Below are 57,671 nucleotides of genomic sequence, written 5' to 3' on the forward strand. Positions count from 1 at the left end.
GGGTGTAGCCAACGCGGTGGGCATGGCGATGGCCTCCCGCTACGAGCGCGGCCTGTTCGACCCGGACGCGGCGCCGGGCACCTCGCCGTTCGACCACACCATCTGGGCGATCGCCGGCGACGGCTGCCTGCAGGAGGGCATCTCCGCGGAGGCGTCCTCGATGGCCGGCCACCAGAAGCTCGGCAACCTGGTGCTGCTGTGGGACGACAACCACATCTCCATCGAGGGCGACACGGAGACCGCGGTCTCCGAGGACACCGTCAAGCGCTACGAGGCGTACGGCTGGCACGTGCAGCGCGTCGAGCCGCTGCCCAGCGGCGACCTCGACCCGCACGCGCTGTACGAGGCGCTGCTCGCCGCCAAGGCGGAGACGGGCCGGCCGTCCTTCATCGCGGCCCGCTCGATCATCGCGTGGCCGGCCCCGCACGCGCAGGGCACCGAGGCCGCGCACGGCTCGGCGCTGGGCGAGGACGAGGTCCGCGCCACCAAGGAGGTGCTGGGCTTCGACCCCGACCAGCACTTCGAGGTGTCCGCCGATGTGATCGCACACACCCGGGCGGTCGGCGACCGCGGCCGCGAGGCCAAGTCGGCCTGGGAGAAGTCGTTCTCGGCCTGGCGCACCGCGAACCCGGAGCGCGCGGCGACCTTCGACCGTATCGCCGCGGCCGAGCTGCCCGCCGGCTGGGAGTCGCACCTGCCGGCCTTCGAGGTGGGCAAGCCGCTGGCCACCAGGGCGGCGTCCGGCAAGGTCCTCGAGGCGCTGGGCGCGATCGTCCCCGAGCTGTGGGGCGGCTCCGCCGACCTGGCGGGCTCGAACAACACCACGATCGACAAGACGTCGTCGTTCCTGCCCGAGGGCAACCCGCTGCCGGGCGCGAACCCGTACGGCCGCACGATCCACTTCGGCATCCGCGAGCACTCGATGGCCGCCGAGATGAACGGGATCACGCTGCACGGCAACACCCGTGTCTACGGCGGTACGTTCCTGGTCTTCTCCGACTACATGCGCAACGCGGTGCGGCTGTCCGCGCTGATGCACCTGCCGGTGACGTACGTGTGGACGCACGACTCGATCGGCCTGGGCGAGGACGGCCCGACCCACCAGCCGGTGGAGCACCTGGCCTCGCTGCGTGCCATCCCCGGGCTGAACGTGGTGCGCCCGGCGGACGCCAACGAGACGGTCGTGGCGTGGCAGGAGATCCAGAAGCGCTGGACGAAGGAGTTCGGCAAGGGCGCCCCGCACGGTCTGGCGCTCACCCGGCAGGGCGTGCCGACCTACGAGCGCAACGAGGACACGGCCCGCGGCGGGTACGTGCTGTTCGAGGCCGAGGGCGGCCCCGCGCAGGTCATCCTGATCGGCACCGGCTCCGAGGTGCAGCTGGCCGTCGGCGCCCGTGAGGAGCTGCAGGCCGCGGGCATCCCCACCCGGGTCGTCTCGATGCCGTGCGTGGAGTGGTTCGAGGAGCAGGACCAGGCGTACCGGGACGGCGTACTGCCCCCCTCGGTGCGGGCCCGGGTCGCGGTGGAGGCCGGCATCGCGCTGACCTGGCACCGCTTCGTGGGTGACGCGGGACGCATCGTGAGCCTTGAGCACTTCGGTGCCTCGGCCGACGCGAAGGTGCTCTTCCGCGAGTTCGGGTTCACCGCGGAGGCGGTGGCCGCCGCGGCGCGGGAATCTCTCGCCGCCGCTGATCGCTGACGCAGGTACACGACACATCAGGAGATGCAACTCTCATGACAGACGCACTCAAGCGCCTCTCCGACGAAGGCGTCGCGATCTGGCTGGACGACATGTCCCGCAAGCGCATCACGTCCGGGAACCTGGCCGAACTGATCGACCAGCAGCACGTGGTGGGTGCCACCACGAACCCGTCGATCTTCCAGAAGGCGATCTCCGGCGACGCGCTGTACGACCCGCAGGTCACCGACCTCGCCGCGCGCCGCCTGACCCCCGACGAGGCGGTGCGGATGATCACCACCGCCGACGTGCGGGACGCGGCGGACATCTTCCGCCCGGTCTTCGACGCCACCGACGGCCAGGACGGCCGGGTCTCCATCGAGGTCGACCCGCGCCTGGCGCACGACACCCGGGCGACCATCGCCGAGGCCAAGCAGCTGGCGTGGCTGGTGGACCGGCCGAACACGCTGATCAAGATCCCGGCGACCGAGGCGGGACTGCCGGCCATCGCGGACGTCATCTCCCGCGGCATCAGCGTCAACGTCACGCTGATCTTCTCGCTGGAGCGCTACCGCAAGGTGATGGACGCCTACCTGACCGGCCTGGAGAAGGCCAAGTCCGGCGGCCTGGACCTGTCGCAGATCCACTCGGTCGCGTCCTTCTTCGTGTCCCGGGTGGACACCGAGATCGACAAGCGGCTGGAGAAGATCGGCACGGACGAGGCCAAGGCCCTCAAGGGCAAGGCCGCCCTCGCCAACGCGCGGCTGGCCTACCAGGCCTACGAGGAGGTCTTCTCCTCGGACCGCTGGCTGGCCCTGGAGAAGGCCGGCGCGAACAAGCAGCGCCCGCTGTGGGCCTCGACCGGCGTCAAGGACCCGGCCTACCCCGCGACGCTGTACGTGACCGAGCTGGTCGCGCCGAACACGGTGAACACGATGCCGGAGGCGACCCTGGAGGCCACCGCCGAGCAGGGCCGGGTCACCGGCGACACCATCCACGGCACCTACGAGCAGTCGCGGGCCGACCTGGGCGCCCTGGAGGCGCTCGGTATCTCGTACGACGAGGTCGTCCGGCTGCTGGAGAAGGAGGGCGTCGAGAAGTTCGAGGCTTCCTGGAACGAGCTGCTGGACTCCACCAAGGCGGAACTCGAACGGCTTTCTCCTTCGGAGGCCTGAGGTGACCACAGAATCATCCGCCCGGAGCGGCAATCCGCTGCGGGACCCGCTGGACCGCCGGCTGCCGCGCATCGCCGGCCCCTCGGGGCTGGTCATCTTCGGCGTGACGGGCGACCTGTCCCGCAAGAAGCTGATGCCTGCCGTCTACGACCTCGCCAACCGCGGGCTGCTGCCGCCGGGCTTCGCCCTGGTCGGCTTCGCCCGCAGGAGCTGGGAGAACGAGGACTTCGCGCAGGAGGTGCACGACGCCGTCAAGGAGCACGCGCGCACGCCCTTCCGCGAGGAGGTGTGGCAGCAGCTCGCCGAGGGCTGCCGCTTCGTGCAGGGCGACTTCGACGACGACACGGCCTTCGAGACGCTGAAGTCGACCATCGAGGAGCTGGACAAGGCCCGCGGTACGGGCGGCAACTTCGCCTTCTACCTGTCAGTGCCGCCGAAGTTCTTCCCCAACGTGGTGCAGCAGCTCAAGAAGCACGGCCTGTCGCAGGGCACCGGCGAGTCGTGGCGGCGTGCCGTCATCGAGAAGCCGTTCGGCCACGACCTGGCCAGCGCGCAGGACCTCAACCGGATCGTGCACGACGTCTTCCCGCCCAACGAGGTCTTCAGGATCGACCACTACCTGGGCAAGGAGACGGTCCAGAACATCCTGGCGCTGCGCTTCGCCAACACGATGTACGAGCCGATCTGGAACCGGTCGTACGTCGACCACGTGCAGATCACGATGGCCGAGGACATCGGCATCGGCGGCCGGGCCGGCTACTACGACGGCATCGGCGCGGCCCGCGACGTCATCCAGAACCACCTGCTCCAGCTGCTGGCGCTGACCGCGATGGAGGAGCCCGGCTCCTTCCACCCCAAGGCGCTCACCGCGGAGAAGCTCAAGGTGCTGGGCGCGGTCGTGCTGCCCGACGACCTCGGGAAGCACACCGTGCGCGGTCAGTACGCGCACGCCTGGCAGGGCGGCGAGGAGGTGCTCGGCTACCTGGAGGAGGACGGGATCGACCCCAAGTCCAAGACCGACACCTACGCCGCGATCAAGCTGGAGATCAACAACCGCCGCTGGGCCGGAGTGCCGTTCTACCTGCGCACCGGCAAGCGCCTGGGCCGCCGGGTCACCGAGATCGCGGTGATCTTCAAGCGGGCGCCGTACCTGCCCTTCGAGTCCGGGGCGACCGAGGAGCTGGGGCAGAACGCCCTGGTCATCCGGGTGCAGCCGGACGAGGGCGTGACGGTGCGGTTCGGCTCCAAGGTGCCGGGCACCTCCACCGAGGTGCGGGACGTGACGATGGACTTCGCCTACGGCGAGTCCTTCACCGAGTCCAGCCCCGAGGCGTACGAGCGGCTGATCCTCGACGTCCTCCTCGGCGACGCGAACCTCTTCCCGCGCCACCAGGAGGTCGAACTGTCCTGGACGATCCTCGACCCGATCGAGGCCTACTGGGACAAGCACGGCAAGCCCGCCCAGTACGCGTCCGGGACCTGGGGACCGGTCGAGGCGGACGAGATGCTCGCACGAGACGGCAGGAGCTGGCGCCGGCCATGAAGATCGACCTCACGGACACCACGTCCGCACGCATCAACGCCGGACTGATCGACGCCCGGCGGGCCAGCGGCACGCCCGCGGTGGGCATGGTGCTGACCCTGGTCATCGTCACCGACGAGGGCAGCGCCTACGACGCCCTGAAGTCGGCGCACGAGGCGTCCACCGAGCACCCCTCGCGGATCCTCGCCGTCATCAAGCGGCCCGGCCGCTCCCCCCGGGAGCGGGCCGGGGCGCGGCTCGACGCCGAGGTGGTGGTGGGCGACGAGGCGGGCACCGGCGAGACCGTGGTGCTGCGCATGCACGGCGAGCTGGCCAACCACGCCGAGTCCGTCGTGCTGCCGCTGCTGCTCCCGGACGCCCCCGTGGTGTGCTGGTGGCCCGACCAGGCGCCGCGGAAGGCGGGCACCGACCCGCTGGGGAGTCTCGCCCAGCGCCGTATCACCGACGCGTCGTCGGCAGAGGACCCGGTCGGTTCGCTGGTGATGCGCGCCGAGGGCTACACCCCCGGTGACACCGACCTGGCCTGGACGCGGCTGACCCCGTGGCGCTCCATGCTGGCGGCGGCCCTGGACCAGAAGCACTCCACGATCACCGCCGCGGCCGTCGAGGGCGAGGCGTACAACGCGAGCACCGAGCTGCTCGCGCTGTGGCTCGCCGACCGCCTGGGCATCGAGGTGGAGCGCAAGGTCTCCGACGGCCCCGGCATCACCGGGGTGCGGCTGGTCACCACCGACGGGGACATCTGCCTGGACCGCTCCGACGGCCGGCTCGCCGAGCTGTCGGTGCCGGGACAGCCGGACCGGCACGTCGCGCTCAAGCGGCGGGAGACCGCCGAGCTGATCGCGGAGGAGCTGCGCAGGCTCGACCCCGACGACATATACCGCGCCACGGTGCAGTTCGGTGTCGACCACCTGGTCACCGCCAACGGCTCCGCCAAGGGCGGCAAGGACCCGGACAGCGGCCCGACCGCCGCGGCCGGTGCCACGGCGTCGGCCGCCAAGAAGGCTGCCCCGGGGGGCAAGGCGGCGACGCCGAAGTGAGCACCCCGCAGGTGGTCGTCCACCGTGACAAGGAACTGATGGCGCGCGCCGCGGCGGCCCGGCTGATCACGAAGATCGTGGACGCCCAGGCCGCCCGGGGCGCCGCCTCGGTGGTGCTCACCGGTGGCCGCAACGGCAACGCGCTGCTGGCCGCGCTCGCCGAGTCCCCCGCGCGCGACGCGGTGGACTGGGCGCGGCTGGACGTGTGGTGGGGCGACGAGCGGTTCCTGCCGGACGGCGACCCCGAGCGCAACGTCACCCAGGCGGCCGGCCTGCTGGACAGCGTCCCGCTGGACCCGGCCAGGGTCCACCCGATGGCGGCGTCCGACGGCCCGTACGGCTCCGATGTGGAGGCGGCAGCCGAGGCCTACGCGGCGGAGCTGGCCGCCGCCGCGGGGCCGGGCGACCACGGCCGGGTGCCGGCCTTCGACGTGCTGATGCTCGGCGTCGGACCCGACACCCATGTCGCGTCGCTCTTCCCCGAGCACCCGGCGGTGCGCGAGCAGACCCGTACGGTGGTCGGCGTCCACGGCTCCCCGAAGCCGCCGCCCACCCGGATCTCCCTCACCCTGCCGGCGATCCGCGCGGCCCACGAGGTCTGGCTGCTCGCCGCGGGCGAGGACAAGGCCGGGGCGGTCGCGCTGGCCCTGTCCGCCCCGGGCGAGCTCCAGGCCCCGGCCTCCGGCGCGCAGGGCCTGTCCCGCACGCTGTGGCTGCTGGACCGGTCCGCGGCGGCGAAGCTGCCGCGGGACCTGTACCCGCCCGCCTCCGCGTAAGGCGGCCCTTACCGGGGCGCGGGGCCGCGTGCGACATGCACGCGGCCCCGCGCCCTTCGGCTTGCCGCCCTCCGCAGAAGGCTCAGCGGCCCCGCAGGGCCCGGTAGGTCGAGACCAGCGCGCGGGTCGAGGGGTCCAGGCCCGGGACCTCGGCGCCCTCCGTGAGGGCGGGCTCGACCCGCTTGGCGAGCACCTTGCCGAGCTCGACGCCCCACTGGTCGAAGGAGTCGATGTTCCAGATCGCACCCTGGACGAAGACCTTGTGCTCGTAGAGGGCGATGAGCTGCCCCAGCACGGACGGCGTCAGCTCGGTGGCCAGGATCGTGGTCGTCGGGTGGTTGCCGCGGAAGGTCTTGTGCGGGACCAGCTCCTCGGGGACGCCCTCCGCCCTGACCTCCTCGGGGGTCTTGCCGAAGGCCAGCGCCTGCGTCTGCGCGAAGAAGTTGGCCATCAGCAGGTCGTGCTGGCCCGCCAGCGGGCCGAGTTCGGGCAGCGGCCGGGCGAAGCCGATGAAGTCCGCCGGGATGAGCTTGGTGCCCTGGTGCAGCAACTGGTAGTACGCGTGCTGCCCGTTGGTGCCGGGGGTGCCCCACACCACAGGACCGGTCTGCCAGCTGACCGGGTTGCCCTCGCGGTCGACGGACTTGCCGTTGGACTCCATGTCCAGCTGCTGGAGGTAGGCCGTGAACCTGCTCAGGTAGTGGCTGTACGGCAGCACCGCGTGCGACTGGGCGTCGTGGAAGTCGCCGTACCAGACGCCGAGCAGGCCCAGCAGCAGCGGGGCGTTCTGCTCCGGCGGAGCGGTCCTGAAGTGCTCGTCGACCAGGTGGAAGCCGGCCAGCATGTCCCGGAAGGCGTCCGGGCCGATCGCCAGCATCAGCGACAGGCCGATGGCCGAGTCGAAGGAGTAGCGGCCGCCGACCCAGTCCCAGAACTCGAACATGTTGGTCGGGTCGATACCGAAGTCGGCGACCTTCTCCCCGTTGGTCGACAGTGCCACGAAGTGCTTGGCCACCGCGTCGTCGCCGGCGCCGAGCTGCCCGAGCAGCCACTGCCGGGCGGACGTGGCGTTGGTGATCGTCTCGATGGTGGTGAAGGTCTTGGACGCGATGATGAACAGCGTCTCGGCCGCGTCCAGGTCGCGTACCGCCTCGTGCAGGTCGGCGCCGTCGACGTTGGACACGAACCGCACGGTCAGGCCGCGGTCGGTGTAGGCGCGCAGCGCCTCGTAGGCCATCGCGGGGCCGAGGTCGGAGCCGCCGATGCCGATGTTGACGACGTTCCTGATCCGCTTGCCGGTGTGGCCGGTCCACTCGCCGGACCGGACGCGGTCGGCGAAGACGCCCATCTTGGTGAGGACCGCGTGCACGGCTGGCACCACGTTGTATCCGTCGAGCTGGATCGTCGCGGACTGCGGGGCGCGCAGCGCGGTGTGCAGCACCGCCCGGTCCTCGGTGATGTTGATCCGCTCGCCGCGGAACATCGCGTCCCGCAGCTCGAACACCCCGGTCGCCACAGCCAGTTCGCGCAGCAGCCGCAGTGTCTCGTCTGTCACCAGGTGCTTGGAGTAGTCCAGGTGGAGGTCCCCCACCCGGAGGGTGTAGCGGTCGGCCCTGCCCGGGTCGGCGTCGAACAGCTCCCGCAGGTGGGCGCCCGCCGACTCGTCGCGGTGCTTGCCGAGCGCGTGCCATTCGGGGCGCTGGTCAAGACGGTTCTGGCCCTGCGCGTTGGTTACCGACATCAGTCCACTTCTCCTCGTCCTCGCTGCGGGATCAACGCTAGTTGATGACGCTGCGGAACGAGGCTGCGGCACCCTGGAGGAGCGGACGCGGCAGTGGACGGCGCCGTGCGGTCAGATCTCGCCGCGCAGCTTCGCCAGCGCCTCGGCGAGGATCGCCTCGCCGTCCGCGGCGGAGCGCCGCTCGCGCACGTAGGCGAGGTGGGTCTTGTACGGCTCGGTCCGCGGCGGTGCCGGCGGGTTCTCCTCGTCCTGGCCGGCCGGGAAGCCGCAGCGCGGGCAGTCCCAGGTCTCCGGGATCTGCGCGTCGCTGGCGAAGCTCGGCTGGGTCTCATGCCCGTTGGAGCACCAGAAGGAGATGCGGAGGCGCGGCGCGGACTCGCCGCGCTCGGCCTCTCCCATCGGCCCCGCTCCGACCCGACTGCCACGGATCGCGTTGCCACTTGCCACGGTCGTAACTCCCTGCGTGATGGTGCTGCCAGATCGCCCAGTTTACGGGGACCTTACGTGCCGTCCAGTGGCAGGCGCACGACCCGCCCCCCGATGACGTCCTCCCATAGTAAGCCGCGGTGGCGACGAGGCGTCAGTTCACCCTGGATGCGCGGGAGTCGGACGCGGAGCCGGGCTCGCCTAGTTCTGGTACTTCATCACCAGGCCGAGGACGACGATGCAGGTGAACCACAGCAGACCGACCACGACGGTGATCCGGTCGAGGTTGCGCTCGGCCACCGAGGAGCCGCCGACGGAGGACTGCATGCCACCGCCGAACATGTCCGACAGGCCGCCGCCCTTCCCCTTGTGCATCAGCACCAGCAGCAGGAGCAGCAGGCTGAAGATGATGAGGGCGATGGAGAACCCGATGACCACGGCTGGACCAACTCTCTCGACGACATGACATCGAATACATGACAACGGCACGGGGCCGAACGGTGCGGTTGCACGGTTCGGCCCCGCCAGAGTACTTCACACCGCTGCGGACATCACTGGTCGCGGAAGCGGACGATCTTCACGAACTCGTCGGCGTCCAGTGCGGCCCCGCCGACCAGTGCCCCGTCCACGTCCGGCTGGGCCATGATCGCGGCCACGTTCCCGGCCTTGACCGAGCCGCCGTACTGGATACGGACGGCGTCGGCGGTCTCCTGGTCGTACAGCTCGGCCAGCCTGGCCCTGATCGCCCCGCAGACCTCCTGGGCGTCCTCCGGGGTGGCCACCTCGCCGGTGCCGATCGCCCAGACCGGCTCGTAGGCGATCACGATGGTGGCCGCCTGCGCCACGGGGATGTCCTTGAGCGCCCCGTCCAGCTGCGCCAGGGTGTGCGGCACCTGCCGGCCGGCCTTGCGCACGTCCAGGCCCTCGCCGATGCACACGATGGGGGTCAGGCCGTTGCGGAAGGCGGCCTTGGCCTTGGCGTTGACGATCTCCTCGTCCTCACCGTGGTACTGCCGTCGCTCCGAGTGACCGACGGCGACGTAGCTGCACTTGAGCTTGGACAGCATCGGCCCGGAGATCTCGCCGGTGTAGGCGCCGGAGTCGTGCGCCGAGATGTCCTGGGCGCCGTACTTGATCTTCAGCCTGTCGCCGTCGACCAGGGTCTGCACCGACCGCATGTCGGTGAAGGGCACCAGGATGGCGACCTCGACGGCCGCGAAGTCCTTGTCGGTGAGGCCGAAGGCGAGCTTCTGGGTGTGCGCGATGGCCTCGAGGTGGTTGAGGTTCATCTTCCAGTTGCCCGCCATCAGCGGGGTACGGCTCTGCTCTGTCATCGGATTCGTCATTTCTCCAGCTCGTGGTCGGGCATCAGCCCTCGAGTGCGGCCAGACCGGGCAGGGTCTTGCCTTCGAGGTATTCCAGGCTCGCGCCGCCGCCGGTGGAAATATGGCCGAAAGCGTTCTCGTCGAAGCCCAGGATGCGGACGGCCGCCGCCGAGTCGCCGCCGCCGACGACCGTGAAGGCCGGCGAGTCGATCAGCGCCTGGGCGACCGCGCGGGTGCCCTCGGCGTAGTCGGGGTGCTCGAAGACGCCCATCGGGCCGTTCCAGAAGACCGTGGCGGTGTCGGCCAGCTTGGCGGCGAAGAGCTTGCGGGACTCGGGGCCGATGTCCAGGCCGATCACGTCGGCCGGGATGGCGTCCACCGGCGCGGTGACCGGCGAGGACGGCGCCTTGGTCTTCAGGTCGGGGAACGCGGTGGCGCCGACCACGTCGACCGGCAGCACGAACTCCACGCCCTTGGCCGCGGCCCGCTCCAGATACTCGCGCACCACGGGGAGCTGGTCCTCCTGCAGCAGGCTCTTGCCCACCTCGTGGCCCTGGGCCTTGAGGAAGGTGAAGACCATGCCGCCGCCGACCAGGATCCGGTCGGCCTTCTCCAGCAGGTGGTCGATCACGCCGAGCTTGTCGGACACCTTGGAGCCGCCGAGCACCACCGCGTAGGGCCGCGTGACGTCCTCGGTGAGCTTCCTGAGCACCCCGACCTCGGTGGCGATCAGCAGGCCCGCCGCGTGCGGCAGCCGGGCCGGCAGGTCGTAGACCGAGGCGTGCTTGCGGTGCACCGCGCCGAAGCCGTCGCCGACGTAGGTGTCGGCCAGCGCCGCCAGCCGGTCCGCGAAGGCGCCGCGCTCGGCGTCGTCCTTGGCGGTCTCGCCGGCGTTGAAGCGCAGGTTCTCCAGCAGGGCGACCTGGCCGTCCGCCAGGCCCTCCACGGTGGCGCGGGCGCTGTCGCCGACGGTGTCGGTGGCGAAGGCCGTGCTGATGCCGTCGCGGTCCAGCAGCTCGCCCAGCCGCGCCGCGACCGGCGCGAGCGAGAACTGCGGGTCGGGCTCGCCCTTGGGGCGGCCCAGGTGCGAGGCGACGATCACCCGGGCGCCGGCCTGGGCGAGCTTGGTGATGGTCGGCACGGCGGCCCTGATCCGGCCGTCGTCGGTGATGGTCTGCCCGGCGAGCGGCACGTTCAGGTCGGCGCGGACGAACACCCGCTTGCCCGCCACCTGCCCCTGGCCGATGAGGTCGTCGATCGTCTTCATCTTCTGCGGTTTCTCCGGTCTGCGGTCTGGCTGCGCGTACGAGTGGGCTGGCACGGGGACAGGGTCCGGCCGGGCGCTCCGTCGCGCCCGGTCCGGACCCTGTCTCTCATATCGCTGTGCGGTGTCGGCTGGTGGCCGGCCTGCGGTTACCCGGTCAGAGCTGGTTGCCGACGAAGACCGCGAGGTCCACCAGGCGGTTGGAGTAGCCCCACTCGTTGTCGTACCAGCCGATGACCTTGACCGTCTTGCCCTGCGCCATGGTCAGGGAGGAGTCGAAGGTGCAGGAGGCCGGCCAGTTGACGATGTCGGAGGACACGATGGGGTCCTCGGTGTACTCCAGGATGCCCTTGAGCTGGCCCTGCGCGGCCTTCAGGAACGCGGCGTTGACCTCGTCCTTGGTGACCTCGCGCTCCAGGTCGATCACCAGGTCGGTGACCGAGCCGGTGGGGACGGGCACGCGCATCGCGATGCCGTCCAGCTTGCCCTTGAGCTGCGGGATGACCAGCGCGGTTGCCTTGGCGGCACCTGTGGTGGTCGGGATGATGTTCTCCGCGGCGGCGCGGGCGCGACGCAGGTCCTTGTGCGGGAAGTCCAGGATCCGCTGGTCGTTGGTGTACGCGTGCACCGTCGTCATCAGGCCCTTGACGATGCCGAAGTTCTCCAGCAGCACCTTCGCCATCGGCGCCACGCAGTTCGTGGTGCACGAGGCGTTCGAGATGATGTTGTGGTTCGCCGGGTCGTACGCGTCCTGGTTGACGCCCATGACGATGGTGATGTCCTCGTCGGTGGCGGGCGCCGAGATGATGACCTTCTTGGCACCGCCCGCGATGTGCTTGCCCGCGTCGGCGGCCTTGGTGAAGATGCCCGTCGACTCGACGACGATGTCGACGCCCAGCTCGCCCCAGCTGATCGCCGCGGGGTCGCGCTCGGCCAGCACCTTGATCGTCTTGCCGTCGACGGTGATGGAGTCTGCGGTGTGGGTGACCTCGGCCTTGAGGCGCCCCAGGATGGTGTCGTACTTCAGCAGGTGCGCCGTGGTCGCGGTGTCACCCAGGTCGTTGACAGCCACGATCTCGATGTCCGCGCCCTGCTCCAGGGCGGCGCGGAAGAAGTTACGACCGATGCGGCCAAAGCCGTTGATGCCTACCCGGATCGTCACGAACCGATCTCCTCGCTCAGTCGCCGGAATCCATTCCGGCTGCGAAATATGGGATGTCCCCGACCACCCCCGACCCTACCTCGCCCGTGTCCTCCCGGTGACATCCCCCGCCCCCCTCCGGTCACCCCTTCCCGCCACCCGTCCGCCGCCGCGGGACTTCCGGCGGTACCCCTCCGGGGAGGGGCCGCCCGAGTGGGGGCGGGGAACCGGGCGGTCACCCCGCCCACCGGCCGGCGGTCCGTATACGACGCCGGCAGCCCCTTCGGCCGGTGGCGACGTGCGGTCGGCGGCCGGGCGCGCGGTTTTCCGCGCCCCCGGGGAGGTGGCCGAGCCGTCAGCCGACCATCTCGTCGGTGAGGCTGGCCTCGGTGCCGGGCAGCCCGAGGTCGGAGGCCCGCTTGTCGGCCATCGCCAGCAGCCGCCGGATGCGGCCGGCCACCGCGTCCTTGGTCAGCGGCGGCTCCGCCAGCGAGCCCAGCTCCTCCAGCGACGCCTGCTTGTGGTCCATCCGCAGCCGCCCGGCGGCGGCCAGGTGCTCGGGCACCTCGTCGCCGAGGATCTCCAGCGCCCGCTGGACCCGCGCGCCCGCCGCGACGGCGGCCCGAGCCGACCGCCGCAGGTTGGCGTCGTCGAAGTTGGCGAGCCGGTTGGCGGTCGCCCGGACCTCGCGCCGCATGCGGCGCTCCTCCCAGGCCAGCACGGAGTCGTGCGCGCCCAGCCGGGTCAGCAGCGCGCCGATGGCGTCACCGTCGCGTACGACGACCCGGTCGACGTTGCGCACCTCGCGCGCCTTGGCCGGGATCTGCAGCCGGCGGGCGGCGCCGACCAGGGCGAGGGCGGCCTCGGGTCCTGGGCAGGTCACCTCCAGCGAGGACGAGCGGCCCGGCTCGGTCAGCGAGCCGTGCGCGAGGAAGGCCCCGCGCCACGCTGCCTCCGCGTCACAGGTGGCGCCGGAGACGACCTGCGGGGGCAGCCCCCGGATGGGGCGCCCGCGGCCGTCCACCAGGCCGGTCTGCCGGGCCAGCTGGTCGCCGCCGGCGACCACCCTCACCACGTACCGGCTCCCGCGGCGCAGCCCTCCCGGCGCCATCACGACCAGGTCGGAGGAGTGGCCGAAGATCTCCAGGATGTCCTTGCGGAGCCGCCTCGCGGCGATCCCGGTGTCCAGCTCCGCCTCGATCACGATCCGGCCGCTCACCAGGTGCAGGCCGCCGGCGAAGCGGAGGATCGACGAGACCTCCGCCTTGCGGCAGCAGGTCCGGGTGACGGGGAGCCGGGAAATCTCGTCCTTCACCGCTGCCGTCATCGCCATGGGCCGATCCTTCCACGCATACGAAAAATCCGGTCATACGCGGCGGCCAACAGCTCCGGGTCGTGCCGCGGCCCGTCGGGGGCGGCGACCGGGGCCAGTTCGACCGTGCCGCCCAGCCGCAGCGCGGCCTCGTCGAGGCTGTCACGGTCCGGGACGGCGGCCTCGTCGGCGAGAACCACGTCGATGGTGAGTTTAGGGGCGTGTCGCCCCAAAACCTCCAAGTGACGCTGCGGAGAAAATCCGGCGGTTTCGCCGGGTTGCGGTGCCAGGTTGAGCGTGAGGACGCGCCGCGCCCTGGTGGTCATCAGCGCGTCGGCCAGTTCCGGCACCAGCAGATGCGGGATCACCGAGGAGAACCAGGAGCCCGGGCCGAGCACCACCCAGTCGGCGTCGAGCACCGCCTGGACGGCCTCGGGCACGGCCGGCGGGTCGGCCGGCTCCAGCATCACCTCCCGCACCTCACCGGGCGTGAGGGCGACGGTGGCCTGGCCCCGTACGGTCGTCATCTCGTCCGGCGCGGCGGGGTCGTGGCCGCGCACGAGGGCGTGCAGGTCCAGCGGGACCGCGGACATCGGCAGCACCCGGCCGTGCGCGCCGAGCAGCCGGCCCACCCACTCCAGGGCGGCGACCTCGTCGTTCAGCTGCTCCCACAGGGCGACGATCAGCAGATTCCCGACGGCGTGGCCGTGCAGGTCGCCGCCGCTGACGAAGCGGTGCTGCACCACCTTGGACCAGGTCCTGCCCCACTCGTCGTCCCCGCACAGCGCGGCCAGCGCCTTGCGCAGGTCGCCGGGCGGCAGCACCCCCATCTCGCTGCGCAGCCGCCCGCTGGAGCCGCCGTCGTCGGCGACGGTGACCACCGCGGTGAGGTCACCGGTGATCCGGCGCAGCGCCGCCAGCGAGGCCGCCAGCCCGTGGCCGCCGCCCAGCGCGACCACCTTCGGCGGCACACCGCGGCCGCGGCCCGTACGGCCGGTGCGGCGCTGTCGCCGGCCCGTCATGATCACTCGCGCCCCATGTCCCGGTGCACCGTCACCGTCTCCACTCCGTCCGACGCCAGCCGGGCGGCCAGCCTCTCCGACATCGCCACACTGCGGTGCTTGCCGCCCGTGCAGCCGACGGCGATCGTCACGTACCGCTTGCCCTCGCGGCGGTAGCCGGCGGCGATGATGTGCAGCAGCTCGGCGTACCGGTCGAGGAACTCCTTGGCGCCGGGCTGGTTGAAGACGTACGTGGCCACCTCGTCGTTGAGCCCGGTGAAGGGGCGCAGCTCGGGAACCCAGTGCGGGTTCGGCAGGAAGCGGCAGTCCACCACCAGGTCGGCGTCGACCGGCAGCCCGTACTTGAACCCGAACGACATCACGGTCGCCCGGAGCTCCTGCTCCTCCTCGCCGGCGAACTGCGCGTCGAGCTTGGCGCGCAGCTCGTGCACGTTCAGACTGGAGGTGTCGACCACCAGGTCGGCGTCGCCGCGCAGCTCGCGCAGCAGGTCCCGCTCCGCCACGATGCCGTCCACGATGCGGCCCTGGCCCTGCAGCGGGTGCGGGCGGCGGACGGACTCGAAGCGGCGCACCAGCACGTCGTCCGAGGCCTCGAGGAAGATCACCCGGCGCTTGACGTGCTTGGCCTCCAGGTCCGCGAGGGACTCCCTGAGGTTGTCGAAGAACTGCCGGCCGCGCACGTCGACCACGACGGCGATCCGCGCCACGTTGCCCTGGGAGCGGGCGCCGAGGTCCACCATGGTCGGGATGAGGGCGGGCGGCATGTTGTCCACCACGAACCAGCCCAGGTCCTCCAGGCACTTCGCCGCGGTGCTGCGGCCCGCTCCCGACATGCCGGAGATGATCACCAGTTCCGGGATGGCCTGGGCGGCCTCACCCGCTCCTGCGCCGGTCATATGCGTAATATCCTGTTCGTCCTGCTCGCTCATGTGCTCTTCCCCCGATGGTCTCGGCCGGCCGCCGCCGGCGGTCCGCCGGCGGTCGCAGGGTCGTCCTCTTCGATGATCTCTCCGGTCGCGGTGTTCACCGCGGGTGCGGCCGGGGCCGCGGACGCCAGGGCCGCCGCGACCGTCTCCGCCGTGCGGCGGCCGATCCCCGGGACCTGGCAGATCTCCTCGACGGTCGCCGCGCGCAGCCGCTTGAGCGAGCCGAAGTGCTTGAGCAGTGCCTGCCTGCGCGTCCCGCCCAGGCCCGGCACCTCGTCCAGGGCGCCGGCCTTCATCGACTTGGAGCGCTTGCTGCGCTGGTAGCCGATGGCGAAGCGGTGCGCCTCGTCGCGGACCCGCTGGAGCAGGTAGAGCCCCTCGCTGCTGCGCGGCAGGATCACCGGGTCGTCGTCGCCCGGCACCCAGACCTCTTCGAGCCGCTTGGCCAGGCCGCAGACGAAGACGTCGGCTATGCCCAGCTCGTCCAGCGCCCGCCGGGCGGCGGCGACCTGCGGCTGCCCGCCGTCGACCACGACCAGCTGCGGCGGGTACGCGAACTTGCGCGGCCGTCCGGTGTCCGGGTCGATGGGCCCGCCGACCGGGTCGTCCGCCGCGACCTCGCCGCTGCGCGGCTGGTCGGGCTCCCACTCGCCGGTCTTCTGCTTCTCCAGCAGATAGCGCCGGAAGCGCCGGGAGATCACCTCGTGCATCGAGCGGACGTCGTCCTGCCCGGCGAAGGACTTGATCTGGAAGCGGCGGTACTCGCTCTTGCGGGCCAGGCCGTCCTCGAAGACCACCATCGAGGCGACCACGTCGTCGCCCTGCAGGTGGCTGATGTCGTAGCACTCGATGCGCAGCGGCGCGGTGTCCAGGTCCAGGGCCGCGGCGATCTCCTCCAGCGCCCGGGAGCGGGTGGTCAGGTCGGAGGCCCGGCGGGTCTTGTGCAGCGCCAGCGCCTGCTGCGCGTTGCGCTGCACGGTGGCCATCAGGTCCTTCTTGTCGCCACGCTGCGGCACCCGCAGGCTCACCTGGGAGCCGCGCCGGTCCGACAGCCACTGGGCGACCGGCTCGGCGGGCCGCGGCAGCGCGGGAACCAGCACCTCCTTGGGCACGCCGCCGCTGCCGCCGGACTGCTCCGCGTCACCGGACTCGTCGCCGTAGAGCTGCTGGATGGCGTGCTCGACGAGGTCCGCGGTGTCGACCGCCTCGACCTTGTCGGTGACCCAGCCGCGCTGGCCGCGGACCCGGCCGCCACGGACGTGGAAGATCTGCACGGCGGCTTCCAGCTCGTCCTCGGCGACGGCGATCAGGTCGGCGTCGGTGGCGTCGGCGAGCACCACCGCGTTCTTCTCCATGGCGCGTCGCAGCGCCTCCAGGTCGTCGCGCAGCCGGGCCGCCTGCTCGTACTCCATGGCGGAGGCGGCGTCCTTCATGCGCTGTTCCAGCCTGCGCAGATACGTGCCGGTGTGGCCGGCCATGAAGTCGCAGAACTCCTCGGCCAGTTCGCGGTGGTCGGGCTCGCTGATCCGGCCGACGCAGGGCGCGGAGCACTTGCCGATGTAGCCGAGCAGGCAGGGCCGGCCGATCTGGGCGGAGCGCTTGAAGACCCCGGCGGAGCAGGTGCGGACCGGGAAGACCCGCAGCAGCAGGTCGACGGTCTCGCGGATGGCCCAGGCGTGGGCGTAGGGGCCGAAGTAGCGCACGCCCTTGCGCTTGGGACCGCGCATCACCTGGACGCGGGGGAATTCCTCGTTCATGGTGACGGCGAGGGACGGATAGCTCTTGTCGTCGCGGTATTTGACGTTGAACCGCGGGTCGAACTCCTTGATCCAGGAATACTCCAGCTGGAGCGCCTCGACCTCGGTGGAGACCACCGTCCACTCCACGGACGCGGCGGTCGTCACCATGGTGGCGGTGCGCTGGTGCAGGTTGGTGATGTCCTGGAAGTACGACGACAGCCGCTGGCGCAGGCTCTTCGCCTTGCCGACGTAGATCACCCGGCCGTGCTCGTCCCGGAATTTGTAGACCCCGGGAGAGTCGGGGATCTGGCCCGGCTTCGGTCGGTAGCTGCTGGGGTCTGCCATGCCTTCCACCCTACTGGCGGGATGCGGCAGACCGGGGTCAGGCTCGGGGTCCCGGAACCCCGGAGTCCGGGCTTCCGGGACGGCCCGGCCGACGCGTCAGCTCGCGGGTCCCGCGGTGATCCTGCCGCCCGCGACCGTCACGGGGACGGCGGGCAGCGCCTTGGTCGCCGGCCCCTGGACGACGGCCCCGGTCCCGGCGTCGAACTGGCTGCCGTGGCAGGGGCAGGAGACGGTGGTGCCGTCCACCGAGTCGACCACGCAGCCCCGGTGGGTGCACACCGCGCTGAAGGCCTTGAAGGTGCCCTGCCGCGGCTGCGAGACCACGACCTTGTCGTCGCGGTAGAGCTTCGCGCCGCCGACCGGCACCTCGCTCGCCGCGCCCAGCTCCACGGCCTTGTCGGGCCCGGCCGCGGAGCCGCTCTTGCCGCCGCAGGCGGTCAGTCCGACTCCGGCGGCCCCTGCCAGTGCCGCGCCCCGCAGGACGGTACGGCGGCAGGCGGGCAGTTCGCTGGTCATACGTGCTCCAGGGGTGGTACGGGTCCGCTCGGATGAGTCCGACCCGTACCTTACGTCCCCCGGCTGTGGCTACGCTTTCGCCGCCTTCTTCCTGGTCGCCGCGGGCTTCTTGGCGGCCGTCTTGGCGGCCGTCTTGGTAGGCGCCTTGGCCGCAGTCTTGGCCGCCGTCTTGGCCGGTGCCCGCTTCCTGGGCGCCGGCACGGCGGCGTCACTGATCCGCTCGGCCGCCAGGACGTCGCGCAGGAACTTGCCGGTGTGGCTGGCCGGGATGCCCGCGATCTGCTCGGGGGTGCCCTCGGCGACCACCAGACCGCCGCCGCTGCCGCCCTCGGGGCCCATGTCGATGACCCAGTCGGCGGTCTTGACGACGTCCAGGTTGTGCTCGATGACGATCACCGAGTTGCCCTTGTCGACCAGCCCGGACAGCACCTTGATCAGCTTGCTGATGTCCTCGAAGTGCAGCCCGGTGGTCGGCTCGTCCAGGACGTACACCGTCCGCCCCGTGGAGCGCTTCTGCAGCTCGGAAGCGAGCTTGACGCGCTGTGCCTCACCGCCGGACAGCGTCGGCGCGGACTGGCCGAGCCGTACGTATCCCAGGCCGACCTCGTGCAGGGTGCGCAGGTGACGGGCGATGGTGGGCACCGCCTCGAAGAAGTCCAGCGCCTCCTCGATGGGCATGTCCAGCACCTCGGCGATGGACTTGCCCTTGTAGTGCACCTCCAGGGTCTCCCGGTTGTAGCGCGCGCCGTGGCAGACCTCGCACGGCACGTACACGTCCGGCAGGAAGTTCATCTCGATCTTGATCGTGCCGTCGCCCGCGCAGTTCTCACAGCGGCCGCCCTTGACGTTGAAGGAGAACCGGCCCGGCAGATAGCCGCGGACCTTGGCCTCCATCGTCTCGGCGAACAGCCGCCGCACATGGTCGAACACCCCGGTGTACGTGGCCGGGTTGGAGCGCGGGGTGCGGCCGATCGGCGACTGGTCGACATGCACGACCTTGTCCACCAGGTCGTCGCCCTCCACCCGGGTGTGCCGGCCGGGCACGCTGCGCGCGCCGTTCAGCTCGCGGGCCAGGTGGGTGTAGAGGATGTCGTTGACCAGGGTGGACTTGCCGGAGCCCGACACACCGGTGACCGCGGTGAGCACGCCGAGCGGGAAGGACACGTCGATGTCCTGCAGGTTGTGCTCGCGGGCGCCGTGCACGGTCAACCGCCGCTTGCGGTCGATCGGGCGGCGGATGTCCGGCGTCGGGATGGACCGCTTGCCGGCCAGATACTGCCCGGTCAGCGACTCCTCGTTGACCAGCAGCTCCTTGAGCGACCCGGAGTGCACGACCTTGCCGCCGTGCTCGCCGGCGCCGGGGCCGATGTCGACGACCCAGTCGGCGGTCTTGATGGTGTCCTCGTCGTGCTCCACCACGATCAGCGTGTTGCCCAGGTCGCGCAGCCGGACCAGGGTCTCGATCAGCCGGTGGTTGTCCCGCTGGTGCAGGCCGATGGACGGCTCGTCCAGCACGTAGAGCACGCCGACCAGGCCGGAGCCGATCTGGGTGGCCAGCCGGATGCGCTGGGCCTCGCCGCCGGACAGGGTGCCGGCCGCCCGGTTGAGCGACAGGTAGTCCAGGCCTACGTCGACTAGGAACCTGAGCCGCTCGTTGACCTCCTTGAGCACCCGCTCGGCGATCTTGCGGTCCCTGGCGTCCAGCTTCATCGCGCCCAGGAACTCGGCGCAGTCGCTGATCGACATCGCGGCGACGTCCGCGATGGAGCGGTCCTGCACGGTGACGGCCAGCACGATCGGCTTGAGCCTGCTGCCGTGGCAGGTCGGGCAGGGCACCTCGCGCATGTAGCCCTCGAAGCGCTCCCGGCTGGAGTCGCTCTCGGAGTCCTGGTGCCGGCGCTTGACGAACGGCACCGCGCCCTCGAACTGCGCGTTGTACACCCGGTCACGGCCGTAGCGGTTCTTGTACGCGACGCGGACCTCGGACTTGTGGCCGTAGAGCAGGGCCTTCTTGGCCCTGGCCGGCAGCCCGGCGAACGGGATGTCGGTGCGGAAGCCCAGCTCGGTGGCCAGACCGTCGACCAGGCGCTCGAAATACCCCTTCGACATGCCGCCGGTCCAGGGCGCGATGGCGCCCTCCTGCAGCGACTTCTGGTCGTCGGGGACGATCAGCTCCGGGTCGACCTCCATCCGCGAGCCGATGCCGGTGCAGTCGGGGCAGGCGCCGAAGGGCGAGTTGAAGGAGAAGGAGCGCGGCTCCAGCTCCTCGAAGGACAGGTCGTCGTACGGGCAGTACAGGTGCTCGGAGAACATCCGCTCGCGCTGCGGGTCGTCCTCGGGCAGGTCCACGAAGTCCAGGATCACCATGCCGCCGGACAGTCCGAGCGCGGTCTCGACCGAGTCGGTGAGCCGGCGCTTGGCGGAGTCCTTCACCGTGAGGCGGTCGACGACCACCTCGATGGTGTGCTTCTCCTGCTTCTTGAGCTTCGGCGGGTCGGTGAGCTGGACGGTCACGCCGTCCACCCTGGCCCGGCTGTACCCCTTGGTCTGCAGATCGGCGAAGAGGTCGACGAACTCGCCCTTGCGCTCGCGGGCCAGCGGCGAGAGCACCTGGAAGCGGCTGCCCTCCTCCAGCTCGAGCACCCGGTCCACGATCGCCTGCGGCGACTGCCGGGAGATCGGGCGGCCGCACTCGGGGCAGTGCGGCTTGCCGATCCGCGCGAAGAGCAGCCGCAGGTAGTCGTACACCTCGGTGATGGTGCCGACGGTGGACCGCGGGTTGCGCGAGGTGGACTTCTGGTCGATCGAGACGGCCGGCGACAGGCCCTCGATGAAGTCCACGTCCGGCTTGTCCATCTGGCCGAGGAACTGCCGCGCGTAGGACGAGAGCGACTCGACGTACCGGCGCTGGCCCTCGGCGAAGATCGTGTCGAAGGCCAGCGAGGACTTGCCGGAACCGGACAGGCCGGTGAACACGATGAGCGAGTCCCTGGGCAGCTCCAGCGAGACGTTCTTCAGATTGTGCTCGCGAGCCCCACGGACGATGAGTCGATCGGCCACGCCAGTGCGCACCTTTCCTAGAAACGGGGGAGAGACGTCACCCCCCAGTCAGCCTAAACGGGGTGCGCTCGTGATTTCTTCCTGTCGCCGCGGTTGCGACACATTGACCATATAGCACGCGCATTCGATTTCCGGGGTCGTGCTGCCAGGTTCACCCGAACGTGTGCCGCGCATCGCTGTGCGTGCCGCGGGGCATAGGGAAACCTGACGCCCGTACCGCCGACGAAGCACCAGGAGCGCCCGTGACCGTCCAACGACCCGACCCCGACCGCGATGCGGCCGACGTGGCGGAGGCGACCGGGCAGCTGCTCGACGCCGTGGCCGAGCTGTCCGCGGAGGACCTGGCGGCCCCCTCCCTGCTGCCCGGCTGGACCCGCGGCCACGTGCTGTCCCACGTGGCCCGCAACGCCGACGCGATGGTGAACCTGCTGACCTGGGCGAGGACCGGCGAGGAGACCCCGATGTACGCCGACGCGGCCACCCGCGACCGCGACATCGAGGCGGGCGCAGGCAGGCCGCCCGCCGAGCAGCTCGACGACCTGCGGGAGTCCGCGGACCGCTTCGCCGCGGCCGTCGCCGCGCTGCCGCCCGCGGCCTGGGCCGCCCAGGTGGCGATGCGCTCGGGGCGGGTGATCGCGGCCGCCGAGATCCCCTGGCGGCGGCTGATCGAGGTGCGGATGCACCACGTCGACCTGGACGCCGGCCACACCGCGGCGGACCTGCCCGCCGGCTTCGCCGACCGCGAGCTGTCCTGGATCATCGGCGACCTGGCCGCCCACGAGGGCGTGGCCCCCGTCCGGCTGCTCGACACCGGCGCCGACCTCTCCTGGGACCTGGGCGCCGCCGAGCGGCCCGAGCTGACCGTCTCGGGGCCGACCCCGGCCCTGCTGGCCTGGGTCAGCGGCCGCAGCCACGGCGACGGGCTCGACGTCAGGCCCGAAGGGCACCCCCTACCGGCGCTGCCGCCGCTAGGCTGACGGCATGGCGTACAGCGGACAGGTGACGGTGGGCGGAGCCCCCGACGTGCACGAACTGAGCGATCTGATCATCAGCAAGGTCGCGGTCGGCAAGTACACGAACAACGTGTATCTGCTGCGCTGCCGCGCCACCGGTGAGCAGCTGCTCATCGACGCGGCAGCCGAGCCGGGCACGCTGCTCGACCTGGTCGGCACCGGCGGGCTGGCCTCGGTGGTCACCACCCACCGCCACCCCGACCACTGGCAGGCGCTGCAGGAGGTGGTCGCGGCGACCGGCGCCCGCACCTACGCGGGCCGCGACGACGCGGAGGGCATCCCGGTCCCCACCGACGTGCCCGTGGACGACCTCGGCACCATCGAGGTCGGCCGGGTCACCCTGACCGCCCGCCACCTCGTCGGCCACACTCCGGGCAGCATCGCCCTGGTCTACGACGACCCGCACGGCCACCCGCACGTCTTCACCGGCGACTGCCTCTTCCCCGGGGGCGTCGGCAACACCCACGAGGACCCGGCCGCCTTCGCCTCCCTCTTCGAGGGCGTCACCACCAAGCTCTTCGACCGGCTCCCCGACGAGACCTGGGTCTACCCCGGCCACGGCGACGACACCACCCTGGGCACCGAGCGCCCGCACCTGGCGGAGTGGCGCGAGCGCGGCTGGTGAGCCGCCCGGTGGGGCGGGCCCGTCACCGGCGGGCCGGATCGGCGGCCAGGTGCCGGTGAGGTGCCGGTGAGGAAGCCGACGTCGTTCACGCGTGGTCTCCCGTGCTGCCCGCGGGCAGCGAGTCGTCGATGTAGCCGGCCAGGTCGGGCCGGTCGGGGGTGAGGACGTGGCGGACCCAGGCGTCTCGCTCGTGGCGGATCGGCGGCAGTTCCCACACGCAGCCGATGAGGCGTCCTTCGAGGCGGACGAAACGGGTCGGGTCCCGGTCGGGGCAGCCCAGGAAGGGCTGCCCCGCCGCGGCTCCCGCGAAGTACAGCGCGTTGTCCCAGGCCCACGTGTAGGCGTTGAGATACGCCCCGTCGTCCCCTCCCCTGTGGAGGACGACGAAGGCCGCGCCGGGTGTGCCGTCGGCTTCCGGCAGCAGGTCGGGCAGGAGCGCGTACGCCGCCTTCTCGACGTCGGGCGCGATCCCGGCCGGGTCCGCGGTGACGTGGTAGCGCTTGACACGCCGGCCCGCCACGTCGATCGGCGGCGGCACGGTGAGGAACTTCTCGCGGAAAGCCATGGCTGGACCGTACGGCCGCTCCGCTGACACCCTGTGTCAGTGAAGTCCAGCCGCCTGCTGTCGATCCTGCTGCTGCTCCAGACCCGCGGCCGGATGACCGCCGCCGAGCTGGCGGCGGAGCTGGAGGTGTCGCCGCGGACCGTCTACCGGGACGTGGAGTCGCTGCACGCGGCCGGGGTGCCGCTGTACGGCGACGCCGGGCACCGTGGCGGCTACCGGCTGCTGGCCGGCTACCGGACCCGGCTGACCGGGATGAACGCCGGCGAGGCCGAGGCGCTGTTCCTGGCCGGCGCGCCGGGGCCGGCCGCCGAGCTGGGCCTGGGTCCCGCGCTGGCCGCCGCGCAGCTCAAACTGCGGGCCGCGCTGCCGCCCGAGCTGCGCGAGCAGGCCGACCGGATGCGTACCCGCTTCCACCTGGACGCGCCCGGCTGGTACGCCGCGGACGCCGAGGCGCCCTTCCTGCCGCAGGTCGCCGACGCGGTGTGGCACGGCAGGGTCCTGCAGGTGCGCTACCGCCGCTGGAAGGAGCCGACCGACGTCGACCGGCGGCTGGAGCCGTACGGCCTGGTGCTCAAGGCGGGCCGCTGGTACACGGTGGCGGGTCCCGGGCCGCGCACCTACCGGGTCGACCAGATCCTGCGGCTTTCGGTGGCCGAGGAGCGCTTCGAGGTGCCCGCGGACTTCGACCTGGCCGACCACTGGCGGCGCTACCAGGAGGACTTCCACGCCCGGCTGCACGCCGGCGACGCGGAGGTCCGGCTCTCCCCGCGCGGCGCCGCGCGGCTCACCGGCGCCGCGGCCCGCGCGATGGAGGCCACCGGGGTGGCAGAGCCGGGCGGCTGGCGCCGGGCCACCCTGCCGACCGAGTCCCTCGACCAGGCCCACGCCTTCTTCCTGTCCCTGGGCGCCGACGCGGAGGTGCTCGCGCCTCCCGAGCTGCGCTCGCTGCTGGCCGCGACGGCCCGCACGCTGGCCGACGCGTACGGGTCCCCACCGGCGGAAAGCACCCGGTAGGGACGCGCGGGGCCCGCGGAAGGGTGCCGGCTGGCGCAGGCGTCAGCGGGACCGGCGCATCCGCTCGCCGACCTCGCCCTGGTCGGTCTCCCACCAGGGACGGGTCATCTCGGGGACGGCGGGAGCCGGGGTCGCGGCAGCGGCCGGGGACACGGCAGGAGCTGAGGTGGCGGGGGCTGACGCGAGGGCCTCGCGGTCGAGCCGGGCGTCCAGCTCGGCGGTCTTGCTGCGCTCCGCCCGCCACCACTCCATGAAGACCAGCAGGATGAAGGGCAGCCCGACGAGTTCGGCCAGCGTCAGCATCAGCCCGCCGCCGAGCATCTGGTCGTGCTGCACGCTGGGCCCCCAGCCGCGGGGGTGGTCGGTGTACCAGTGGCCGGCGACCAGGGTGCCGCTGGTCATCACCACGATGCCGGGCACCGAGTCGAAGAGTCCGTCGAGGAAGACCAGGGCCGCCCGCACCGGGTGGGTGCACCAGCGCGGCAGCAGTTCCTGCCGGCTGAGCATCGGCAGCACGAACAGGCTGCCGGTCAGCAGCAGTTGCAGGTGCATCAGCTGCCGGACCAGCGGATTGCCCAGCGCGGTGGCGAAATACGGGGTGAAGTAGATGGTCAGCTCGGAGGCGAGCACCAGCAGCGAGCTGACCAGCGGATAGGTCAGGGCGCGCACCGGCCGGGAGGTGAAGGCCCGGTGCAGCCGTCCGGCCGGGTCGGCGAGCGCCAGCGGGTCGCCGAGGGCCAGGCCGAGCGGGGCGAAGAGGTCGAGCAGGATGTTCTGCACGGCCGCGGGCCAGAAGAGGACCCGGTCGTAGACCGCGAGCGAGGACATCGTGGCGACCACCAGGGTGCCCAGGCCCAGGACGTAGAAGGCGGCGGTACGCCACAGCGGCCACCGCTCCCCCGCGCGCCGCCGGCGGCTCACCCCGTAGGCGTAGCAGGCGCCGAGCAGCAGAACGGCGGCGAGTGCCGCCGCGTCCAGCTGCCAGGTGTCGAGATACCGGGCTCCGGTCAGCTCGGGGAGGGCCTGGGGGCTCGCCACATCCGCGCCTTTCCACGTCTACCGTCCGCAACGCAGGCCACGGTAGACCCCGGCGGGCGGTATCCGGCACGCAGGGGGAGGTCAGGCGCCTATGCGCTGGTCGGGCGTGCCGGTCGGCGTGTCGTGGCCGTCGCCGCCCCGGTCGCCCTGCGCCTCCTGGGCGTCCTCCCCGGGCTCGGGCTGGCGGCCGCGGACGGCGAGCAGGCTGGTGGCGGTGGTGACGGCGAGAACGGCGACGATGACGCCCAGCGAGACCGGGATGGAGATCTCGGGAACGTGCACGCCTGCCTCGTGCAGCGCGTGCAGGAACAGCTTCACGCCGATGAAGCCGAGGATCACCGACAGGCCGTACGACAGGTGGACCAACTTCTTGAGCAGGCCGCCGATCAGGAAGTACAGCTGCCGCAGGCCCATCAGGGCAAAGGCGTTGGCGGTGAAGACGATGTAGGGGTCCTGGGTCAGGCCGAAGATCGCCGGGATGGAGTCCATGGCGAACAGGACGTCGGTGGTGCCGATGGCCAGCATCACCACCAGCATCGGCGTCATCAGCCGCTTGCCGTTCCGGGTGATGAACAGCCGGGTGCCGTGGTACCGGTCGGTCGCGGGCACCCGCTTCTCGACCATCTTGAGCAGCCGGTTCTCCTCGAACTCGGCGTCGTCCTGCTGCTCGGTGCGGGCCTCCTTGACCAGCTTCCACGCCGTCCAGATGAGGAAGGCGCCGAAGAGGAAGAACACCCAGGAGAAGCTGGCGACGATCGTGGCGCCGGCGGCGATGAAGACCGCGCGCAGCACCAGCGCTATGAGCACGCCGACGAGCAGGACGCGCTGCTGGTAGTGCGTGGGCACCGCGAACTTGCCCATGATCAGCACGAAGACGAAGAGGTTGTCGACGCTGAGCGACTTCTCGGTGATGTAGCCCGCGAAGAACTCCCCCGCGGGCTGTCCGCCGGAGAAGAGCAGCAGGCCGAGGCCGAAGAGCGCGGCCAGCGCCACCCAGACGGCGGTCCACAGGCCCGCCTCCCGGATGGACACGTCGTGCGGGGTGCGGCCCACCAGGAAGTCCGCGCCGATCAGCGCGCACAGCCCGGCGATGGTCAGCACCCAGAGGGCGAGGGAGACGTCCACAGGTCCTCCGGCGGGTCGAAATGACTCGGTCAAAGAACCGTACACGAATAACCAAGAAAAGGTAAAGGTGATGCCAAGTGCGCAGGTCAGGTGCCGTACGCCGGGCGTGCCGCGGCCAGCTGCCTGAGCACGTCGGCCAGCACGCGGCTGCCCGGCGGCACCAGCGGCGGCTCGTACGTCCAGGCGTGGCCCACCCACGGGTCGGCCAGATGGTCGCTCGGCAGCGGTGTCAGCCGCAGCAGCGAGCGCCACAGCGGGTCGAGCACCGGGCCGTACGCCGCCGCGTCCTCCCGGTCGGCCACCACCAGCAGGTGCACGCCCGCCGAGGGGCCCTCGTCGGCGAGGTAGCGCAGCTGGTTGACCGAACGGTCGTCGAAGCCGTACGGGAACTCGTTGACGATCAGCAGCTGCTCCGCGGTGTCGAAGCCGGGCGGCAGGTCGTCGGCCGCGCCGCCGCGCCGGGCCATCTGTATCAGGTCGACCCGCTCGGTGAGCCGGGTCAGCAGGTCGCTGACCCCGGCCGCGCCCGCGGCGGGCGGCGGCAGCACGAGCGCCCCGCCGGCGTGCAGCGGGGCCAGCGCGGTCGCGCCGGAGCCGGCCGGGTCAAGGGCGTGCACCGCGAAGCTGCCCACCGGGTGGCAGGCCAGCAGCCGGGCCGCGATCGCCACCGCCGCCCCCACGGCCGCCCCGCGGTTCTCCGCACTGTCCAGCCACAGGCCCCGCTCCAGCGGGAGCCGGCTCAGCAGCGGTATGCGCAGCTCCGGCGCCTCCGGCAGGCTCAGGCTGCCCAGGCGCACCGCGAGCGGCAGCCGGTCGGGGACCCGGTAGGCGTGCCACACCGGATTCTCCCAGCCGGCGAATTCCCTCGGCAGCGCCGGCTCGACGGCCTCGGACTCGGCGGCGAGCTGCGCCAGGTCCCGGTCGAGGACCGCCCGCGCCTGGTCGACCAGCGCGGCCTGCTTGGCCTGCGCCGCCTCGCGGGCCGCCTCGGCCGCCGGGCCGTTCCGGGTGCGCGGGTCGGCCAGCAGCCCGTCCAGCTCCTGCTCGAACCGCGACTCGGCGAAGTCGGCGGCGCTGCGGTAGGCCGCCACGGTCCGCGACAGGTCCTCGAACATGCCCCAGACCTGGTTGTACAGCCGCTCCTCCATGGACCGCCCGGCGGCGTCCCCGGCCACCGGTATGTGCGGCGCGTCCGCCGGCGGCGGCCCGGGCCGCGGGGGCGCGGCCGGTGGCGGCGGCGCGGCGGGCGCGGCGCGCCGCCGGGGGTGCCGGTAGTCCACGGGGCCGCCTGCGGACGGCCGAGCCCCGGAGCCGCCGTCACCGCTCCCGGCCGCGGAAGCCCCCGCCGGCCCGCGGTCGTACCGCACCCCGCCCGAACCCGACGTGCCCGCACCGGTCGCGGGACCCGCGGTCGTACCGCCCATGGTCGTACGGCCCGGGTGGCCGCCGGTCGTGGTCGAAGGGGCGGGCGGTGGGGTGATGGAGCGGGCCTGCTCGTTGCCGACCGCCGTGTGGACGGCCGCGGCCGCGGCCGACGGGTCGGGGACGCCCTGGTCGAGGAAGAGGGCGGGCAGGCCGCCGCCGTAGCCCTGGCCGACCGCGCGGACCTTCCAGGCCGACTGGCGGCGGTAGAGCTCGACGGCCAGCAGGGCGGTCTCGGCGCCGAGGCCGGTGATGGTGAAGCCGGCGACAGCGGCGCCGTCCGGCGTGGTGACGGCGAGCCGGGGGGCGGGGGCGCCGCCGAAGTCGGCGGGCGCGCCCGGGCGGGCGGCGGCGCCGGGCAGGGCGAGCAGCACGTGCACCCGGTGCACGGCGGCCGGCATCGCGCCGAGGTCCACCGCGAGCCGGTGGTCCGCGGCGGCCTGCCGCGGCACCTCGACGCCGGCGAGCTGCGGCGCTCCCGGGTGGGCGAGCCATTCACCGTCGGCGACGACGCGGCCCGCCTCGTCCCCCAGGGTGACCGCGGCCACCACCGGTGTGCCCGCCGAGACCCGGATCTCCAGCCGGTTGCCGGGCAGCGGATGGTTCTGCCCGCGGACCAGTTCGGCCGTCATGTCCGCCGCCCCCGTCTTCCTGTGTAGGTGAACTGCTACGGCCGTCCGGCCGGGCCCGCCGTCAGAGCGCGGGGAGGATGGCCGGGATCAGGTCCTGGAAGGTCCGGCCGTTGGCCGGGGTGCCGATCGCCGTCATCGACCAGCCGGTCGCGCCGCGCTGCACCTTCGCCATGATCTGCGCGGTGTACGCGCCGCCGCCGGTGAGCGTGTAGCGGGCCAGCTCCTGGCCGTTGGTCTCGTCCACCAGGCGGCAGAACGCGTTCTCCACCTCGGCGAAGGTCTGGCCGGTGAAGGAGTTGACGGTGAAGACGATCTGGTCGACGTGCACCGGGACCCGGGACAGGTCCACGATGATCGACTCGTCGTCGCCGCCCTGGCCGACACCGCCGACCAGGTTGTCGCCGGTGTGCCGGACGGAGCCGTCGTCGCTGGTGAGGTGACGGAAGAACACCACGTCCACCGGCTGCTTGTCGGCGAAGAGCACCGCGGAGGCGTCCAGGTCGATCTCCCTGGTACGGCTGCCGAACAGCCCGCGACGCGGTGCCGCCTTCCAGCCCAGCCCCATCCTGACCGCCGTCAACGAGCCTCCGTCGGCCTTGCTCAGGCTGATCTTCTGGCCCTTGGTCATGTTGACCGTCACGCGCTTGCCCCTCTCACCCGTCACCTGATGTGTGCGGTTGTTGCCCCGCACCCTAACAAGACGCGGCCTGACCGTATCCCGGTTCGTCGGGCGCCGATTTCCGCCGGAGTCACGCCATTCCCGCCTCCCGCATCTGCCGCAACTCCTTCTTCAGGTCTCCCAGTTCGTCCCGGATGCGGGCTGCCACCTCGAACTGCAGCTCCGTCGCCGCCGCGTGCATCTGGTCGGTCAGCTGCCCGATGAGGTCGGCCAGTTCCTCAGCGGGCAGCGCGCCCTTGGCGCGCTTGCCGGGCTTCGCCGCCAGGCCGGGGACAGGCGCCTTGCCGCGCGAGCGCTGCCGTCCGGAGCCGAGCAGCTCCTCGGTGTCGGCGTCCTCGCGGGCGAAGGAGTCCAGGATGCCGGCGATCTTCTTCCGCAGCGGCTGCGGATCGACCCCGCGCTCGGTGTTGTACGCGATCTGCTTCTCGCGGCGGCGGTTGGTCTCCTCGATCGCCCGCTCCATGCCGGGGGTGATCCGGTCGGCGTACATGTGCACCTGGCCCGACACGTTGCGCGCCGCGCGGCCGATGGTCTGGATCAGCGAGGTGCCCGACCGCAGGAAGCCCTCCTTGTCGGCGTCCAGGATCGCCACCAGCGACACCTCGGGCAGGTCGAGGCCCTCCCGCAGCAGGTTGATGCCGACCAGCACGTCGTACTCGCCGGCCCGCAGCTCGTGCAGCAGCTCGACCCGGCGCAGGGTGTCGATGTCGCTGTGCAGATAGCGGACCTGGATGCCCAGCTCCAGCAGGTAGTCGGTGAGGTCCTCGGCCATCTTCTTGGTCAGCGTGGTGACCAGGACGCGCTCGTCCTTCTCGGTGCGCAGCCGGATCTCGTGCACCAGGTCGTCGATCTGGCCCTCGGTGGGCTTGACCACGACCTCCGGGTCGATCAGGCCGGTCGGGCGGATGATCTGCTCGACCACGCCGTCGCCGCGGGACAGCTCGTACGGCCCGGGGGTCGCCGACAGGTAGACGGTCTGGCCGACCCGGGTCAGGAACTCCTCCCACTTCAGCGGCCGGTTGTCCAGCGCGGACGGCAGCCGGAAGCCGTGGTCGACCAGGGTGCGCTTGCGGGACGCGTCGCCCTCGTACATCGCGCCGATCTGCGGCACGGTGACATGCGACTCGTCGATGACCAGCAGGAAGTCCTCGGGGAAGTAGTCGATGAGGGTGTCGGGGGCGCTGCCCTGCTCGCGGCCGTCGATGTGCCGCGAGTAGTTCTCGATGCCTGAGCAGCTGCCGATCTGCCGCATCATCTCGATGTCGTACGTGGTGCGCATCCGCAGCCGCTGGGCCTCCAGCAGCTTGCCCTGCTTCTCCATCGTCGCGAGCTGGCCCTCCAGCTCCTTCTCGATGCCGGCGATGGCCCGCTCCATCCGCTCGGGACCCGCCACGTAGTGCGTCGCGGGGAAGACGTAGATCTGCTCGTCCTCGGTGATGACCTCGCCGGTGAGCGGGTGCAGCGTGTAGAGCGCCTCGATCTCGTCGCCGAACATCTCGATCCGCACGGCCAGCTGCTCGTAGACCGGGAAGATCTCGATGGTGTCGCCGCGCACCCGGAAGGTGCCGCGGGTGAAGGCCAGGTCGTTGCGCGTGTACTGGATGTCGACGAAGCGGCGCAGCAGCTGGTCGCGGTCGATGACGTCGCCGACCTTGAGGCGCACCATCCGGTCGATGTACTCCTGCGGGGTGCCCAGGCCGTAGATGCAGGACACTGAGGCGACCACGACGACGTCGCGCCTGGTCAGCAGGGAATTGGTGGCGGAGTGCCGGAGCCGCTCCACCTCCTCGTTGATCGAGGAGTCCTTCTCGATGTAGGTGTCGGTCTGCGGGACGTACGCCTCGGGCTGGTAGTAGTCGTAGTACGAGACGAAGTACTCGACCGCGTTGTTCGGCAGCAGCTCGCGGAATTCGTTGGCCAGCTGCGCCGCGAGGGTCTTGTTGGGAGCCATCACCAGGGTGGGGCGCTGCAGCCGCTCGATCATCCACGCCGTCGTGGCGGACTTGCCGGTGCCGGTGGCGCCGAGCAGCACCACGTCCTGCTCACCCGCGCGGATCCGCCGCTCCAGGTCGTCGATGGCCGCCGGCTGGTCGCCGCTGGGCTGGAAGGGACTGACGACCTCGAAGGGCGCCACAGTGCGTTCGATGTCTGATACGGGCCGCATGTCACCACCGTACGACCACCCACCGACAATCGGCCGCGGCCGCGGAGCCGCGGCCCCCCGGACGCCTCCCACCGACCCCAGACACACGGCCGATCACACTGTGTGACGATCGGGGTGCGTTGTCCTACCCCCCGCCTACGCTTGCGCGCATGACCAGTGCTGCCTGGACCCGCTACGCCGCGCCCATCGGACCGCTGCTGCTCGCCGCCACCGACGAGGGACTGGTCCTCGTCGCCTTCAGGGCCGACGAGGAGACCGCCGCGCGGGCGGTCGCGGCGGTGGGGCGGCGGCTGGGCTGCGCACCGGTCGAGGACGCCGCGCGGCTGGCCGCGGTGACGAGCCAGCTCGACGGGTATTTCGCGGGCACGCGCAAGGACTTCGACCTGCCGCTGGACTGGTCGCTGATCACCGGATTCCAGCGGCGGGTGCTGCGCGAGCTGGCCACGGGCGTCCCCTACGGCACGGTGGTCGGCTACCAGGACCTGGCCGACCGGGTCGGCGAGCCGGACGCGGCCCGTGCGGTGGGCGGCGCGATGGGTGCGAACCCGCTGCCGGTGGTGGTGCCCTGCCACCGGGTGATCGAGAGCGGCGGCGGCATAGGCGGCTTCGGCGGCGGCCTGGAGATCAAGCGGACGCTGCTGGCGCTCGAAGGCGTGCTGCCCGCGCCGCTGTTCTGACAGCGGCGCGGGCAGCGGGACCACGTGGTCGTCGCGCACGGCGACCACGGAGCCGCGGCGTCGTGACGCGCTGCGACCGCGAGGCGCGGCCGCGGCGGCGGATCACTCCTCGGAGGTCCGCGGGTCGGGGATCTGCAGCGGTGACACGGGCGGCGGCAGCTCGGTGAGGCCGGCCCCCTCGACCTCGGCCGGCTCGTCCGCCGCCGTGATCTCGGGGTCGGCGGCCGGCGCCTTGCCGGCTTCGGGCGCCGCCGGCGCGGTGGCGCCCGAGCCCTGGCCTGCCCGGTCGAAGAAGCGCAGCAGCTCCACGGGGAAGGGCAGCACCAGCGTCGAGTTCTTCTCGGCGGCGACCTCCACCACGGTCTGCAGCATGCGCAGCTGGAGGGCCGCCGGGTTGGCGTCCATGGTCCTGGCCGCCTCGGAGAGCTTGTGCGAGGCCTGCAGCTCACCGTCGGCGGTGATGATCCTGGCGCGCCGCTCCCGGTCCGCCTCCGCCTGCCGCGCCATGGAGCGCTTCATGGACTCGGGCAGCGCCACGTCCTTGATCTCGACCCGGTCGATGTGCACGCCCCAGCCGGTGGCGGGGGTGGACAGCATCAGCTCCAGGCCCTCGTGCAGTTTCTCCCGGCCGGACAGCAGGTCGTCCAGGTCGCTCTTGCCGATGATCGACCGCAGCGAGGTCTGTGCGACCTGGAGCATCGCGAACTGGTAGTTCTGCACGTCCACGGACGCTCGGATCGGGTCCACGACCCGGAAGTAGAGCACCGCGTCCACCCGCACCGACACGTTGTCGCGGGTGATGCCCTCCTGCGAGGGCACCGGCATGGTGACGACCTGCATGTTGACCTTGGTCATCCGGTCCACGAAGGGCAGCAGCAGCCGCGGCCCGGGCTCCTTGGGCAGCCGGTTGACCCGGCCGAACCGGTAGACGACGCCCCGCTCGTACTGCTTGACGACCCGGACACTGCTCATCAGCCCTATCAGGCCGATCACCGCTGCCACGACCAGCAGCACCACAACGGCTTCCATGTCCCCCCGCTCCCCTCGGTCAAGGGTGTGAACATAACGGCAGCGCCCGCCGGCCGCACCGGCGGGGGCGCTTTTTTGACAGGAGCTTGACGAGCCGTCGGCGGGCGGCGCTGGCGCGGCCCGTTCAGACGTCGAAGCGGGCCGCGGCCAGGTAGTCGGGCTGCGGGTCGAGAGCCGCGGCCAGCCGGAAGTGCCGCTTCGCCTCGTCGGCCCGGTCGGCGCGCTCCAGGGTGCGGCCGAGTGCGAAATGGGCGAACGCGTTGTCCGGTTCGCGCTCCAGCACGACCTGGAACTCCAGCTCCGCGGGGCGCAGTTGCGCCGCGAGGAAGAAGGCGCGGGCCCTCAGCAGGCGGGCCGCCGTGTTGTCCGGGTGGGCGGCGATGACCGGGTCAAGCAGCTTGACCGCGCCGCGGGGGTCGCGCGCGGCGAGCAGCTGCTCGGCGGCGCGGAAGTTGATCACATCTGTCTCGGGGCTGCGCTCAGGCAAGTCCGCCTCCCTGACATCGGGCCGGCGACGAATGATCGTCTGGTCAGACATACCCAACACGCCGGTCGGCAACCGCATTCCCCCACGTACGGCCTACCGCGAACCGTGCCCCGTTCCGCCCCCCGGCTGGTCGCGGAGCCGCTCGCGAAGCCGCTCCCACACCGCCCGCACCTGCGCCTCCAGCGCGTCGAACGGCCCGTCGTTGTCGATCACCAGGTCGGCGACGGCCAGCCGCTCCGCCCTGGTGGCCTGGGCGGCCATCCGGGACCGGGCCTCGTCCTGCGTCATGCCGCGCAGCCCCACCAGCCGTTCGAGCTGGGTCGCGGGATCGGCGTCCACCACGACGACCACGTCGTAGGCGGGCGCCAGGCCGTTCTCGGTGAGCAGCGGGACGTCGTGCAGCACGATGTCGCCGGGTCCTGCGGACCGTTGCAGCTCGGCCGAACGGGAGCCGACCAGCGGGTGCACGATCGCGTTGAGCGCCTTGCGGCGCTCCTCGTCGGCGAAGACGATCGCGCCGAGCTTCGGCCGGTCCAGCGACCCGTCGGGCGCCAGCACGCCGTCACCGAACTCGGCGACCACCGCGGCCAGCCCCTCGGTGCCGGGCGCCACCACCTCGCGGGCGATCCGGTCGGAGTCGACCAGCACCGCGCCGTACGAGGCGAGCAGTCGCGCCACCTCGCTCTTGCCGGCCCCGATACCGCCGGTCAGGCCCACTGTCAGCATGCCGCCCAGCCTACTGGGCAGCCCGCACGGCCGGCCGTTCAGCGCCCGCCGTCGTCCTCACGGTCGGCGAGGAAGCGCTCGAACTCCGCCGCGAGGTCGTCGGCCGAGGGCAGGTCGACGGGCTCGGCGATGAGGCTCTCACGGGACTGCGACCCCGCGACCGCGTCGTACTGGCTCTCCAGGCCGCGCACCACGGACACCAGCTCGCCGTCGCCCTCGGCGACCTGCCGGTCGATCTCGACCCGCACGGTGTGCGCCTCGTTGCGCAGGGCGTGGGCGATCTCGGGCAGGACCAGGCCGGTGGCGGCGGTGATCGCCTCCAGGACGGCCAGGGCCGCGTCCGGATACGGGGAGCGGGCCAGGTAGTGCGGCACGTGGGCGGCGACGCCGAGCACGTCACGGCCGGCCTCGGCCAGCCGCAGCTCGACCAGCGAGGAAGCGCTGCCGGGCACCTGGGCCTCGTCGAACCAGGCGCGGTGACCGGGCATCAGGTCGACCCGGTTGCCGTGCGGTGTCAGGCCGACCGGGCGGGTGTGCGGCACACCCATCGGGATGCCGTGGAAGTTGATGGCGAGCCGCACGCCAAGGCGCTCTATGACCTGGAGCACGGCGGTGGCGAAGCGCTCCCACTCCACGTCCGGCTCGGAGCCGGTGAGCAGCAGGAACGGGGTGCCGGTGGTGTCACGCACCAGATAGAGGTCGATCTCCGGTGCTTCGTAGGAAGTCCAGTGGTCGCGTTCGAAGGTCATCAGCGGGCGACGCGCCCGGTAGTCCACCAGGCGGTCGGCGTCGAAACGCGCGACGAGCTGGTTGTCCAGCCGGTCGAGCAGCTGCTGGCTGATCTGTTCGCCGGTCTCGCCGGCGTCCATGAACCCCTCGAAGTGGTACAGCAGTACGGGCCCTGCGTCCCCGACCGCTTCGTCCACGGCCTCGGCCCCGCCCGGCACGTACTCGTACAGCCCTTGCGGATCCAGCACGATGATCGTCCTCCTCGTTCTCTGGTCACCACAACGAACAACCGCGGCCCGCCATTCCCACCGGGGCCGCGGATCCCGGCCGATCGGGTGCGTACCACGCAGTGCGGCCCCGCCCCCCGGACAGGGGGGCGGGGCCGCGACAGCTGGTGGTCAGCGGTCAGCTCTGGCCGCCGGCCAGCTTCTCGCGCAGGGCCGCCAGGGCCTCGTCGGAGGCGAGGGCGCCGGAGGTGTCGTCGGACTCCGAGGAGTACGAACCGCCGCCGGTGCCGGTGCCGCCGGGAGCCGGAGCCGCGGTGCCGGCCTCGGCCGCCGCCTGCTCGTCGGCCTCGCGGGACTTGATGACCTGGGCCTGGTGCTGCTCGAAGCGGGTCTGGGCCGTGGCGTACTGGCCCTCCCACTCCTCGCGCTGCTTGTCGTAGCCCTCGAGCCAGTCGTTGGTCTCGGGGTCGAAGCCCTCGGGGTAGATGTAATTCCCCTGGTCGTCGTACGACGCGGCCATGCCGTAGAGCGTCGGGTCGAACTCGACCGAGGCCGGGTCGGCACCGAAGGACTCGTTGGCCTGCTTGAGGGACAGCGAGATCCGGCGGCGCTCCAGGTCGATGTCGATGACCTTGACGAAGATCTCGTCGTTGACCTGGACGACCTGCTCCGGGATCTCCACGTGGCGCTCGGCCAGCTCGGAGATGTGGACCAGGCCCTCGATGCCCTCGTCGACGCGGACGAACGCGCCGAACGGGACGAGCTTGGTGACCTTGCCGGGCACGACCTGCCCGATCTGGTGGGTCCGGGCGAACTGCTGCCACGGGTCTTCCTGGGTCGCCTTCAGCGACAGCGAGACGCGCTCGCGGTCCATGTCGACGTCCAGGACCTCGACCGTGACCTCCTGGCCGACCTCAACGACCTCGGAGGGGTGGTCGATGTGCTTCCAGGACAGCTCGGAGACGTGCACCAGACCGTCGACGCCGCCGAGGTCCACGAACGCACCGAAGTTGACGATGGAGGAGACGACGCCGGAGCGCACCTGGCCCTTCTGCAGGGTGGTGAGGAAGGTCTGGCGGACCTCGCTCTGGGTCTGCTCCAGCCAGGCACGGCGGGACAGGACCACGTTGTTGCGGTTCTTGTCCAGCTCGATGATCTTGGCTTCGAGCTCCTTGCCCACGTAGGGCTGCAGGTCGCGCACGCGCCGCATCTCGACCAGCGACGCGGGCAGGAAGCCGCGCAGGCCGATGTCGAGGATGAGGCCGCCCTTGACGACCTCGATGACGGTACCGGTGACGATGCCGTCCTCTTCCTTGATCTTCTCGATGGTGCCCCACGCGCGCTCGTACTGCGCACGCTTCTTCGAGAGGATCAGGCGGCCTTCCTTGTCCTCCTTCTGGAGGACCAGGGCCTCGATCTCATCGCCCACGGCGACGACCTCGTTGGGGTCGACGTCGTGCTTGATGGACAGCTCGCGGGAGGGGATGACACCTTCGGTCTTGTAACCGATGTCGAGCAGGACCTCGTCCCGGTCGACCTTCACGATGACGCCGTCGACGATGTCGCCGTCGTTGAAGTACTTGATCGTCTCGTCGATCGCGGCGAGGAAGGCTTCCTCGTTGCCGATGTCGTTGACCGCCACCTGCGGGGTGGTACGAGGGGCCTCGGTGCTGCTCGTCATTAGGGAAAGGACTCCGGTACGGACAGTAAGTCGTAGGTACAGCTACGCCGGGAGCCTTTTTCAACCCTGCCCCGACACCCGCGGCAAAAAGCCCGTGGAGATCGTTCAGCGGGATCGAGCGTGGCCTGCTCGGTCTGAGGCGCGCAGGCTCGCAGCGCAACTTGTAGCATACGGGGGCAGCCGGGCAGGGTCAATGCACGAAGACCGCACCGGGCGCGTAACAAACCAAACCGGCGCAAGTCCCCCGACCGCAGGTCTTTTCAGAGAGTACGACGGCTGCCGCGATGATCCAAGGACCTGAACCCGAAGCCACCCGGCGCAGCGCCGGGATCACGGAGAGCAGCCGGGCCAGCCGCGGCTGGTGGGACCGTAATGCCGACGACTACCAGATCGAGCACGGTGACTTCCTCGGCGACGACCGCTTCGTCTGGGGCCCCGAGGGGCTGGACGAGGCGGAGGCCGGGCTGCTCGGCCCGGCCGCCGGGCTCAAGGGCCAGGCGGTGCTGGAGATCGGCGCCGGCGCCGCCCAGTGCTCGCGCTGGCTGGCCGCCCGGGGCGCGCTGCCGGTGGCGCTCGACCTGTCGCGGCGGCAGCTGCAGCACGCCCGGCGGATCGACCAGGAGCCCGGCCGCGCTCCGCTGCCGCTGGTCCAGGCCGACGCCGGCTTCCTGCCCTTCGCCGACGCCTCCTTCGACCTGGCCTGCTCCGCCTACGGGGCGCTCCCCTTCGTCGCCGACACCGCCAGGGTGCAGCGCGAGGTGCGGCGGGTGCTGCGGCCCGGCGGCCGCTGGGTCTTCTCGGTCACCCACCCGGTGCGCTGGGCCTTCCCCGACGAGCCGGGCCCCGAGGGCCTGACCGCCGTCTCCTCCTACTTCGACCGGACGCCGTACGTCGAGCAGGACGACCGCGGCCTCGCGGTCTACGTCGAGCACCACCGCACGCTGGGCGACCGGGTCCGCGAGATCGCCGCGGCCGGGCTGCGCCTGGTCGACCTGGTCGAACCGGAGTGGCCGCGCTGGAACGAGCAGGAGTGGGGCGGCTGGTCCCCGCTGCGCGGCCGGCTGCTGCCGGGCACGGCGATCTTCGTGTGCGTCGCGGAATGACGCCGGCCGGCGGCCCGCCCGGCCCGGGCGGGGCGGCGATACGTCCCGAGGGGCGCGCGCTGCCGGTCGCCGCGGTCGTCCCCGCCCTGCTCGACGCGCTCGCGGACCGCGGCTGCGCGGTGCTCGCCGCGCCGCCGGGCACCGGCAAGACCACCCTGGTGCCGCTGGTGCTGGCCGGCGCGCGAGGGCGTCCGCCGGGCCGGGTGCTGGTCGCCGAGCCGCGGCGGATGGCGGCCAGGGCCGCCGCCCGGCGGATGGCCTGGCTGCTGGGCGAGCAGGCCGGCGGGACGGTCGGCTTCACCGTGCGCGGCGAGCGGCGGGTGTCCGCGGCCACCGCCGTGGAGGTGGTGACCACCGGCGTGCTGCTGCAGCGGCTCCAGCGCGACCCGGAGCTGGCCGGCGTCGGCACCGTGATCCTCGACGAGTGCCACGAGCGGCACCTCGACGCGGACACCGCGATGGCCTTCCTGCTGGACGTACGCGCCACACTGCGCCCCGAGCTGCGGCTGGTCGCGGCGTCCGCGACGACCGACACGGCGGCCTGGGCCGCGCTGCTGGACGCCCCGGTCGTGGAGGCGGCGGGAGTGCTGCACCCGGTGGCCGTACGGTGGGTGCCGCCGCCGCGGCGGGTGCGCCCGGCGCACGGCGGCGGTCCCCCCAGAGTGGACCCCGCGCTGCTCGACCACGTCGCGGCCGTCGTCCGCGGGGCGCTGGCCGAGGGCGAGGGCGACGTGCTGTGCTTCCTGCCGGGCGTCGGGGAGATCGCCCGGGTGGCCGGCCTGCTGTCCGGTGTCGACGCCGATGTCCTGCAACTGCACGGCCGCGCTCCGGCCGCCGTCCAGGACGCGGCGCTGACGCCCGGGGAGCGGCGCCGGGTGCTGCTGGCCACCTCGGTCGCCGAGTCCAGCCTGACGGTGCCGGGTGTGCGGGTGGTGGTCGACAGCGGCCTGGCCCGGGAGCCGCGGATGGACCACGCCAGGGGTCTGGGAACGCTGACCACCGTCAGGGTGTCGCGTGCCGCGGCCGAGCAGCGGGCCGGCCGCGCGGGGCGCGAGGCCCCGGGCACGGTCTACCGCTGCTGGGCGCAGGGCGAGCACGAGCGGCTGGCCCGGCAGCCCGCACCGGAGATCCGGCTTGCCGACCTCACCGGCTTCGCCCTGCAGGCCGCGTGCTGGGGCGAACCCGACACCACCGGGCTCGCCCTCCTCGACCCGCCGCCCCCGGGCGCGCTGGCCGCCGCCCGCGCCACGCTGCGCACGCTGGGCGCCGCCGATGCGGCGGGCCGCGCCACCCCGCGCGGCCGCCGCCTCGCCCTGCTCGGCCTGCACCCCCGCCTCGCGCACGCCCTCCTCGACGCGGCCCCCGTGCTGGGCGCCACCCGCGCCGCCGAGGTGACCGCCCTGCTGTCCGAGGAGGTCCCCACCGCCTACGGCCCCGACCTGACCGCCGCCTGGCACACCGCCCGCCGCGGCTCCGACTCCTACGCCCCGCGCTGGCGCGCCGAGACCCGCCGCCTTGAGGCGGCACTGCACGCGGCGGGGGCCGAACCCCACGCAGGAGGCGGGGCATCCGACGCGGGCGCCGGAAGCGCGGGCGGTCCCTCCGCAGGCGACGCTGCCGCGGCGCCCTCGGGCCGCGGAGCACCGCGCGGGGACGGCTCGGCCGGCTCCCGCCGGGGGCGCGGGACGCCGGCGGCCGGGCCGCCGGCCGGGCTCAGCGATGACGCCGCCGCCGGGCTCGTCGTCGCGTTGGCCTTTCCCGAGCGGCTCGCGCGGCGGCGCGGGGAAGGGGGATATCTGATGGTGTCGGGTACCGGGGCCGAGGTCGGAGCCGGGCTCGGCGGGGCCGAGTGGGTCGCGGTGGCGGTGGCCGACCGCGGCGTGGGGCGGGCGGCGGCGCGGGTGCGGCTGGCCGCGGTGGTGGACGAGGAGACCGCACGCGAGGCCGCCGCGTGGGCGCTGGAGCGCTACGAGGAGGTGCGCTGGGCGCAGGGCGACGTGGTCGCCAGGCGGGTGGAGCGGCTGGGCGCGGTGGAGCTGTCCGCCGTACCGCTGCGCTCGCCGGACCGGGACGCCGTGCGGGCCGCGCTGCTCGACGGGCTCGCGGCCGAGGGCACCGGGTTGCTGCGGTGGACCAGGGACGCCGGGGAGTTGCGGCAGCGGATGGCGTTCGTGCACCGGGTGCTGGGGGCGCCCTGGCCGGATGTGGCGGAGGACGCGCTGCTGGAGCGGGCCGGTGAGTGGCTGGGGCCGGAGCTGGCCGCCGCCCGCCGCCGCGCCGACCTGGAGCGCGTCGACGCGGGTGCGGCCCTGCCGCGGCTGCTGCCGTGGGCGACCGGCGAGGCGGCCCGGTTCGGCGAACTGGCGCCCGAGCGCATCGAGGTGCCGAGCGGTTCGCGGATCCGGCTGGACTACGGCGGCGAGCAGCCCGTACTGGCCGTGAAACTCCAGGAGCTGTTCGGGCTGGCGGACACCCCGCGGGTTGCCGGGGTGCCCGTCCTGGTCCATCTGCTGTCACCCGCCGGACGCCCGGCCGCGGTGACCGCGGACCTGGCGTCGTTCTGGCGGGACGGCTACCGCGCGGTGCGCGCCGAGCTGCGCGGCCGCTACCCCCGGCACCCGTGGCCGGAGGATCCGTCGACGGCCGCGCCGACGCGGCGCGTCAACGCGCGGCGGGGCTGACCCCGGCCCGTCAGGATACCGGGGTCAGCGTCTCCTCGACGGTGGCGGCGGCGCCGCTCTCCGTCGGGTCGGGGGTCGCCGAGCCCGAGGGGGTCGGGGTGGGCGTGTGGCACGGCTCGCCGGTGGACGGGTCCGTCGACGTGGCCGTCGGCGTGGCGGAGTCGCTCGGCGTCGGCGACTCGGTGGGGCAACCGGGCGTCGTCGGCGGGACGGTGGGCGGGTCCGTGGGCGTCCCGGTCGGCGGCGTCGACGGGGCGCTCGGCGGGGTGGACGGCTCGCCCGTGCCGGTCGGCGGCGGGGTGGAGGGCTCACCCGTACCCGTCGTCGGGGGCGTGGAGGGCTCACCCGTACCCGTCGTCGGGGGCGTGGTCGGCTTCGTCGGCGGGGTCGAGGGCGCCGCCGGCGGCTGGCTCACCGTGGGCCCGGGGACGCCGGGCGTGGTGGGCGGCGCGGTCGGGGTGCCGGTCGGCGAGAGGGGGTTGCCCGTGTTGACGGGCGTGGGCGGGTTGTCGGGCACCGACACGGCACCGCCCCGCACGAAGTGCTCGTACCAGGACCTGACCAGGGCCAGGTAGGACTGCGAGTGGTTGTAGCCGAGGATCGCCCGGTCCATCTCCTTGGGCACGGCCAGGTCGCGGCCGTCGGCGCACAGGTAGTGGGCGGCGGCGAGCGCGGCGTCGTAGACGTTGTTGGGGTTGTCGACCCCGTCGCCGTTGCCGTCCGCGCCCCAGTGCTCCCACGTCGAGGGGATGAACTGCATGGGGCCGACCGCCCGGTCGTGCACCGCGTCGCCGTCGTAGCGGCCGCCGTCGGTGTCGCTGATGTTCGCGAAGCCGTCGCCGTTGAGCACCGGGCCGAGGATCGGGGTGTAGGTGGTGCCGTTCGCGTCGACCGCGCCGTGGCGGGCCTGTCCCGACTCCACCTGCCCGATGGCGGCGAGCAGTTGCCACGGCAGGTGGCAGCCGGGGTCGCTCTGGGCGACGGACGCCTCGGCGCGCCGGTAGGCGGCGAGCACGGTGGCGGGCAGTCCCGCGCCGCCGCCGGGCACGGTCACCGTGGAGCCGCCGGGGGTGGCCGGCGGGGAGACGAGCGGCGGGCCGGTCGGGGTGTTCAGCGGGGGCAGCTGCGTGATGTAGGGCGAGCCGCCGTCGATGGGCGCTCCCGGCGGGGGCGTGACCGCCGGCGGGTTCTCGTGCTGCTCGGCGGCGTGGGCGACCGGGAGGAAGCCCGGTGCCTGCGACGCGCTGAGCGCCGCCATCGCAGCCGCGGCTACCGCGGTGCCCGCCGCTCCCCTGCGAAGCCTCCGACCGTATCGCCGCGCTGCCATAGAGCGGTCCCCTCCCAGTACGCGAACGCGCCGTCTCCGGCGCCACAACTCGGTCGACCCTACGGCAACTTGAACCACGTGGCCACCGCCCGGGCGTGCTCAAAATGTGCGCAAACGGGCACGGTTGTGTGGTCACCGCGCAGTGTTTCCCCCCAGGTCATCCGCGCGTCGGCAGCCAGGGGGCGCAGACCGCGGCCGGGTGGTGGACGGCTGCCGTACGGGCAGCGAGCGGTGCCCGTACGGCGAAATGACGTGCCCTCACCCACCCCGCTCGGTCGCGCTGTGCGGGCCGGCGGCGCGGTCAGTGCGCGGCCGACTCCCAGTCCGCGCCGTCGCCCACCGACACGTCCAGCGGCGCCCGCAGCGGATACGCCCCGGCCATCTCGCGGCGCACGAGCGCCTCGACCGTCTTCCGCTCGCCGGGGGCGACTTCGAGCACGATCTCGTCATGCACCTGGAGCAGCATCCGGGACGCCAGGCCTTCCGCGGTCAGCGCCTCGTCCACCCGCAGCATCGCGATCTTCACGATGTCGGCCGCGGAGCCCTGGATCGGTGCGTTCAGCGCCATCCGCTCGGCCATCTCGCGGCGCTGCCGGTTGTCGCTGTTGAGGTCGGGCAGATAGCGGCGGCGGCCGAGCAGCGTCTCCGTGTACCCGGTGCCGCGGGCCTCCTCCACCGCCCGGTGCAGATAGTCCCGCACCCCGCCGAACCGCTCGAAGTACGTCTCCATCAGCGCCCGCGCCTCGGCCGCCTCGATTCCCAGCTGCTGGGACAGCCCGAAGGCCGACAGGCCGTAGGCCAGGCCGTACGACATCGCCTTGATCTTGCGGCGCATCTCCGCGTCGACCGCGTCCCTGCCCACCCCGAAGACCTGCGAGCCGACCGTGGTGTGCAGGTCCTCGCCCGAGGTGAAGGCCGCGATCAGGCCCTCGTCCTCGGACAGGTGGGCCATCACCCGCAGCTCGATCTGGCTGTAGTCGGCGGTCAGCAGCGATTCGTACCCCTTGCCGACGACGAAGCCGCGGCGGATCGCCCGGCCCTCGTCGGTGCGGACCGGTACGTTCTGCAGATTCGGGTCGGTGGACGACAGCCGGCCGGTCGCGGCCACGATCTGGCTGAAGGTGGTGTGGATCCGCCCGTCCGGGGCGATCGACTTGACCAGCCCCTCGACCGTGACCCGCAGCTTGGCCTGCTCGCGGTGCCGCAGCATGATCACCGGCAGCTCGTGGTCGGTCTGGGCGGCCAGCCACGCCAGCGCGTCGGCGTCCGTCGTATAACCGGTCTTGGTCTTCTTGGTCTTGGGCAGCGCCAGCTCGCCGAACAGCACCTCCTGGAGCTGCTTGGGCGACCCCAGGTTGAACTCGTGGCCCACCGAGGCGTGCGCCTCGCCCACCGCGTGCTGCACCGCGGCGGCGAACTGCTGCTCCAGGCCCTCCAGATGGGCCCGGTCCGCGGCGATCCCGGCCCGCTCCATGCGGGCCAGCAGCGCCGAGGTGGGCAACTCCACGTCGTGCAGCAGCTCGGTCGCGCCGACCTCGGGCAGCCGCTCGGTGAAGACCTCACCGAGGTCGAGCACGGTCCGCGCCTGGACCATCAGCGCGCCGGCCGCCGCCGCGCCCTCGTCCGCGCTCTCCTCGCCGAAGGCCAGCTGCCCGCTGCCGGAGTCCACCGGCGCCAGCTCGCGGCCCAGATACTCCACCGACAGCACGTCGAGGGCGAAGGAGCGGCGGCCCGGCTTGATCAGATACGCCGCCAGCGCGGTGTCCATCGAGATGCCGGCGACCGACCAGCCGTGCTCGGCGAAGACCCGGGCGACATTCTTCGCATTGTGCAGCACCTTGGGGAGCGCGGGGTCGGCGAGCCAGCCGGCGAAGGCCCGCTCGTCGGCCTCGTCCAGCTGCGCCGGGTCGAACCAGGCCGCGTCCTGCGCGGATGCCAGCGCGATCTGGGTGACGCTGCCGGCGCCCAGCCCCCAGGTGTCCACGCTGGCCAGGCCCAGCGGCGCCCCGCTGTGCGCGGCCAGCCAGTCGGGCAGGTCGCCGGCCGCGAGCACCGTGCCCTCGACGGCGACGCCCTCGGCGACCTCGACGACCGCCTCCTCGGCTCCGGGATCGGCGGCGAACAGCCGCTCCCGGAAGTTGGCGTTGCGGAATTCCAGCACGTCGAGCACCCCGACCAGGGTCTCCCGGTCGTACGGCACCCGCGCCAGGCCCTCGGGCGTCAGCGGCAGCGCCACGTCCCGCACCATCTCGGTCAGCCGCCGGTTGAGCTTGACCGCCTCCAGGTGGGCCCGCAGATTCTCGCCCACCTTGCCCTTCACCTCGTCGACCCGCTCGACCAGCTCGGCGAACGACCCGAACTGGGTGATCCACTTGGCCGCGGTCTTCTCCCCCACGCCGGGAATCCCCGGCAGGTTGTCCGAGGGGTCGCCGCGCAGCGCGGCGAAGTCCGGATACTGCTGCGGGGTCAGGCCGTACTTCTCCACGACCTTCTCCGGGGTGTAACGCGTCAGCTCCGACACGCCCTTGGTCGGGTACAGCACGGTGACATGGTCGCTGACCAGCTGGAAGGCGTCCCGGTCGCCGGTGACGATCAGCACGTCGTACCCCAGCGCCTCGGCCTGGGTGGCGAGCGTGGCGATGACGTCGTCCGCTTCGTACCCGTCGACCGCGAAGCGGTTGACGCCCATCGCGTCCAGCAGCTCCCCGATCAGCTCCACCTGGCTGCGGAACTCGTCGGGCGTCTTGGACCGCGTCGCCTTGTACTCCGGATACTCGTCGAAGCGCCACGTCTTGCGCGAGACGTCGAAGGCGACCGCCAGATGCGTCGGCTGCTCGTCACGCAACGTGTTCGACAGCATGGACGTGAAGCCGTAGATCGCGTTCGTCGGCTGGCCCGTGGCGGTGCTGAAATTCTCCACGGGCAGCGCGTAGAACGCCCGGTACGCCAGCGAGTGCCCGTCCAGGAGCATCAGGCGGGGGCGGTCGGTCGTCGTCTTCGATGCGTTCTTTGCCACACAGGGATCCTCCCACGCCGCACTGACATTCCCGGCGCCGCCGGGCGCCCGCGCACGACGCCCCGGCGCCCGGCGGCGGGAGGGCGGCAATAATGGCGCCCATGGCAAAAAAGCCGCCAGTAGCGGACCCCGTACAGGACGCACCGCGTGTCAGCGCGCCGAAGCAGGCTGCCGCCGGGCTGCCGGCGGTCGGGCACGGCCTGAAGGCGGCCGGCGCGCAGATGGGGGCCGGCCGGGCGACGCTGACGCTGCTCAAGGTCAACCAGAAGAGCGGTTTCGACTGCCCCGGGTGCGCGTGGCCCGAGCCGGAGCACCGGCACACGTTCGAGTTCTGCGAGAACGGTGCCAAGGCCGTCGCCGAGGAGGCGACGCTGCGCCGGGTCACCCCGGACTTCTTCGCCCGGCACTCGGTCGCCGACCTGGCCCGCCGCAGCGGCTACTGGCTTGGCCAGCAGGGCAGGATCACCCAGCCGATGTACCTGGCCGAGGGTGCCGAGCACTACGAGGCGGTGCCCTGGGAGCGGGCCTTCGAGCTGGTCGCCGACGAGCTGCACGCCCTCGGCGCCCCCGACGAGGCGGTCTTCTACACCTCGGGCCGCACCAGCAACGAGGCCGCCTTCCTCTTCCAGCTCTTCGCCAGGGAGTTCGGGACCAACAACCTGCCGGACTGCTCCAACATGTGCCACGAGTCGTCGGGCTCGGCACTGATCGAGACCCTCGGCGTCGGCAAGGGCAGCGTGCTGCTCGACGACCTCCACCGCGCCGACCTGATCATCGTGGCCGGGCAGAATCCGGGCACCAACCACCCGCGGATGCTCTCGGCGCTGGAGAAAGCCAAGCGCGGCGGCGCGACGATCGTCACCGTCAACCCGCTGCCCGAAGCGGGTCTCGAGCGCTTCCGCAACCCGCAGAACGCCGCCGGGCTGGTCGGCGCCGGCACCGTGCTGACCGACCTGTTCCTGCAGGTGCGGCTCGGCGGCGACCAGGCGCTCTTCCGTGCGCTGGGCCGGCTGCTCATCGAGGCCGGCGCCCTGGACCGGGACTTCATCGCCGAGCACACCCACGGCTTCGCCGGCTACGAGGCCGCGGCCCTCGCCGCGGACTGGGACGAGGTGCTGCGCGCCACCGGCCTGGAGCGGGCCGACATCGACAGGCTGTTCGCGCTGGTGCGCGGGGCGAAGAGCGTCGTGGTGTGCTGGGCGATGGGCCTGACCCAGCACAAGCACGCGGTGTCCACCATCCGCGAGGTCGTCAACTTCCTGCTGCTGGGCGGCAATGTGGGCCGCCCGGGCGCCGGGGTCTGCCCGGTGCGCGGCCACAGCAATGTGCAGGGCGACCGCACCATGGGCATCTTCGAGCGGCCCGCCCCGGCCTTCCTGGACGCCCTGCGCGGGGAGTTCGGCTTCGAGCCGCCCCGCAAGCACGGCTACGACGTCGTGCGGGCGATCCGCGCGCTGCGGGACGGCGACGCGAAGGTCTTCTTCGCCATGGGCGGCAACTTCGTGGCCGCCTCCCCCGACACCGCGGTGACGGAGGCCGCGATGCGCCGGGCGCGGCTGACGGTGCACGTGTCGACGAAGCTGAACCGCTCGCACGTGGTGACCGGCGCCCGCGCGCTGATCCTGCCGACGCTGGGGCGTACCGAGAAGGACCGGCAGGCGAGCGGCAAGCAGTTCGTCAGCGTCGAGGACTCCATGGGGATGGTGCACGCCTCGCACGGCGCACTGGCGCCCGCCTCACCGCACCTGCTGTCCGAGCCGGCCATCGTCTCCCGGCTGGCCCGTGCGGTCTTCGGGGACCGCAGCAAGGTGCCGTGGGCCGATTTCGAGGCGGACTACGACCTGATCAGGGACCGCGTATCCCGTGTGGTGCCGGGCTTCGACGACTTCAACGCCAAGGTGCGCCGCCCGGGCGGCTTCACCCTGCCGCACGGCCCGCGCGACTCGCGCACCTTCCCCACCGCCACCGGCAAGGCCAACTTCACCGCCGCGCCGCTGGAGTATCCCCTGGTGCCCGAGGGCCGGCTGCTGCTGCAGACGCTGCGCTCGCACGACCAGTACAACACCACGATCTACGGCCTGGACGACCGCTACCGCGGTATCAAGGGCGGCCGCCGGGTGGTCCTGGTGCACCCGGACGACGCGGCCGCCGCGGGCCTGCGCGATGGCGACCACGCCGACCTGGTCGGCGAGTGGACCGACGGCACCGAGCGGCGGGCCGCCGGCTTCCGGGTGGTGCACTACCCCACCCCGAAGGGCTGCGCGGCGGCATACTTCCCGGAGACCAACGTCCTGGTCCCGCTGGACCACACCGCAGACACCAGCAACACCCCCGCCTCGAAGTCGGTCGTCATCCGGCTGGAACCGGCGGACCCCGCGCACCGCTGACCCGGCCGGTGCGGTAGAAAGCCGGTAGAAAGCTGTCGGGTACACCGAACACCGCAGCACCGAGGCCGATCGGAGCCGACCGCATGGGCGAGCAGACCGTCACCCGATTCCCGCAGGAGATCCTGGAGCAGTACGCCGGGCTCGGCATCGACCTGCCGGCGCTCTTCTCCGCCGGGCATCTCGGTGAGCGGATGGGCATCCGCGTCCTGGAGGCCTCCCCCGACCGGGTGGTCGGCACGATGCCCGTCGAGGGCAACACCCAGCCGTACGGGCTGCTGCACGGCGGCGCCTCGGCGGTCCTGGCGGAGACCCTCGGCTCGGTCGGCGCGATGCTGCACGGCGGTCCCGGCAGGGTCGCGGTCGGCGTCGACCTCAACGCCACGCACCACCGGGGTATGCGCTCGGGCCTGGTCACCGGCACCGCCACGCCGGTGCACCGCGGCCGCTCGTCGGCCACCTACGAGATCGTGATCACCGACGACGCCTCGGGCAAGCGGGTCTGCACCGCCCGCCTCACCTGCATGCTGCGGCCCGCCGCTCCCGCGGCGACCGCCTGACCGTCGAGCTGCCGTACCCCGGGTGGGATTCGAACCCACGCTGGATGCTGTTTGAGAGCACTGCCTCTTCCACTGGGCTACCGGGGCCTTCGAAAGGAGGCCTCCGGCAGGCCTCCGTGGTCCAACCTTAGCGGAGCTAGGTAGGCTCTAGAAGCAGCACCCCGCCTGAAACGAGGAGCACCGTGAGCGCCCCCGACGAGTCCGCCGCTCAGCACGAGACGCAGCCCGACGAGAAGTCGGAGCAGTCTGCGCCGTCCGAGCAGTCGCACGTACCTCCACTGACCACCCGGGTCGTCATCGCCGAGGACGAGGCGCTGATCCGGCTGGATCTGAAAGAGATGCTGGAGGAAGAGGGGTATTCCGTCGTCGGTGAGGCCGGGGACGGGGAGACGGCCGTGAAACTGGCCGAGGAGCACCGGCCCGACCTGGTCATCCTGGACGTGAAGATGCCGGTGCTCGACGGCATTTCGGCGGCCGAGCGCATCGCGGGCGAGAAGCTGGCGCCGGTCCTGATGCTGACCGCGTTCTCGCAGCGGGAGCTGGTGGAACGGGCCAGGGACGCCGGGGCGATGGCGTATCTGGTCAAGCCGTTCAGCAAGAGCGACGTGGTGCCGGCCATCGAGATGGCGGTGAGCCGCTTCCAGGAGCTGCGGGCGCTGGAGGCGGAGATCGCGGACCTGTCGCTGCGGCTGGAGACCCGCAAGCTGGTGGACCGCGCGAAGAGCGTGCTGCAGACGAAGTACGGGCTCACCGAGCCGGCGGCCTTCCGCTGGATCCAGAAGACGTCGATGGACCGGCGGATGTCGATGCAGGCCGTCGCGCAGGCCGTGATCGAAGAGGTCGCGGAGAAGTAGCCGCCAGGGCGTACGCGAAGGGGCCGCACCCGCGCCGGGTGCGGCCCCTTCGCGTACGGACGGGGGGTCAGTCCTCGCCGAGGTAGGTCTTGCGCACGCCCTCGTCGTGCAGCAGGTCCTGGCCGGTGCCGGAGATCTTGATGGAGCCGACCTCCATCACATGGGCCTGGTCGGCGAGCGACAGCGCCGCCTGGGCGTTCTGCTCGACCAGCAGGATCGTGGTGCCCTGGCTCTTGAGTTCCACGATGGTTGCCATGATCTTCTGCATCATGATCGGCGACAGGCCCATCGAGGGCTCGTCCAGCATGAGCAGTTTCGGCTGGCACATCAGCGCGCGGCCCATGGCGAGCATCTGCTGCTCGCCGCCCGACAGGGTGCCGGCGGCCTGCCGCCGGCGCTCGCCGAGGATCGGGAACAGCTCGTAGGCGCGCGCGATGTCCTTGGCGATGCCGGCGGAGTCCTTGCGCAGGTACGCGCCGAGCTGCAGGTTCTGTTCGATGGTCAGCCGGGGGAAGATGTGCCGGCCCTCGGGCGAGTGGGCCAGGCCGAGGGAGACGATCTTGTGCGGGGGCATCCTGCTGAGCTGCTTGCCGTCGAAGACGATCCGGCCGCCGATGGGCTTGAGCAGACCGCTCAGGGTGCGCAGGGTGGTGGTCTTGCCGGCGCCGTTGGTGCCGATCAGGGTGACCACCTGGCCGGCCTCGACGGAGAAGGAGATGCCTTTGACGGCCTCGATCTTGCCGTACGCGACGCGCAGGTTCTCCACTTCGAGCAGTGCGGTCATCGGTCGTTCTCCTGCTCACCGGTCGTCGTGGGCCCGTCCCCGGGTGTGCCTTCGAAGGGCTCGCCGAGGTAGGCGGCGACGACCCTCTCGTCCTGCTGTACGACCTCGGAGGTGCCCTCGACCAGCTTCTCGCCCTGGACGAGGACGGCGACCCGGTCGCACAGGTTGAAGATGAACCGCATGTCGTGCTCGATGACCAGGACGGCGACGCCCTGGTCGCGTACCGCGAAGACCAGTTCCTCGGTCGCCCTGGTCTCCTGCGGGTTCATGCCCGCGGTGGGTTCGTCGAGCAGCAGCAGTCCCGGCTCGCTGGCCAGCGCCCTGGCGATCTCCAGCTTGCGCTGCTCGCCGTAGGGCAGGTTGCGGGCCAGGTGGTCGGCCTTGGCGGCCAGGCCGGTGAATTCCAGCAGTTCCATCGCCCTGGCCCGGGAGGCGGCCTCCGCCCGGTGGTAGCCGGGGCCGCGGATGAGCGCGGACAGCAGTCCTTCGCGGGTGCGGGTGTGCCGGCCGACCAGCACGTTCTCCAGCACGGTCATGTTGGCGAACAGCCGGATGTTCTGGAAGGTGCGGGCGATGCCGGCCTTGGTGACCAGGTGCGGCTTGGACGGCAGCACGGTGCCCTGGTAGCTGACGGTGCCCTCGGTGGGGACGTACAGGCCGGTGAGGCAGTTGAAGAAGGTGGTCTTGCCGGCGCCGTTGGGGCCGATCAGGCCGACGATCTCACCGGTGTTGACGGTGAGGTCGACGTCGCGGACGGCGGTGAGGCCGCCGAACCGCATGATGACGCCGCTGGCCTGGAGCAGCGGGCCGCCGTCGGGGGCCTGCTCCGGAGTGGGCTGGTGCGGGATGGTGGTGGTCATGGTGTCCTTCACGCCCCTGCCGTGCCGGCGGAGACGGTGTCGTCGCCGAGGGGGCGCTGGGCCGGTGCGGTGGCGGCGTCCTCATGGAATTCCAGCTGCCTGCGCCGGTTGGCGATGATGCCCTCGGGCCGGAAGCGCATGATCAGGACCAGGGCGATGCCGAAGGCGAACAGTTCGTACCTGGCGAGGAAGTCGAGCTTCTCCGGGATGACGTAGAGCAGTGCCGCACCGAGGATCGGGCCGCTGACCGTGCCCATGCCGCCGAGGACGACGGCGGCGAGCAGGAAGGCGGAGTTGGGCGGTACGGAGCCGGAGAAGACGTACGGGTCGGGTACGACACTGTTGGTGACGTGGGCGCTGACCGTACCGGCGAGGCCGGCCAGGGACGCGCCGAGCGCGAAGGCGACCAGCTTGACCCGGAAGCCGTTGATGCCCATCGCGGTGGCCGCCGTCTCGTCCTCCCGGATGGCGATCCAGGAGCGGCCGATGCGCGAGTCCGCCGCCCGGGTGAAGACCAGCACCACGATCACGGTGATGACCAGCATCAGCAGGTAGTAGTTGGCGAACCGGCCGAGCGTGAACGAGCCGATGTCGTGCGCGGCGCCGAGGTTGTACCCGAAGATCGACAGGTCGGGGATCTGCGCGATGCCGTTGGGGCCGTTGGTGACCTTCGGGCCGCTGACGCCGTCGAGGTTCTTCACGACGATGCGGAAGATCTCTCCGAAGCCGAGGGTGACGATCGCCAGGTAGTCGCCGCGCAGCCGCAGGGTGGGGGCACCGATGAGGACGCCGAAGACCAGGGCGGCGGCCGCGCCGGCCAGGGCGGCGGCCCAGAACGGGAACTGCACGCCGGACCAGATCGAGTACGGGGAGCCGGAGACCAGCGCGGCGGTGTAGGCGCCGACGCCGAGGAAGGCGACGTAGCCGAGGTCGAGCAGGCCGGTCAGGCCGACGACGATGTTCAGGCCGAGCGCGACGGTGCCGACGATCAGGACGCTGACGCCGAGGTTGGCCCAGTGCTCGTTGTTCTGGGCGAAGGGGTACGCGATCGCGGCCAGGATGCCGACGCTGGAGGAGAAGACCCGGTTGTTCCGGGTGAGCTGCTGGAACTGCCGCAGCAGGCCGGCCGCGCCCAGGCCCCAGAAGCCGAACGAGACGACGATCATGTAGCCGAGGAAGATGTCGCTGTAGCTGGTGGCCAGGCCGAAGGTGAGGACCTTCAGGCCGGCGGCGAAGACCACGACGATGGCCAGGCGCTGCAGCCAGACGTTGAGCCTGCGCGGGTCGGGGACCTTGATGTCGGCGTGGGTGGGCCGCAGTTCGCGCAGCCGGCGGTAGCCGGCGGCGACCGGCTGCAGGCCGCCGAGGGCGCCCAGCTCCGGGTAGTCGGCGTCGTCGTCCTCACGCGGGTGGCGGTCGATCGGCAGCGCGAGGGCGCCGGCGAAGAGCTCCAGGCTGCCGATCGCGGCGACGAAGGCGCCGGGGTCGAGGTTGGCCAGGCCGCCGAGCTTGGCGGCGATGTCGATCACCGTGTACCAGGTGGTGCCCAGGGTGCCGAGGGCCAGCAGCAGCACCGAGTTGTGGGAGCGGCTGGGGTTGAGCCAGGACAGGCCCTTGACGCGGAAGGCGCCGAGCGCGACGACGCCGGTGAGGATGGCCGCGATCAGCGTCATGATCTGCAGGCCGCCGGGATACCCGCTGACGGTGAGGTCGCCGGGGAAGTCCGTGGTGTACGTCCACGACATGAACGTCGAGGCGATCGAGACGACGACGCCGAGCAGGGTCAGCAGCCGGGCCGCGTTGAGCGGCAGCGGGATGTACCGCTCGGTCCGGTGGGTGCCGGGGGCGGTGACGGCCATGGCCGCCGCGTTGGTGGAGAGGTCGGTCATCGTGATCACGCCCTGTCCGCGACGCGTTCGCCGAGCAGACCCTGCGGCCTGACCAGCAGGACGACGATGAGCAGCACGAAGGCCCAGACGGTGTTCCAGCTGCCGCCGCCGAGCTTGTCCATACCCGGGATGTTGGAGATGTACGCCGACGCGCACGACTCGGCGATGCCCAGGACGAGCCCGCCGAGCATGGCGCCGTAGATGTTGCCGATGCCGCCGAGGACGGCGGCGGTGAAGGCCTTCAGGCCGGCCTGGAAGCCGATGTCGTACTTGATCTGGCCGTACTTCAGGCCGGAGGCGAGGCCGGCGACGGCGGCGAAGAAGCCGCCGATGGCGAAGGCGATCACGATGATGCGGTTGGTGTCGATGCCCATGAGCTGCGCGGTGTCCGGGTCCTGCGCGGTGGCCTGCATGGCGCGGCCGGTGCGCGAGGTGCGGACGAAGGCGGCGAGTGCCGCCATGCAGACCACGGCGGCGACGACCAGGAAGATGTCACCGCTCTGGATGTCGACGGACCCGATGTGGAAGGGGCCGCCGGGCAGTTGCGGGAAGGTCTTGCCGCTGGTGGCGTTGGGATACCACAGGAAGACTGCCTGCTGCAGTGCGAGGGAGAGGCCGATGGCGGTGATCAGCGGTGCCAGCCGCGGGGCGTGCCGCAGCGGGCGGTACGCGAGTCGTTCCGCGCCCACGGCGATCAGCATGGACACGACGGCGCCGCCGGCCAGCATGAGGGGCAGCGCGGCCCATATGGACATGCCGTCCGGGAGGTTCGTGTAGACCGTGAGCGCGCCGAACGCGCCGGTCATGTAGATCTCGCCATGGGCGAAGTTGATGAGCTGGACGATGCCGTACACCATCGTGTAGCCGATGGCGATGAGCCCGTACATCGAGCCGAGGATCAGCCCGTTGGCCAGCTGTTGCGGCAGGGTGTGCACCGCATGGCCTCCATGTCGCTGGGAGCAGGTGGGGAGCGGGGACGGTGGGGGTGCGGGGGCCGCGCGGCCGGAGGTCGTCCGGCCGCGCGGCCCCTGGTGGTGCGGAGGGTCAGCCGGTGTAGATGCCGGACTTGACGGCGACCCAGTTGCCGGACTTGACCTGGTAGACGGTCAGCTGCTTGTTGGTGGTGTCACCGAACTGGTCGAAGGAGACGTGGCCGGCGACGCCTTCGAGGTCGGTCTTCTGCACGGCGTCGACCAGCGCCTTGCGGGCGTCGGGCATGGCCGGCAGCTTGCCACCGTTGGCGTCCATGACGACCTTGACGGCCTTGATGATCGCCGTGGTGGCGTCGTAGGTGTAGCCGCCGTAGGTGCCGTAGTCGCCCGGGTATCCCTTGGACTTGTAGGCGTTGATGAAGTCCGTGGCCGTCTTCAGCGTGGCGACCGGGACGCCGACCGAGGTGACCAGGTCGCCTTCCGCGGCGGGACCGGCGGTCTTGATGTACGTGGTGGAGTACATGCCGTCGCCGCCCATCAGCGGGATCTTGACGCCGGCGGCCTTGAGCTGCTTGGTGATCAGCTCGGACTCGTCGTACTGGCCGCCGTAGTAGACCATGTCGGCGTGCGAGTTCTTGATCTTGGTGACCAGCGTGGAGTAGTCGTTGTCACCGGTGTTGACGTGGTCGGTGCCGGCGATCTTGCCGCCGAGGCTGCTGAACTTCTCCTTGAAGATGCCCGCGAGGCCGGCGCCGTAGGTCTGCTTGTCGTCGACGACGTAGGCGCTCTTCTTCTTGAGCGTGTTGAACGCGTAGTCGCCGGCGAAGCCGCCCTGGTTGGCGTCGGTGGTGGCGGTGCGGAAGTAGGTCGGGAACGGCCGGACCTTCTTGCCGGTGGCCCAGTCCTTGCCCTGGGTCAGCGCCGGGTTGGTGTTGGCCGGCGAGATCTCCACCATGTTGGCGGTCGCGAAGACCTGCTGCATCGACACCGCGACGCTGGAGTTCAGCGGGCCGATCGCGGCGATGACGTTGTTGTCCGAGGTGAAGGCGGTGGCGTTCTGCTGGCCGGTGGCCGGCTGCGCCTTGTCGTCCTTCGCCTCGATCTTGAAGGTGACCCCGGGCACCAGGTTCTTGGAGTTCGCGTCGTCGACCGCGATCTGGGCGCCGTACTGGAGCCCGAGGCCGGTGGCCGAGTTCTGACCGGTCAAGGGGGCGTCGACGCCGATCACCACGGTGACGTTCTTCGCGGCACTGGTGGAACTGCCGCCTGATCCGCCGGTGCCGCCCTTGTCGTCGCTGCGCGAACCGCAAGCAGTGAGAGTAAGGGCTCCTGTGGTGAGTACGGTGGTCAGAATCAGCAAGGAACGGTGTCGCACGGTCAGTCCTTTCCCCTGGCGCGGCCGTCTCTGATGAGAGGCCGAGTCGCGCGCTGGAACCCGAACTGACAAATCCGGTGGCGCGGTGACTGGCCGTGACTCTAGGCCCGGTTCGGGGAGTGAGGCAGAGGTGTAGGGAAGAGTGTGACTGTCTTGTTATGCCAGTCGGAACATCTTGAGCTTCTCTTGAGATTGAGCACGGCTTATGGGTACATTGCTCCCTTGTCCGGATGCTGAGAACCCGCACTTCCGATACCGCGTAGCCGACTTGTCGCCGGTCACCGGTCCGATCCGGCCCGAACCCGGCGGATCGGGGCGGTCGGAATATCCGCGGGCGCCCGGGGCGGGGGGACCAGAGGTGCCCCGAACGGGTTTCCCTATTGCGCGCGTGTTACGCAGCGTTAATAACGGTCGAATGACATTTCGCGGCGTGCCCGAAAGACCGCGCCCCCGGCGGCTGTTGCCGTCGAGGGCGCGGTGGGGTCAGGACCGATAACGCGATGACGCATTACGCGCGCGGCGCGTCGTCCTCGCCGATGTGGTGGACCCGGACCATATTGGTGGTGCCCGGCATCCCGGGCGGCGAGCCCGCCGTGATGATCACGACGTCGCCCTTCTTGCAGCGGCCGATCCGCAGCAGCTCCTCGTCGACCTGCTGGACCATCTCGTCGGTGGTCTGCACCATCGGGCCCAGGAAGGTCTCGACACCCCAGGTGAGGTTCAGCTGCGAGCGGGTGGCCGGCTCCGGGGTGAAGGCCAGCACCGGGATCGGCGAGCGGTAGCGGGACAGCCGGCGGACGGTGTCGCCGGACTGGGTGAAGGCGACCAGGAAGCGGGCACCGAGGAAGTCGCCCATCTCGGCGGCGGCCCTGGCCACCGCGCCGCCCTGGGTGCGCGGCTTGTTCAGCTCGGTGAGCGGCGGCAGCCCGCCGGTGAGGATGCTCTCCTCGGCGGCGGACACGATCCGCGACATCGTCTTGACCGTCTCGATCGGGTACTTGCCGACGCTGGTCTCGCCGGACAGCATCACCGCGTCGGTGCCGTCCATCACCGCGTTGGCCACGTCGCTGGCCTCGGCGCGGGTGGGGCGGGAGTTGTCGATCATCGACTCCAGCATCTGGGTCGCGACGATGACCGGCTTGGCATTGCGCTTGGCGAGCTTGATGGCCCGCTTCTGCACCATCGGGACCGCTTCGAGGGGCATCTCCACGCCCAGGTCGCCGCGGGCCACCATGATGCCGTCGAAGGCGTCCACGATCCCTTCGAGGTTGTCGACCGCCTGCGGCTTCTCGATCTTGGCGATCACCGGGACCCGGCGGCCCTCCTCCGCCATGACCCGCAGCACGTCGTCGATGTCCCGGGCCGAGCGGACGAAGGACAGCGCGATCACGTCGGCGCCGGTGCGCAGGCCCCAGCGCAGGTCGCGGATGTCCTTCTCGGACAGTGCCGGCACCGACACCGCGACACCCGGCAGGTTCAGGCCCTTGTTGTCGGAGACCATGCCGCCCTCGATGCACATGGTGTGCACCCGCGGCCCCTCGACATCGGTCACCTCCAGGGTGACCCGGCCGTCGTCCACCAGGATGCGCTCGCCGCGCGCCACGTCCGCGGGCAGCCCCTTGTAGGTGGTGCCGCAGATCTGCTGGTCACCCTCGATGTCGTCGGCGGTGATGGTGAACTCGTCACCGCGTTCAAGCAGTACCGGTCCTTCGGCGAAACGGCCGAGCCTGATCTTCGGGCCCTGAAGGTCCACCAGGATGCCGACGCTGCGGCCGGTCTCGTCGGACGCCTTGCGCACCCGTCGGTAGCGGTCCTCGTGCTCGGCGTAACTTCCATGGCTCAGGTTCAGGCGTGCCACGTCCATGCCGGCCTCGACCAATGCCTTGATCTGGTCGTAGGAGTCGGTGGCGGGACCCAGGGTGCAGACAATTTTGGCTCGGCGCATGTGTCGAGCGTATGACTTACTCGTTGGTAGCCGTGACCACTGCGGGCAACTGCCCAACGACGTCTGGATTAACGCTTGTTGACAACTCTCGAACTGCGCGGGCTCCCGCTCGGATGAGCGTTCGGGCGGATCCGGGCGCGCGGGCGCCGCCGGTCCACAGCAGTCGTTAACCTGCAGGGACTGTTGCGCGGGCACCTGTCTGGTCCAGAATCTACGCGCGTTGTGCCGACAGCACGCCCGTGCACGCCGGCCGCCGACGCCGCCTCGCCCGTGACCGTCAAGGAGACGACATGCCGCTCAACCGCAGGGACTTCATCAACCGCTCGGCCGCCACCGGCGCCGGCGTGGCGCTGGCGGGCACCGCGGGCGCGGTCGCCGCGGCCGGTCCCGCGCAGGCCGCCGAGCAGGACCACGGACACGGCCGGCAGCCCAAGACCTTCAGCCTGCGTGTGCTCGGCACCACCGACCTGCACGGACACGCCCTGAACTGGGACTACTTCACCAACGCCGAGTACGACGACGCCACCCACAACGACGTCGGCCTGGCCAAGATCGCCACCCTGGTCGAGCAGGCCCGCGCCGAGAAGGGCCACGACCGCACGCTGCTGATCGACGCGGGCGACATCATCCAGGGCACCCAGCTGTCGTACTACTTCGCCCGCGTGGAGCCGATCACCGGCGCCCGGCGCGGCCCGCGGCACCCGATGGCGCTGGTCATGAACCACCTGAAGTACGACGCCGCCGCCCTGGGCAACCACGAGTTCAACTACGGCATCCCGCTGCTGCGCGCCTTCCAGGAGCAGTGCGACTTCCCGCTGCTGGCCGCGAACGCCGTCGACGCCAAGACCCTCAAGCCGGCCTTCCCGCCCTACCTGGTCAAGGAGATCGAGGTGCACGGCGGCCGCCCGGTCAAGGTCGGCATCCTCGGCCTGACCAACCCCGGCATCGCGGTGTGGGACAAGGCCAACGTGCAGGGCGAGTTGGCCTTCCCCGGCCTGGTCGAGCAGGCGAAGATCTACGTGCCGAAGCTGCGCGCGCTCGGCTGCGACGTGGTCATCTGCACCGACCACTCGGGCCTGGACGGCAGCACCTCGTACGG

At 71.7% G+C, this 57,671-nt stretch carries 46 protein-coding genes and 1 tRNA gene (2 of these 47 cut by a window edge); 15 read left to right on the top strand and 32 right to left on the bottom strand.

The features are described from left to right. The 5 genes in view from tkt to pgl are tightly spaced (at most 38 nt apart) and all read left to right on the top strand, a layout consistent with a single transcriptional unit that may run on beyond the window. On the top strand, positions 1 to 1,699 hold the 3' portion of the coding sequence (tkt, locus tag BUE44_RS11980; RefSeq protein WP_073497091.1) for a transketolase. It extends 389 nt beyond the left edge of the window; only the last 1,699 of its 2,088 coding nucleotides appear in the window; its start codon lies beyond the left edge, outside the window; its stop codon occupies positions 1,697 to 1,699. A gap of 35 nt (positions 1,700 to 1,734) precedes the next feature. Beyond that, complete coding sequence (tal, locus tag BUE44_RS11985; protein ID WP_073497092.1) at positions 1,735 to 2,853, top strand: transaldolase; 1,119 nt, start codon at positions 1,735 to 1,737, stop codon at positions 2,851 to 2,853. 1 nt (position 2,854) lies between these two features. Continuing rightward, on the top strand, positions 2,855 to 4,396 hold the full coding sequence (gene zwf / locus BUE44_RS11990; protein WP_073497094.1) for a glucose-6-phosphate dehydrogenase: 1,542 nt from the start codon (positions 2,855 to 2,857) through the stop codon (positions 4,394 to 4,396). Beyond that, positions 4,393 to 5,436, top strand: coding sequence for a glucose-6-phosphate dehydrogenase assembly protein OpcA (opcA, locus tag BUE44_RS11995; RefSeq protein WP_073497096.1), 1,044 nt, complete (start codon positions 4,393 to 4,395; stop codon positions 5,434 to 5,436). The genes zwf and opcA overlap by 4 nt, the downstream gene beginning before the upstream one ends. 38 nt (positions 5,437 to 5,474) lie before the next feature. Next, on the top strand, positions 5,475 to 6,212 hold the full coding sequence (gene pgl, locus BUE44_RS12000) for a 6-phosphogluconolactonase (RefSeq protein WP_235002095.1): 738 nt from the start codon (positions 5,475 to 5,477) through the stop codon (positions 6,210 to 6,212). An 82-nt stretch (positions 6,213 to 6,294) separates the two neighbouring features. Here pgl and pgi read toward each other — a convergent pair whose 3' ends face one another. From pgi to uvrA, 12 genes are all read right to left on the bottom strand, one after another. Then, positions 6,295 to 7,953: a glucose-6-phosphate isomerase gene (gene pgi, locus BUE44_RS12005; protein ID WP_073497101.1), complete on the bottom strand. Its 1,659-nt coding sequence runs from the start codon at positions 7,951 to 7,953 to the stop codon at positions 6,295 to 6,297. Between the two features lie 111 nt (positions 7,954 to 8,064). Next, on the bottom strand, positions 8,065 to 8,400 hold the full coding sequence (locus tag BUE44_RS12010) for an RNA polymerase-binding protein RbpA (protein ID WP_073497103.1): 336 nt from the start codon (positions 8,398 to 8,400) through the stop codon (positions 8,065 to 8,067). 180 nt (positions 8,401 to 8,580) lie between these two features. Then, a complete protein-coding gene (gene secG / locus BUE44_RS12015; RefSeq protein WP_033172320.1) occupies positions 8,581 to 8,817 on the bottom strand; it encodes a preprotein translocase subunit SecG in 237 nt (78 codons plus the stop codon). Positions 8,818 to 8,930: 113 nt separating this feature from the next. Further along, entirely contained in the window at positions 8,931 to 9,713 is a 783-nt protein-coding gene (gene tpiA / locus BUE44_RS12020; protein ID WP_073497107.1) for a triose-phosphate isomerase, read from the bottom strand. Positions 9,714 to 9,747: 34 nt separating this feature from the next. Further along, positions 9,748 to 10,971, bottom strand: a complete 1,224-nt coding sequence (locus BUE44_RS12025; protein ID WP_073497109.1) for a phosphoglycerate kinase — start codon at positions 10,969 to 10,971, stop codon at positions 9,748 to 9,750. A gap of 154 nt (positions 10,972 to 11,125) precedes the next feature. Further along, the gene (gap, locus tag BUE44_RS12030) at positions 11,126 to 12,130 is read right to left on the bottom strand and encodes a type I glyceraldehyde-3-phosphate dehydrogenase (RefSeq protein ID WP_073497110.1); all 1,005 of its coding nucleotides are present in this window, start codon (positions 12,128 to 12,130) and stop codon (positions 11,126 to 11,128) included. Between the two features lie 334 nt (positions 12,131 to 12,464). Beyond that, the gene (whiA, locus tag BUE44_RS12035; protein ID WP_033172323.1) at positions 12,465 to 13,442 is read right to left on the bottom strand and encodes a DNA-binding protein WhiA; all 978 of its coding nucleotides are present in this window, start codon (positions 13,440 to 13,442) and stop codon (positions 12,465 to 12,467) included. Beyond that, a complete protein-coding gene (locus BUE44_RS12040; protein ID WP_073497529.1) occupies positions 13,433 to 14,443 on the bottom strand; it encodes a gluconeogenesis factor YvcK family protein in 1,011 nt (336 codons plus the stop codon). Before BUE44_RS12040 ends, whiA begins: the two co-directional genes overlap by 10 nt. Before the next feature lie 2 nt (positions 14,444 to 14,445). After that, complete coding sequence (rapZ, locus tag BUE44_RS12045; protein ID WP_407640019.1) at positions 14,446 to 15,372, bottom strand: RNase adapter RapZ; 927 nt, start codon at positions 15,370 to 15,372, stop codon at positions 14,446 to 14,448. Continuing rightward, a complete protein-coding gene (gene uvrC / locus BUE44_RS12050) occupies positions 15,369 to 17,453 on the bottom strand; it encodes an excinuclease ABC subunit UvrC (protein WP_073497114.1) in 2,085 nt (694 codons plus the stop codon). The genes rapZ and uvrC overlap by 4 nt, the downstream gene beginning before the upstream one ends. A 96-nt stretch (positions 17,454 to 17,549) precedes the next feature. Next, the gene (locus tag BUE44_RS12055; protein ID WP_073497116.1) at positions 17,550 to 17,969 is read right to left on the bottom strand and encodes a Rieske (2Fe-2S) protein; all 420 of its coding nucleotides are present in this window, start codon (positions 17,967 to 17,969) and stop codon (positions 17,550 to 17,552) included. A gap of 69 nt (positions 17,970 to 18,038) precedes the next feature. Next, a complete protein-coding gene (gene uvrA / locus BUE44_RS12060; RefSeq protein WP_073497118.1) occupies positions 18,039 to 21,029 on the bottom strand; it encodes an excinuclease ABC subunit UvrA in 2,991 nt (996 codons plus the stop codon). Positions 21,030 to 21,271: 242 nt separating this feature from the next. On the opposite strand from uvrA, the gene BUE44_RS12065 reads away from it, so the two are divergent. Then, positions 21,272 to 22,006 (top strand): maleylpyruvate isomerase family mycothiol-dependent enzyme, encoded by a 735-nt coding sequence (locus BUE44_RS12065; RefSeq protein ID WP_073497121.1) that lies wholly within the window; start codon positions 21,272 to 21,274, stop codon positions 22,004 to 22,006. Positions 22,007 to 22,010: 4 nt separating this feature from the next. Next, entirely contained in the window at positions 22,011 to 22,667 is a 657-nt protein-coding gene (locus BUE44_RS12070) for an MBL fold metallo-hydrolase (protein ID WP_073497123.1), read from the top strand. 85 nt (positions 22,668 to 22,752) lie between these two features. Here the strand turns inward: BUE44_RS12070 and BUE44_RS12075 are convergent, their stop codons facing one another. Further along, complete coding sequence (locus tag BUE44_RS12075; RefSeq protein WP_073497125.1) at positions 22,753 to 23,232, bottom strand: hypothetical protein; 480 nt, start codon at positions 23,230 to 23,232, stop codon at positions 22,753 to 22,755. Between the two features lie 39 nt (positions 23,233 to 23,271). On the opposite strand from BUE44_RS12075, the gene BUE44_RS12080 reads away from it, so the two are divergent. Beyond that, complete coding sequence (locus BUE44_RS12080; protein ID WP_073497127.1) at positions 23,272 to 24,246, top strand: helix-turn-helix transcriptional regulator; 975 nt, start codon at positions 23,272 to 23,274, stop codon at positions 24,244 to 24,246. 42 nt (positions 24,247 to 24,288) lie between these two features. Here BUE44_RS12080 and BUE44_RS12085 read toward each other — a convergent pair whose 3' ends face one another. The 5 genes from BUE44_RS12085 to uvrB all read right to left on the bottom strand — a co-directional run bounded on the left by BUE44_RS12085 (position 24,289) and on the right by uvrB (position 31,306). Further along, complete coding sequence (locus BUE44_RS12085) at positions 24,289 to 25,284, bottom strand: cytochrome c oxidase assembly protein (protein WP_073497129.1); 996 nt, start codon at positions 25,282 to 25,284, stop codon at positions 24,289 to 24,291. A gap of 81 nt (positions 25,285 to 25,365) precedes the next feature. After that, positions 25,366 to 26,409 carry a TerC family protein gene (locus tag BUE44_RS12090; RefSeq protein ID WP_073497131.1) on the bottom strand — a complete coding sequence of 348 codons (1,044 nt, stop codon included), beginning with the start codon at positions 26,407 to 26,409 and terminating at the stop codon, positions 25,366 to 25,368. A gap of 86 nt (positions 26,410 to 26,495) precedes the next feature. Further along, complete coding sequence (locus tag BUE44_RS12095) at positions 26,496 to 28,463, bottom strand: TerD family protein (protein WP_073497133.1); 1,968 nt, start codon at positions 28,461 to 28,463, stop codon at positions 26,496 to 26,498. 61 nt (positions 28,464 to 28,524) lie between these two features. Further along, on the bottom strand, positions 28,525 to 29,103 hold the full coding sequence (locus tag BUE44_RS12100) for a TerD family protein (RefSeq protein ID WP_033172334.1): 579 nt from the start codon (positions 29,101 to 29,103) through the stop codon (positions 28,525 to 28,527). A 109-nt stretch (positions 29,104 to 29,212) separates the two neighbouring features. After that, entirely contained in the window at positions 29,213 to 31,306 is a 2,094-nt protein-coding gene (gene uvrB, locus BUE44_RS12105; RefSeq protein WP_073497135.1) for an excinuclease ABC subunit UvrB, read from the bottom strand. 149 nt (positions 31,307 to 31,455) lie between these two features. Between uvrB and BUE44_RS12110 the strand changes: the two genes are divergently transcribed. Further along, entirely contained in the window at positions 31,456 to 31,983 is a 528-nt protein-coding gene (locus tag BUE44_RS12110; protein ID WP_073497137.1) for a methylated-DNA--[protein]-cysteine S-methyltransferase, read from the top strand. Positions 31,984 to 32,085: 102 nt separating this feature from the next. On the opposite strand, the gene BUE44_RS12115 is transcribed toward BUE44_RS12110, so the two are convergent. From BUE44_RS12115 to rpsA, 5 genes are all read right to left on the bottom strand, one after another. Continuing rightward, on the bottom strand, positions 32,086 to 33,012 hold the full coding sequence (locus tag BUE44_RS12115) for a slipin family protein (protein WP_073497139.1): 927 nt from the start codon (positions 33,010 to 33,012) through the stop codon (positions 32,086 to 32,088). A gap of 124 nt (positions 33,013 to 33,136) precedes the next feature. Further along, on the bottom strand, positions 33,137 to 33,499 hold the full coding sequence (locus tag BUE44_RS12120) for a tetratricopeptide repeat protein (RefSeq protein ID WP_073497141.1): 363 nt from the start codon (positions 33,497 to 33,499) through the stop codon (positions 33,137 to 33,139). Positions 33,500 to 33,592: 93 nt separating this feature from the next. Further along, positions 33,593 to 34,225: a dephospho-CoA kinase gene (coaE, locus tag BUE44_RS12125; RefSeq protein WP_073497143.1), complete on the bottom strand. Its 633-nt coding sequence runs from the start codon at positions 34,223 to 34,225 to the stop codon at positions 33,593 to 33,595. 38 nt (positions 34,226 to 34,263) lie between these two features. Next, positions 34,264 to 35,202, bottom strand: coding sequence for a PAC2 family protein (locus BUE44_RS12130; protein ID WP_073497145.1), 939 nt, complete (start codon positions 35,200 to 35,202; stop codon positions 34,264 to 34,266). A gap of 157 nt (positions 35,203 to 35,359) precedes the next feature. Further along, positions 35,360 to 36,862 (bottom strand): 30S ribosomal protein S1, encoded by a 1,503-nt coding sequence (gene rpsA / locus BUE44_RS12135; protein WP_073497147.1) that lies wholly within the window; start codon positions 36,860 to 36,862, stop codon positions 35,360 to 35,362. Positions 36,863 to 37,146: 284 nt separating this feature from the next. On the opposite strand from rpsA, the gene BUE44_RS12140 reads away from it, so the two are divergent. Both BUE44_RS12140 and BUE44_RS12145 read left to right on the top strand, forming a co-directional pair. Next, positions 37,147 to 37,965: a class I SAM-dependent methyltransferase gene (locus tag BUE44_RS12140; RefSeq protein ID WP_073497149.1), complete on the top strand. Its 819-nt coding sequence runs from the start codon at positions 37,147 to 37,149 to the stop codon at positions 37,963 to 37,965. Then, on the top strand, positions 37,962 to 40,646 hold the full coding sequence (locus tag BUE44_RS12145; protein ID WP_079189675.1) for an ATP-dependent RNA helicase: 2,685 nt from the start codon (positions 37,962 to 37,964) through the stop codon (positions 40,644 to 40,646). The genes BUE44_RS12140 and BUE44_RS12145 overlap by 4 nt, the downstream gene beginning before the upstream one ends. A 10-nt stretch (positions 40,647 to 40,656) precedes the next feature. Here the strand turns inward: BUE44_RS12145 and BUE44_RS12150 are convergent, their stop codons facing one another. Continuing rightward, entirely contained in the window at positions 40,657 to 41,904 is a 1,248-nt protein-coding gene (locus tag BUE44_RS12150) for a lytic transglycosylase domain-containing protein (protein ID WP_235002073.1), read from the bottom strand. A gap of 370 nt (positions 41,905 to 42,274) precedes the next feature. After that, positions 42,275 to 44,989, bottom strand: coding sequence for a DNA polymerase I (gene polA, locus BUE44_RS12155; RefSeq protein ID WP_073497153.1), 2,715 nt, complete (start codon positions 44,987 to 44,989; stop codon positions 42,275 to 42,277). Positions 44,990 to 45,090: 101 nt separating this feature from the next. On the opposite strand from polA, the gene BUE44_RS12160 reads away from it, so the two are divergent. Together BUE44_RS12160 and BUE44_RS12165 are read left to right on the top strand one after the other, a co-directional pair. Continuing rightward, positions 45,091 to 47,376, top strand: a complete 2,286-nt coding sequence (locus BUE44_RS12160; protein ID WP_073497155.1) for an FdhF/YdeP family oxidoreductase — start codon at positions 45,091 to 45,093, stop codon at positions 47,374 to 47,376. A gap of 83 nt (positions 47,377 to 47,459) precedes the next feature. Then, positions 47,460 to 47,933, top strand: coding sequence for a PaaI family thioesterase (locus tag BUE44_RS12165; RefSeq protein WP_073497157.1), 474 nt, complete (start codon positions 47,460 to 47,462; stop codon positions 47,931 to 47,933). A gap of 14 nt (positions 47,934 to 47,947) precedes the next feature. On the opposite strand, the gene BUE44_RS12170 is transcribed toward BUE44_RS12165, so the two are convergent. Next, positions 47,948 to 48,020: transfer RNA gene (locus BUE44_RS12170), tRNA-Leu, on the bottom strand. Positions 48,021 to 48,211: 191 nt separating this feature from the next. On the opposite strand from BUE44_RS12170, the gene BUE44_RS12175 reads away from it, so the two are divergent. Further along, on the top strand, positions 48,212 to 48,787 hold the full coding sequence (locus tag BUE44_RS12175) for an ANTAR domain-containing response regulator (protein ID WP_107415691.1): 576 nt from the start codon (positions 48,212 to 48,214) through the stop codon (positions 48,785 to 48,787). A 67-nt stretch (positions 48,788 to 48,854) separates the two neighbouring features. Here BUE44_RS12175 and BUE44_RS12180 read toward each other — a convergent pair whose 3' ends face one another. The 6 genes from BUE44_RS12180 to pyk all read right to left on the bottom strand — a co-directional run bounded on the left by BUE44_RS12180 (position 48,855) and on the right by pyk (position 56,572). Next, positions 48,855 to 49,571: an ABC transporter ATP-binding protein gene (locus BUE44_RS12180; protein ID WP_073497161.1), complete on the bottom strand. Its 717-nt coding sequence runs from the start codon at positions 49,569 to 49,571 to the stop codon at positions 48,855 to 48,857. After that, on the bottom strand, positions 49,568 to 50,431 hold the full coding sequence (locus tag BUE44_RS12185; protein WP_073497163.1) for an ABC transporter ATP-binding protein: 864 nt from the start codon (positions 50,429 to 50,431) through the stop codon (positions 49,568 to 49,570). The genes BUE44_RS12180 and BUE44_RS12185 overlap by 4 nt, the downstream gene beginning before the upstream one ends. Positions 50,432 to 50,439: 8 nt before the next feature. Then, complete coding sequence (locus BUE44_RS12190; RefSeq protein ID WP_079189693.1) at positions 50,440 to 52,320, bottom strand: branched-chain amino acid ABC transporter permease; 1,881 nt, start codon at positions 52,318 to 52,320, stop codon at positions 50,440 to 50,442. Positions 52,321 to 52,325: 5 nt separating this feature from the next. Continuing rightward, positions 52,326 to 53,255: a branched-chain amino acid ABC transporter permease gene (locus tag BUE44_RS12195; protein WP_073497165.1), complete on the bottom strand. Its 930-nt coding sequence runs from the start codon at positions 53,253 to 53,255 to the stop codon at positions 52,326 to 52,328. Positions 53,256 to 53,364: 109 nt separating this feature from the next. Then, the gene (locus BUE44_RS12200) at positions 53,365 to 54,627 is read right to left on the bottom strand and encodes a branched-chain amino acid ABC transporter substrate-binding protein (protein WP_235002075.1); all 1,263 of its coding nucleotides are present in this window, start codon (positions 54,625 to 54,627) and stop codon (positions 53,365 to 53,367) included. 508 nt (positions 54,628 to 55,135) lie between these two features. Beyond that, positions 55,136 to 56,572 (bottom strand): pyruvate kinase, encoded by a 1,437-nt coding sequence (pyk, locus tag BUE44_RS12205; protein WP_073497169.1) that lies wholly within the window; start codon positions 56,570 to 56,572, stop codon positions 55,136 to 55,138. A 290-nt stretch (positions 56,573 to 56,862) separates the two neighbouring features. On the opposite strand from pyk, the gene BUE44_RS12210 reads away from it, so the two are divergent. After that, positions 56,863 to 57,671, top strand: partial view of a bifunctional metallophosphatase/5'-nucleotidase gene (locus tag BUE44_RS12210; RefSeq protein ID WP_073497171.1) — the start only. The gene runs 1,018 nt beyond the window's last position; 809 of the gene's 1,827 nt are visible here — the first part of the coding sequence; it begins with the start codon at positions 56,863 to 56,865; its stop codon lies beyond the right edge, outside the window.

The sequence above is a fragment of the Actinacidiphila paucisporea genome (assembly GCF_900142575.1).
Lineage (GTDB): Bacteria > Actinomycetota > Actinomycetes > Streptomycetales > Streptomycetaceae > Actinacidiphila > Actinacidiphila paucisporea.

What these genes read in the sequence shown, in the direction of transcription:
- tal (WP_073497092.1), top strand. Translation starts at nt 1,735, where the DNA reads ATGACAGACGCACTCAAGCGCCTCTCCGACGAAGGCGTCGCGATCTGG.
- BUE44_RS12165 (WP_073497157.1), top strand. Translation starts at nt 47,460, where the DNA reads ATGGGCGAGCAGACCGTCACCCGATTCCCGCAGGAGATCCTGGAGCAG.
- pgi (WP_073497101.1), bottom strand. Translation starts at nt 7,953, where the DNA reads ATGTCGGTAACCAACGCGCAGGGCCAGAACCGTCTTGACCAGCGCCCC.
- BUE44_RS12040 (WP_073497529.1), bottom strand. Translation starts at nt 14,443, where the DNA reads ATGACGGGCCGGCGACAGCGCCGCACCGGCCGTACGGGCCGCGGCCGC.
- rapZ (WP_407640019.1), bottom strand. Translation starts at nt 15,372, where the DNA reads ATGAGCGAGCAGGACGAACAGGATATTACGCATATGACCGGCGCAGGA.
- BUE44_RS12075 (WP_073497125.1), bottom strand. Translation starts at nt 23,232, where the DNA reads ATGGCTTTCCGCGAGAAGTTCCTCACCGTGCCGCCGCCGATCGACGTG.
- opcA (WP_073497096.1), top strand. Translation starts at nt 4,393, where the DNA reads ATGAAGATCGACCTCACGGACACCACGTCCGCACGCATCAACGCCGGA.
- BUE44_RS12115 (WP_073497139.1), bottom strand. Translation starts at nt 33,012, where the DNA reads ATGGAAGCCGTTGTGGTGCTGCTGGTCGTGGCAGCGGTGATCGGCCTG.
- whiA (WP_033172323.1), bottom strand. Translation starts at nt 13,442, where the DNA reads ATGGCGATGACGGCAGCGGTGAAGGACGAGATTTCCCGGCTCCCCGTC.
- uvrB (WP_073497135.1), bottom strand. Translation starts at nt 31,306, where the DNA reads ATGCGGCCCGTATCAGACATCGAACGCACTGTGGCGCCCTTCGAGGTC.
- pgl (WP_235002095.1), top strand. Translation starts at nt 5,475, where the DNA reads ATGGCGCGCGCCGCGGCGGCCCGGCTGATCACGAAGATCGTGGACGCC.
- rpsA (WP_073497147.1), bottom strand. Translation starts at nt 36,862, where the DNA reads ATGACGAGCAGCACCGAGGCCCCTCGTACCACCCCGCAGGTGGCGGTC.
- BUE44_RS12190 (WP_079189693.1), bottom strand. Translation starts at nt 52,320, where the DNA reads ATGACCGACCTCTCCACCAACGCGGCGGCCATGGCCGTCACCGCCCCC.
- tpiA (WP_073497107.1), bottom strand. Translation starts at nt 9,713, where the DNA reads ATGACAGAGCAGAGCCGTACCCCGCTGATGGCGGGCAACTGGAAGATG.
- coaE (WP_073497143.1), bottom strand. Translation starts at nt 34,225, where the DNA reads ATGCTGACAGTGGGCCTGACCGGCGGTATCGGGGCCGGCAAGAGCGAG.
- BUE44_RS12140 (WP_073497149.1), top strand. Translation starts at nt 37,147, where the DNA reads ATGATCCAAGGACCTGAACCCGAAGCCACCCGGCGCAGCGCCGGGATC.
- uvrC (WP_073497114.1), bottom strand. Translation starts at nt 17,453, where the DNA reads ATGGCAGACCCCAGCAGCTACCGACCGAAGCCGGGCCAGATCCCCGAC.
- BUE44_RS12185 (WP_073497163.1), bottom strand. Translation starts at nt 50,431, where the DNA reads ATGACCACCACCATCCCGCACCAGCCCACTCCGGAGCAGGCCCCCGAC.
- BUE44_RS12145 (WP_079189675.1), top strand. Translation starts at nt 37,962, where the DNA reads ATGACGCCGGCCGGCGGCCCGCCCGGCCCGGGCGGGGCGGCGATACGT.
- BUE44_RS12160 (WP_073497155.1), top strand. Translation starts at nt 45,091, where the DNA reads ATGGCAAAAAAGCCGCCAGTAGCGGACCCCGTACAGGACGCACCGCGT.
- BUE44_RS12055 (WP_073497116.1), bottom strand. Translation starts at nt 17,969, where the DNA reads ATGACCAGCGAACTGCCCGCCTGCCGCCGTACCGTCCTGCGGGGCGCG.
- BUE44_RS12095 (WP_073497133.1), bottom strand. Translation starts at nt 28,463, where the DNA reads ATGACGGCCGAACTGGTCCGCGGGCAGAACCATCCGCTGCCCGGCAAC.
- pyk (WP_073497169.1), bottom strand. Translation starts at nt 56,572, where the DNA reads ATGCGCCGAGCCAAAATTGTCTGCACCCTGGGTCCCGCCACCGACTCC.
- BUE44_RS12025 (WP_073497109.1), bottom strand. Translation starts at nt 10,971, where the DNA reads ATGAAGACGATCGACGACCTCATCGGCCAGGGGCAGGTGGCGGGCAAG.
- BUE44_RS12070 (WP_073497123.1), top strand. Translation starts at nt 22,011, where the DNA reads ATGGCGTACAGCGGACAGGTGACGGTGGGCGGAGCCCCCGACGTGCAC.
- BUE44_RS12180 (WP_073497161.1), bottom strand. Translation starts at nt 49,571, where the DNA reads ATGACCGCACTGCTCGAAGTGGAGAACCTGCGCGTCGCGTACGGCAAG.
- BUE44_RS12150 (WP_235002073.1), bottom strand. Translation starts at nt 41,904, where the DNA reads ATGGCGGCGCTCAGCGCGTCGCAGGCACCGGGCTTCCTCCCGGTCGCC.
- BUE44_RS12110 (WP_073497137.1), top strand. Translation starts at nt 31,456, where the DNA reads ATGACCAGTGCTGCCTGGACCCGCTACGCCGCGCCCATCGGACCGCTG.